Consider the following 56917-nt stretch of genomic DNA (forward strand, 5'->3'; position numbering starts at 1 on the left):
CCCCGGACCAGCACGCTGGCCGACCTCCGGCAGAAGTACGCCGAGCTGCCCACCGACACCGCCACGGGCGACCGGGTCTCGGTCACCGGTCGGGTGATCTTCGTACGCAACACCGGCAAGCTCTGCTTCGCCACGCTTCGCGACGGCGACGGCACCGAGTTGCAGGCCATGCTCTCCCTCGACCGGGTCGGCGCCGACCGGCTGAACGACTGGAAGCGCCTGGTCGACCTCGGTGACCTCGTCGGGGTGACCGGCGAGGTGATCACCAGCCGGCGCGGCGAGCTGTCCGTGCTGGCCGAGCAGTGGGCGGTCACGGCGAAGGCGCTGCGCCCGCTGCCGGTGGCGCACAAGCCGCTGAGCGAGGAGGCGCGGGTCCGGCAGCGCTACGTGGACCTGATCGTCCGGCCGCAGGCCCGCCAGATGGTGCGCACCCGGGCCGCAGCCGTACGCAGCCTGCGCGACTCGCTGCACGGCCGGGACTTCATCGAGGTCGAGACCCCGATGCTCCAGCTGCTGCACGGGGGCGCGGCGGCCCGGCCATTCGTGACCCACAGCAATGCACTGAACACCGACCTGTATCTGCGAATCGCGCCGGAACTGTTTCTCAAGCGGGCCGTCGTCGGCGGCGTCGACCGGGTCTTCGAGATCAACCGCAACTTCCGTAATGAAGGTGTCGACTCTTCGCACTCGCCCGAGTTCGCGATGCTCGAGGCATACGAGGCCTACGGCGACTACGACACCATGGCCGAGCTGACCCGAAATCTCGTGCAGCAGGCGGCGATCGCCGTCGGCGGGTCGACCGTGGTGACGCACGCCGACGGCCGGGAGTTCGATCTGGGCGGCGAGTGGCGCTCGGTGACCCTCTTCGGGGTGCTTTCCGAGGCGCTCGGCGAGGAGGTCACCGTACGCACCGAGCGCGCCCGCCTCGTGGAGTACGCCGACAAGGTGGGTTTGGCGGTCGACCCCAAGTGGGGGCCGGGCAAGCTGGCGGAGGAACTGTTCGAGGAACTTGTGGTGCCGGGCCTGACGGCGCCCACCTTCGTCCGCGACTACCCGGAGGAGACCAGCCCGCTGACCCGGGCGCACCGCAGCGAGCCCGGACTGGCCGAGAAGTGGGACCTCTACGTGCTCGGTTTCGAGCTCGGGACCGCGTACTCCGAGCTGGTGGACCCGGTGGTCCAGCGGGAGCGGCTGGTGGCCCAGGCGCAGCTCGCCGCCCGCGGCGACGACGAGGCCATGCGGCTGGACGAGGACTTTCTCCGGGCGATGGAGTACGGAATGCCGCCGGCCGGGGGTATGGGAATGGGAATCGACCGGCTGTTGATGGCCCTCACGGGCCTGGGAATTCGGGAAACCATCCTCTTCCCCCTGGTTCGCCCGGAGTAGTCGCGCATCTCCACCGGGTCGTTACCGCATCCTATTGACGCGGCAAGCGTCGCGCAGGTTATCGTGCTTACAGTTTGCAGGAGCACCCTGCTCGAAAGGAATGTGGGACGTGGCCAAGCAGATCATTCATAAGCTGGTCGATGACCTGGACGGCGGGGACGCTGACGAGACGGTCAAGTTCGCGCTCGACGGCGTTCAGTACGAGATCGACCTGTCTAGCTCGAACGCCGAGAAATTGCGCGACGTATTCGCCCCGTACATCGCCCACGGCAGCAAGGTGGGCAGGGGCGGCGTCGTCGTCGGAGGCCGGGCCGCGCGCGGTCGAGGTGGTGCCACCGCCGACCGGGAGCAGAACAAGGCGATCCGCGCCTGGGCCAAGAAGGCCGGCAAGGACATCTCCGACCGGGGTCGGATCCCCCAGGAGATCGTCGACGAGTACCACGCGAAGGCCGGTCACTGACCGGGACCCTCGACGGGCGACCACGACGCCGGGCCGGAGCACGACTCCGGGCCGGCGTCGCCGTATCCGCCCGGCTGGCTCCGGGCCGGCGTCGCGGTGCCCGCCAGGCTGGCTTCGTAGCGGGCTCGCCGTATCCGCCCGCGACGGCAGCCGAGCGGGAAGAATTCGGTCCCGACGGTCGTTGTCCACAGCCGGTGGAGAGTCTGTCCACAGCCTGTGGACGACTCCCGCGCGGTCCGGATCCGGGCCGCGCAGGCACCGGCGCGACCCGTATGACGGGTTCCGCGACCGCGCCGAATTTCGCTCTGCGCGTACAGGTAGGGGTACCGGAACACCCCCTGAGCGCGGACGGTTGTGCAAAACGGCGCGTACACGGCCTCCGGCGGGGACACACGACCTCAGCGGAGTCGGTTCGCGGCGATAGAGTAAGGAGGCACGGACGCCCGTCCCGGTCGTCCGCGCACCGGCCCCGCCACGACTTCTTGACCATCAAGATCGAGTGCGCACGGCACGTGAGGAGCACGAGGGCATGTTCGAGCGGTTCACCGACCGAGCGCGACGGGTTGTCGTCCTGGCCCAAGAAGAGGCCCGGATGCTCAACCACAACTACATCGGTACGGAACACATCCTGCTGGGCCTGATCCACGAGGGTGAGGGCGTCGCCGCCAAGGCTCTGGAGAGCCTCGGCATCTCCCTGGAGGGTGTGCGACAGCAGGTCGAGGAGATCATCGGCCAGGGCCAGCAGGCGCCGAGCGGGCACATCCCGTTCACGCCGCGGGCCAAGAAGGTGCTGGAGCTGTCGCTGCGCGAGGCGCTTCAGCTCGGCCACAACTACATCGGCACGGAGCACATCCTGCTCGGGCTGATCCGCGAGGGTGAGGGCGTCGCCGCCCAGGTGCTGGTCAAGCTCGGCGCCGACCTCAACCGGGTCCGCCAGCAGGTGATCCAGCTGCTCTCGGGCTACCAGGGCAAGGAGCCGGCTGCGGCGGGCGCCGCGCCGGGCGAGGCCGCGCCGTCGACCAGCCTGGTGCTGGACCAGTTCGGCCGCAACCTGACCCAGGCCGCCCGCGAGGGCAAGCTCGACCCGGTCATCGGGCGCGAGAAGGAAATCGAGCGGGTCATGCAGGTGCTCTCCCGCCGTACCAAGAACAACCCGGTCCTGATCGGTGAGCCCGGCGTCGGCAAGACCGCCGTGGTGGAGGGGCTGTCCCAGAAGATCATCAAGGGCGAGGTGCCCGAGACGCTGAAGGACAAGCAGCTCTACACGCTCGACCTCGGTGCCCTGGTCGCCGGTTCCCGCTACCGCGGTGACTTCGAGGAGCGCCTCAAGAAGGTGCTCAAGGAGATCCGCACCCGCGGCGACATCATCCTCTTCATCGACGAGATCCACACCCTGGTCGGCGCCGGTGCCGCCGAGGGCGCGATCGACGCGGCGAGCATCCTCAAGCCGATGCTGGCCCGCGGCGAGCTGCAGACCATCGGTGCGACCACGCTCGACGAATACCGCAAGCACCTGGAGAAGGACGCGGCCCTCGAGCGCCGCTTCCAGCCGATCCAGGTGGGTGAGCCGTCGCTGGCGCACACCATCGAGATCCTCAAGGGCCTGCGCGACCGCTACGAGGCGCACCACCGGGTGAGCATCACCGACGCCGCTCTCGTGGCCGCCGCGACGCTGGCCGACCGTTACATCTCCGACCGCTTCCTGCCGGACAAGGCGATCGACCTCATCGACGAGGCCGGTGCCCGGATGCGGATCCGCCGGATGACCGCGCCGCCGGACCTGCGCGACTTCGACGAGCGCATCGCCCAGGTGCGTCGCGACAAGGAGTCCGCGATCGACGCGCAGGACTTCGAGCGCGCCGCCCAGCTGCGCGACAAGGAGAAGCAGCTCCTCGGGCAGAAGGCCCAGCGGGAGAAGGAGTGGAAGGCCGGTGACCTGGACGTCGTCAGCGAGGTCGACGACGAGCAGATCGCCGAGGTGCTCGGCAACTGGACCGGCATCCCGGTCTACAAGCTGACCGAGGAGGAGACCTCGCGCCTGCTGCGCATGGAGGACGAGCTGCACAAGCGCGTCATCGGCCAGGAGGACGCGGTCAAGGCGGTCTCGAAGGCGATCCGGCGCACCCGGGCCGGCCTGAAGGACCCGAAGCGCCCCTCGGGCTCGTTTATCTTCGCCGGCCCGTCCGGTGTCGGTAAGACCGAGCTCTCCAAGGCGCTGGCCGAGTTCCTCTTCGGCAGCGAGGACGCCCTCATCCAGCTGGACATGTCCGAGTTCCACGACCGCTACACGGTCTCCCGGCTGGTGGGTGCCCCTCCCGGCTACGTCGGCTACGACGAGGGCGGCCAGCTGACCGAGAAGGTGCGGCGTCGGCCGTTCTCGGTGGTCCTCTTCGACGAGATCGAGAAGGCCCACCCGGACGTGTTCAACACGCTGCTCCAGATCCTGGAGGACGGTCGGCTCACCGACGGTCAGGGCCGGATCGTGGACTTCAAGAACACGGTCATCATCCTGACCACCAACCTGGGCACCCGTGACGTCGCCAAGGCGGTCTCGCTCGGTTTCCAGGCGTCGGAGGACTCCGAGTCCAACTACGACCGGATGAAGCAGAAGGTCAACGACGAGCTCAAGCAGCACTTCCGGCCTGAGTTCCTCAACCGGATCGACGACACCATCGTCTTCCACCAGCTGCGTCAGACCGAGATCCTCTCGATCGTCGACATCATGATCCAGCGGATCGAGGGCCAGCTGCGGAACAAGGACATGGGTCTGGAGCTGACCGACAACGCCAAGAAGTACCTGGCGAAGAAGGGCTTCGACCCGGTGCTCGGCGCGCGTCCGCTGCGTCGCACGATCCAGCGCGACATCGAGGACAACCTGTCCGAGCGGATCCTCTTCAACGAGCTGACCCCGGGTCAGATCGTGGTGGTGGACTGCGAGGGCGATCCGGAGGACATCGACAAGTCCAAGCTCGTCTTCAAGGGCGCGGACCGGCCGGCCACCGTGCCGGACGCCGTCCCGGCCGACCTCGGCGGCACCGCCGCCGCAGGCGCGGACGAGTAAGGCCGAACAGCACGAGGGCGGCGGCCCGGTGGCACCAGCCACCGGGCCGCCGCGCTTTGCGTCGTCACTACGCCGTCACCCCGCCCCGTCCCTGTCCCCGCCCCGGACCGCGTGGGATCCCCGTCCCCGGGTCCCCGCCCCCGCTCCAGGCCCGCGTGCGATCCCCGCCCCCGTCCCCGCTCCAGGCCCCGTGCATCACGCAGTTGTGGTGCCGTCTATCGGCACGATCGCGCGGTTTGTGCCCCACCAGGACTGCATGATCGCCGCAGGGTGGGTGGTATGTGCCGGTTTGGGGTGGCGGACGCCACCGGGGGTCGGGGCATGGGTCGGGGCGCCGGGTCGTTGTAACCATCGTGGCCGCGTGACCAGGCCGTTCAATGACCACGCCGTTCGCCGGCCGGGTGGCCGGCGGAATGCGGGTCCGGCCCGGGTGGTTACATCCTCCGGACCGCGGAGCACCATCCGGGCCTGAGCCACCGGGCACCGGCCCGCCGGAATGACCGGCCCCCCACCGTGGTTACATCCCCGGACCCCGGCGGGTGCCCGTCGCACGAGCCCCGCGAGACGTGTGGACGTGGAATGTGTGGCCGGCCCGGCCGGTTGCATCCCCCCGGGAACGAGCCTCGGCCCCCCGGCCGCAGGCCCCCGGACATCTCGACCTTTCCTTTCTCGCGGCGCACCCGCCCCCCCTTGGTGTGTGTCGCGTACCCCCGATCGAAAGGTGCCGACCATCATGCGTACCGACATCTTCCGTAAGACCGCTCTGACCGTGGCCGGGCTCGCCTTCACCGGCGGCGCCATCGCCGGCCCCGTCACCACCGCCGTCGCCGCGCCTGCCGAGGGCAAGCCCACCCCGGTGAGCCAGGACCGCAAGCAGCACGGCGAGCGCGAACTCGGCGTGCGCTACGAAGCCCAGCCCAACTTCTACTACTGCGGCCCCGCCGCCGCCCGCAACGCCCTGAGCGTGCAGGGCAAGAACATCGACGTCGACGGCATGGCCCAGCGCATGGGCACCACCGAAGCCGGCACCAACTCCATCAACGACATCACCCCCGTACTCAACAAGGAAACCGGCCGCGACGCCTACCAGTCCGTCGAGATCCGCGACCCCAAGGCCGACGACAAGCAGACCGACAAGCTACGCACCGACATCGTCACCGCCATCGACGAAGGCCACGCCGTCGTCGCCAACATCGCCGGCACCGCCACCGACACCGACGGCACCACCCACTCCTTCGAAGGCGGGCACTACATCAGCGTCGTCGGCTACCGCGACAACGGCAACACCGTCACCATCGCCGACTCCGCCGACCCCAACCAGGCCTCCTACCGCATGAGCGTCGACAACCTCGCCGACTGGATCGCCACCCGCGGCTACACCGCCTGACCAGTAGCCCCGCACAGCCCCGCACCACGCAACGACGACAAGGGCCGGCCCCCACCCAGGGGGCCGGCCCTTTCGTCATGCCGCCGAGCCGGCGTCGAGCGAGCCGGGGCGTTGCGCCGAGCCGTGAAGGAACCGAGAGCCTCGGCGCACCGGACCGGCCCGAGCCCGGGGTCGGGCCCGGGGCGAGTCGAGGTGCGTCAGCCCACCGGGACCGGCGGTCCGTCGCCGAGGAGGCGGAACGAGGATTCGCCGACCGGCTCCACGAGGCCGTCCCGCACCAGCCCGGCGAGGGCCCGGGACCGCTGGACGTCGTCGGCCCACACCTGGTCGAGCCGCTGGTGCGGCACCGGCCCGGTGGCCTCGCGCAGTACGCCGAGCAGCAGCCCGCGTACCTGCCGGTCGGTGCCGGCGTACCGCTGGGGGCGGCGGGTCGGACCCGCGGGCGCCTCACGACCGGACGCGCGCCAGGCGCAGACCGACTCGACGGGGCAGGCCCCGCAGCGGGGCGACCGGGCGACGCAGACCACCGCGCCCAGCTCCATGAACGCCGCGCTGGCCAGGGCGGCGGCGGCCGGTTCGGTGGGGAGCAGTTCCTCGGTGGCGACCAGGTCGGGCGGGCGGGTGACCGGGCCGGCGTCCGGTTCGCCGGCGATCGCGCGGCAGACGACCCGTCGTACGTTGGTGTCGACCACCGGGTGCCGCTGACCGTACGCGAACGCGGCGACCGCCCGGGCCGTGTACGTGCCGACGCCCGGCAGGGCCAGCAGCTGGTCGAGCCGGTCCGGGACGTGGCCCCCGTGGCGCTCGACGATCGCCACGGCGCAGTCCCGCAGCCGTACCGCCCGGCGGGGGTAGCCGAGCCGTCCCCACATCCGGATCGCCTCGGCGGGGCTGTCCGCCGCCAGGGCGGCCGGCTCCGGCCAGCGCGCCAGCCAGGCCTCCCAGGCGGGGAGCACGCGTACGACCGGCGTCTGCTGGAGCATGACCTCGCTGACCAGGATGGCCCACGGGCTCACGTCGGGCCCGCGCCAGGGCAGGTCGCGGGCGTTCTGCTCGTACCACCGGCTGACCAGGGTGGCGAAGGTGGGCTCAGTCATCGCGCCGCCGATGATGTCACGCGGCCCGCGACCGGAGTGGCGCGGGCGACGACGCGCCGCCCGCCTCGCGCCGGCCTGCGGCGGCCCGGCCGCCCGCCGCGCCCCGTCCCGGTCGAGGCCGGGCCGCACCCCGCCGTCCGCCGCATAGCGTCCCGCTGGCTGGGCGGTGCGGGCGGGGCGCTGCGGCGGTGGCGGACGGATCGGGCAGAATGCCCGGATGAACGAGCTCGCGATCACCGTCATCGGCCGGGACCGGCCGGGCATCGTGGCCGACGTCGCCGAGGTGCTGGCCCGGCTCGGCGCGAACCTCACCGACAGCACGATGACCCGGCTGCGGGGGCACTTCGCGATGACCCTGATCTGCGTGGGCCCGGCCGCCGCCGACGTCGAGGCCGCGCTGGCGCCGCTCTCCGCCGACGGCCAGCTGCTGGCGACCGTACGCGCGGTCACCCCCGACGGTGAGACGGCTCCCGCCGGCGAGCCGTACGTGATGGCGGTGCACGGCGCGGACCGGATGGGCATCGTGGCGGCGATGACCCGGGCGCTCGCCGACGCCGGCGGCAACGTCACCGACCTGAGCACCCGGCTGGCCGGTGCGCTCTACGTCGTGGTGGCCGAGGTGGAGCTGCCGCCCGGTACGGCGGACGAGCTGGCCGGACGGTTGACCGCGACGGCTGCGGAACTGGGCGTCGGGGTGACCCTGCGCCCGGCAGATCCGGACGTGCTGTGACCGGCGGCGAGCGCGGCCCGGACAGCGAGGCGTACGCGGGCCTCGGCGACTGGACCCCGGATTCCCTGGGCGTGGCGGGGGAGGTGCGGCCCGTGGTGTCCGCCCCGGAGCCGGTGCTCACCTACGTCGGCGGCGAGGTGGACCCGACTGCCGAGGAGACCGTACGGCTGGCCGCCGACCTGATCGCCACCATGCGGGTGTCGCCGGGCTGCATCGGGCTGGCCGCCCCGCAGATCGGTGTGGCCGCGCGGGTGTTCGCGGTGGACGTGGTCGGCCACCCGAAGGCGCTCACCGTGCACGGCACCTTCGCGCTCTGCAACGCGCGGGTCGTCGAGGCTAGCCGGTGGAAGGTCGCCCGGGAGGGCTGCATGTCGGTGCCCGACCTGACGGGGGACGTCAAGCGGGCGAGCCGGCTGGTGGTGGAGGGCGTGCTACCGGGCACCGGTCGGCCCGTACGGCTGGTGACGGACGGGTTCGAGGCGCGGGCCCTCCAGCACGAGATCGACCACTGCGCCGGCCTGCTCTTCCTGGACCGGGTCGCCGGCGCCCACGCCATCTACCAGCGCAAGGTGTACCTCTGAGTGGCGCCGGTACGTCGACCGAGCGTCGCCGACGGGACACGGTCGGCAGGCGCAACCGTCGCAAGTGGAGTGTCGACGCGGTGAGCCGTGGCGGCCTCGGCGCGTCGCGCGGTGCTGGCGTGCCCCGCGCCGCTACGGTGGGGGCATCATGCGTCTGACGGTCGGCCCCCTGCCCCCCGCCGTTTACTGGCGGCGTCGCGCCGTCGTACTCGGAGCGGGGCTTCTCTTCCTGATTGTCCTGCTCTATTCGTGCACCGGTTCGAGCCGGAACGCGAACAAGGGCGGCGACGCGCAGCCCTCCGCGGGTGCGACGTCGTCCGGTGCCTCGCCGGAACCCACCGGCTCGGTGCTCACCCCGCAGACCGGGGCGCCCTCGCCGGGCGCGCCGGGCGGCCCCGACGCCGGTGAACCGTCGGGTGGTTCCGCCGGTGACCCGCCGGGTGGCTCGGTCACCACCGATTCGCCGCCGGTGGCGCCCGTGGTGCCGGCCGTCGACGACGGCACCTGCACGGACGCCGAGATCACGGTGACCCCGGTGGCCCAGCCCGCCTCGGTGGTGCGCGGGGCCGTCGTTGATCTGCAACTCAAGATCAAGAACCGGTCGGAGCGGACGTGCAGCCGCGACGTCGGCGCCTCCGTGCAGGAGCTGTTCATCAAGTCGGGGGCTGAGAAGATCTGGTCGTCCGACACGTGCGGCACCGCCCAGGGCGCCGACGTGCAGTCCTTCACCCCGGGCTTCGAACGCTCCTACCAGGTGGGCTGGAACGGCCGCGACACCACCAAGTGCGCCAACGGGGTGGCGGCGGGCCCCAACCCGCCGGCCGGCACCTACCAGGTCTTCGCCCGGGTCGGCACCAAGCTCAGCGAGCCGGTCAAGCTCACCGTCACCAACTGACCGCCCGCACGCCCCGCGGTGCCCTCGGCCCGGCCGTCAGCGGGTGCCGGGCGATCAGGAACGGCCCGCCTCGACCGCCTGGTCCGCCCAGCGCCGCCCACTGCTCGACGCAGCCGGTGCCGGGCCTCGGACGGCGTGCACCACGGCCTGCGGCCCGCCTGGACACGGGTCGCCCCGGTACGTGCACCGGTCGCCGCCGGGGCGGGTCGAGGTGCCCAGGCCCGGCCGGGGTCAGACGTAGCGTTCGAGGATCGACGCCTCGGCGAGCCGGGACAGCCCCTCGCGGACGCCCCGGGCGCGGGCGTCGCCGACCCCCTCGACGGCCTGGAGATCCTCGACCGTGGCCCCCAGCAGGCGCTGGAGACTGCCGAAGTGCACGACGAGGCGGTCGACCACGGTCACCGGCAGCCGGGGCACCTTGGCCAGCAGCCGGAAGCCGCGCGGGCTGACCGCCGCGTCGAGGGCGTCGGACGCGGCCGGGTAGCCGATCGCCTTGGCGACCGCGACCAGGTCGATCAGCTCGGTGGCGCCCAGCAGATCGAGCTCCACCAGCGCCTCGTCGAGGGTGCGGGACTTCCGGCCGGCCGGCAGGTAGTCCCGGATCACCAGGGTGCGGTCGGCGTCGACGCCGGCCATCAGCTCGTCGAGCTGGAGGGCGAGCAGTCGGCCGTCGGTGCCCAGCTCCACCACGTAGCCGGCGATCTCGTCGGCGATCCGGCGGACCATCTCCAGCCGCTGCACGACGGCGACCGCGTCCCGTACGGTGACCAGGTCCTCGATCTCCAGGGCAGAGAGGGTGCCGGACACCTCGTCCAGTCGGAGCTTGTAGCGCTCCAGCGTGGCGAGCGCCTGGTTGGCGCGGGACAGGATCGCCGCCGAGTCGTCCAGCACGTGCCGCTGGCCGTTGACGTAGAGGCTGATGATCCGCATCGACTGGCTGACCGAGATCACGGGGTAGCCCGTCTGCCGGGCGACCCGCTCGGCCGTGCGGTGCCGGGTGCCGGACTCCTCGGTGGGGATGGTCGGGTCGGGCATCAGGTGCACGGCGGCCCGTACGATGCGCGTGCCGTCGCTGGAGAGCACGACCGCGCCGTCCATCTTGCACAGCTCCCGCACCCGGGTGGCGGAGAACTCGACGTCGAGCGGGAACCCGCCGGTGCAGAGGCCCTCGACCACCTTGTCGTAGCCGAGGACGATCAGCGCGCCCGTCCGGCCGCGCAGGATGCGCTCGAGGCCGTCGCGCAATGCGGTGCCGGGGGCCATCAGGGCGAGGTTCGCCCGCAGCGGGTCGCCGGCGCCCCCGGCGCCGCCGGTCACGGTCACGCTGATCGCGCGGGCGGGGGACACGGCGCCGGTGCGGGCGTGGGGTGTCGCGCCAGCAGGCTTGGCGGTGTCGCGGTCGATCGGCACGCGCACAGTCTACGGACTGCCCTGCGGTGGGTGCTGTCGTGGTTACTGTGATGTGTCACGATGCCCCACCTCGCCCGGACCGTGGGTCGGCGTCCGGACTGTCCGGTATCGCGGCATACGTTCCGTCGAGCGCCACCGGCGTTCACTCGGCGGACACCCGGGCGACGGCCTGGAGTGCCGCGCGCACGTCGGTCACCTCGATCACCCGCATGTGTTCGGGGGTGACGCCGGTGCTGTCGGGGCCGCAGCCGGTCGGCACCAGCGCGAGGCGGAACCCGAGCCGGGCCGCCTCGGCCAGCCGGCGCGGCACCGCCCCGACGCGGCGCACCTCGCCGGTCAGGCCGACCTCGCCGATCGCCACCAGGTGCGGTGCGATGGCCAGGTTGAGCCCGCCCGAGGCGACGGCGAGGGCGACGGCCAGGTCGGCCGCCGGCTCCACCACCCGGATGCCGCCGACGGTGGCCGCGAAGACCTCCCGGTCGTGCAGGGTCAGCCGCTCCGTGCGGCGCTGGAGCACCGCCAGCACCATCGCCAGGCGGGCCGAGTCGAGCCCGGAGACCGTCCGCCGGGGCGAGCCGGCCACGGTCGCGCCGATCAGCGCCTGCACCTCGGTGACGAGCGCCCGGCGGCCCTCCATGGCCACCGTGACGCAGGTGCCGGGCACCGGCTCCGAGTAGCGGGTCAGGAAGAGCCCGGACGGGTCGGCCAGGCTGCTGATGCCGCCCTCGTGCATCTCGAAGCAACCCACCTCGTCGGCGGCGCCGAACCGGTTCTTCACCCCCCGCACCATGCGCAGCGAGGAGTGCTTGTCGCCCTCGAAGTGCAGCACCACGTCGACCAGGTGCTCCAGCACCCGGGGGCCGGCCACCTGACCGTCCTTGGTGACGTGGCCGACCAGCACCGTGGCGATGCCGCGTTCCTTGGCCACCGCCACCAGGGCGGCGGTGACCGCCCGCACCTGGGTCACCCCGCCCGAGACCCCCTCGGCGTTGCTGGTGGAGATGGTCTGCACCGAGTCGAGCACCAGCAGGCCCGGCTTGACCGCGTCGAGGTGGCCGAGCACGGCGGCGAGGTCGCTCTCGGCGGCGAGGTAGAGCTGGTCGTGCAGGGCGCCCATCCGCTCGGCGCGCAGCCGGACCTGGCTGACCGACTCCTCGCCGCTGACCACCAGGGAGGGGCTGCCCGCGCCGGCGGCCCACTGCTGGGCCACGTCGAGCAGCAGGGTGGACTTGCCGACGCCCGGCTCCCCGGCGAGCAGCACCACCGCGCCGGGGACCAGGCCGCCACCGAGGACCCGGTCGAGCTCGCTGACGCCGGTGGGGCGGGCCCGGGCCGGCGCGGCGCTGATGGTGGCGATCGGCCGGGCCGGCTCGGCCGGCATCCGGGAGCTGACCACCTTTCCGGAGACCGTGGGGCCGGTGACCGTGCACTCGACCACCGAGCCCCACTCGCCGCACTCCGGGCAGCGCCCGACCCACTTCGGCGGCTGGTGGCCGCAGGCGTCGCACTCGTAGGCCGGCCGGGGCTCGCGCGCGGCGGCGCGGCCGCGCCCGCCGGCCCCGCCGGCGCGGGGGGAGGTCGATCGGGAGGTGGTCACATTGGGACGTTAGTCCCCGGGTACGACGAAGACACCGTCGGCGTGGCGGTCACCACGCCGACGGTGTCTTCGGTCGTCGGGGGCGGGGTCAGTGCCCGCCGTCCTCCTGGCCCTCGTAGCCGCCTTCGCGCTCGATGATCGGCGACGGGGGCGCGGCCGGGGTGAGCGGCACGGCGACGGGCGCCGGGCCGGTGACGGTGACGCCGTTGCCGAAGTCGAAGGTCACGAAGACGTTCTGGCCGGAGCGCAGCGACTCGTTCAGGCCGATGAGCTGGAGCGCCCGGTCGGCCTCGGTGTTGAGCTGCACGTAGCTCAGCGGCGGGATCTCGATCCGGGCCGGCTCGCCGGCCGGCGCGGCGGGGCTCTCCGGGGCCGACGGGCTCTCCGGGGCGTCGGGGCTGGCGGAGCCCGAGGGGCTCTCCGAGGTGCCCGGGGCGGGCGAGCCCGAGGGGCTCTCGGAGGTGCCGGGGCTGGCCGACTGCGACGCGGACGGGTCGGGCGACGGCGACCCGCTCGGGGGCGCCGACGGGCTGGCGGCCGCACCGGTGCCGGTGATCACCACCTCGCGGGCGCTGTCGGTGGTCACGGTCACGGTGACCGGGTTGCGCGAGTCGTTGTAGATGACGGCGTTCAGTTTGGCGTTGGCGCCCGCCTGGTAGCCCTCGGTGCCGGGGAAGTCGACCAGCAGGCCACGGACCGCGTACTCGCCGTTGCCGGCCGACAGGTTGACGCCCTGGACCGACGGCTCCTTGTTGGCGGTCTCGGAGACCTGGCCGGCGCCGCAGCCGGACAGCAGCAGCCCGGTCGCCGCCGCCATCCCGGACAGCAGCAGGGCCGCCCGCCGGGAACCCCTGATCGAGCGCGTCACGTCGGTCCTCCTCGTCACGATCCCACCCGGTGCTCACGCCGGGCTTGGTGGCCATGCCCGCGCAGACCGCGCTCCAGGGTAGTTGGGCCTGATCGACCGCCGCACGCCGACCCGGAGATGCCACCCGAGGGGGCGCGGCTCACACCAGTCGGCCGCTCGTGACCAGCAGGACGACGTCGATGAGGGCGACCAGCATCACGGCCCGGAAGGCGGCCACCTGCCGGCCCCCGGGGCGGGCGGCCGCGCGCCCGGCGTACCAGCTCAGCGGCGGCACCACGACGGCGGCGGCGACCGCCGCGACGCCGACCCCCGACGGCGGCCCGGGCGGCCCGAGGACCAGCGTGGCGGTCGCCGCGAGCAGCAGCAGCGCGGCGGCCGCCCGGCTGCCGGCCGGACCCAGCCGGTGCGGCAGCCCGCGCACCCCCGTCCGGGCGTCGTCGGCCAGGTCGGGCAGCACGTTGGCGAAGTGCGCCCCGGCGCCCAGGCAGGCCGCGGCGGCGACGAGCCAGACCGGGGGGAGGACCGCCCCGGGCAGTGCCAGCACGACGAAGGCCGGCAGCGAGCCGAAGGACACCGCGTAGGGCAGCACCGAGACGGGGGTCGACTTCAGCGGCCAGTCGTAGAGCAGCGCGGAGACCAGCCCGAGGGTGGCGCAGAGGGCGGCGGTCGGCCCCGTGGCCAGGGCCAGCGCCGGGGTGGCGAGCGCGGCCACCGCGGCGGCCACGGCCGTCGCGCGCCGGCCGACCGCGCCGGCGGCGACCGGCTTGTCGGTACGCCCCACCGTGGCGTCCCGGTCGGCGTCGAGCGCGTCGTTGGCCCAGCCGACGGCGAGCTGGCTGGCCGCCACGGTGAGGACCACGGCGAGGATCCCGGCGGGCCGGTGCCCGACGCCCCACGCCAGCAGCCCGGCCACCGTGGTGACCGCGGCGGCCGGCTCCGGGTGACTCGCCCTGACCAGCCCTAGCACCGTTGGCGACATGAGGAAAGTCTGGTCGTTACCGGGCAGTCGTGCCACGCTCGGTCCATGCCAGACGCGGGCCGTACCCTGCCACGCAACGATCCGCGCCAGTACGACGACCTGGCCGGCGAGTGGTGGCGGCCCGACGGCGCGTTCGCGATGCTGCACTGGCTGGCCGAGGCCCGCGCGGCGCTCGTGCCGCCGGCGTCCCGCCCCGGCGCCCTCCTGGTCGACCTCGGCTGCGGCGCCGGGCTGCTTGCCCCGCACCTGGCGGGCAAGGGCTACCGGCACGTGGGCGTCGACCTCACCCGCTCCGCCCTGGAACAGGCCGCCGCGCACGGGGTGACCGCCGTCAACGGCGACGTCACCGCCGTACCGCTGGTGGACGGCTGCGCCGACGTGGTCGCGGCGGGCGAGTTGCTGGAGCACGTGCCGGACTGGCGGCGCGCGGTGGCCGAGGCGTGCCGGCTGTTGCGGCCGGGCGGCCTGCTCGTCCTGGACACGTTGAACGACACGGCGCTGAGCCGCCTGCTCGCCGTGCGGATCGCCGAGCGGCTGCCCACGGTGCCCAGGGGCATCCACGATCCACGGTTGTTCGTGGACGCCCGGGCGCTGGTGGCCGAGTGCGCCCGGCACGGGGTCGACCTGCGGCTGCGGGGCATCCGGCCGGGGGTGCCCGGCCTGCTCGGCTGGTTGCTGCGCCGGATGCGCGCCGCCGGCCGTCCGGACGCGACGACGGGCGACCGTCCGGGCGCGACGGCCGCCGGCCCCACGCCGCGGATCGTGCCGACGTGGTCGACCGCCGTGCTCTACCAGGGACGTGGTCGACGGAGCGGATAGCGGTGCCCGTCCCTGGGTAGGGAGAGGGCCGAGAAGGGGGCTGTATGACGCAGCACGCGCTCCAGGCGGCTCGCCGCCTGGCACCGAGGCTTGCCGCCCGGGCGGCGGAGCACGACCGGGACGGCTCGTTCCCGACCGAGGACTTCCGGGACCTGCGCGAGGCCGGGCTCTTCGGCCTGATGGTCCCCACCGCGCTCGGCGGGATGGGCGCCACCTTCGCCGAGTACGCCGCCGTCGCCACCGAGCTGGCCCGGGGCAACGGCGCGACGGCCCTGGTCTTCAACATGCACGCCTCGGTCACCGGCGCGCTCGGCGCGGTCACCGAGGAACTGGCCGAGGCGCTCGGGGTGCCGGACGAGGCGCTGGCCGCCCGGGACCGGCTGCTCGCCGCCGCCGCCCAGGGCGCCTGGTACGCGGTGGCGATGAGCGAGCGCGGCGCCGGCGCCCGGCTGTCCCAGCTCAGCACCGTCTACGAGCCGGCCGACGGTGGTTGGCACCTCAAGGGCAGCAAGACGTTCTGTTCCGGGGCGGGGCACGCGGACGGCTACCTGGTGGCCGCCCGCAGCGCCGCCGACCCGTCGGTGGTCTCGCAGTTCCTGGTGCCGGCCGGCGACGGGCTGACCGTCGAGCCGACCTGGGACTCGCTCGGCATGCGCGCGACCTCCTCGCACGACCTGCACCTGGACGTGACGGTGCCGGCCGACCGGCTGCTCGGCGGCGTGGAGGGGCTGGCCCTGGTGGTCGCCCAGCTCATGCCGCACTGGCTGGTGGCCAGCTACGCCGCCGTCTACGTCGGGGTCGCCCGGGCGGCGGTCGACGCGGCGGCCGAGCACCTGAACGCCCGCAACCTCGCCGGCCTGCCGGCGGTCCGGTCCCGCCTCGGCCGGGCCGACGCGGCCGTGGCGGCGGCCCAGCTGGTGGTCGCCGAGGCGGCCCGCCGGGTCGACGAGGCCCCGGGCGACGCGGAGACGAACCGCTGGGTGTGGCGGGCGAAGCTGCTCGCCGGCACCACCGCCGCCGACGTGGCGGCGTCCGTGCTGGAGGCGGCCGGCACGTCCGCCACCCGGCGGGGGCATCCGCTGGAGCGGCTCTACCGGGACGCCCGCTGCGGATCGCTGCACCCGGCGACGTCGGACGTCTGCGCGGACTGGCTCGGCATCGCCGCGCTGGGCGGCGACCCGGACCGCGACACGACGGTTCCTCGTTGGTGAGCGTGGGGGGTCCGCCGGGGCGGCGGACGCGCGGGCGCACGGTACGGGGGGCCCGTCCAGGGGCGGGCTCGGCCGCCCGGTGCGCAAGGCCGGACGAGAGGTGGGCATGGTGGCCGTACCGGTGATCGCGGGGCTGGGGACGGCGCACCCGCCGTCGGCCGCGCAGGACGACCTGTGGGAGGGCTTCTTCTCGAAGCACTTCTCCGGCAGCACCCGGGCGCTGGCACAGCGGATCTTCACGCACTCGGGGGTCACCCGCCGCCAGGCGGCCGTGAACCCGTTGCTGGAGGACGTCTCCGACTGGCCGACGGAGCGGCGGATGCGCCGCTACCTGGTAGAGGCGCTGCCGCTGGGCAAGGAGGCGGTGGGTCGGGCGCTGACCGCCGCCGGCCTGTCCGCCGGCGACGTCGGGCTCTTCCTCGTCTGCTCGTGCACCGGGTACGCCACCCCGGGGCTGGACATCCTGCTCGCCCGGGACCTGGGCATGGCCCCGGACACGCAGCGCATGTTCGTCGGGCACATGGGCTGCTACGCGGCCCTGCCGGGGCTGGGCGCGGCAAGCGACTTCGTCACCGCCCGGGGCCGGCCCGCGCTGCTGCTCTGCGCGGAGCTGACCAGCCTGCACATCCAGCCCTCCAGCGCCCGGGTCGACACCCAGCAGATCGTCTCCCACGCGCTCTTCTCGGACGCCGCCGTCGCCGCCGTGGTCGTCCCCGGCGGCCGGGGGTACGCGCTGCGCGAGGTCACCTCCGTCACGGACACCTCGACGGCCGACCACATGACCTGGGACGTCACCGACACCGGCTTCCGGATGGGGCTGTCGCCGAAGGTGCCGCAGGTGCTCTCCACGCACGTACGCGGCCTGGTCGACGGGCTGCTGGCCCGGCACGGCACGACGCTGTCCGAGGTGGACGGCTGGGCTGCGCACCCGGGCGGCCCGCGCATCCTGAACGTGGTCGAGCGGGAGTTGGCCCTGCCGTCGGAGGGGCTGGCGGCCTCCCGGGCGACGCTGGACGAGCACGGCAACTGCTCGTCCCCGACGGTGCTGCTGATCCTCGACCGGCTGCGCCGGGCCGCGTCGCCGCCACGGCGGGTGGTGATGCTGGCGTTCGGCCCCGGCCTGACGCTCTACGCCGCGCTGCTCGAACGACAGGAGTGAACTGTCGCCCGCTGCGGTTACCCTCTGGTAATGGACGCCGACGCGGCAGACCGGCCGGAATCCGCCCCGGATCCCGGTGAGCAGGCGACTCCGGGTGGCACCGACGACCGGCTGCGCGGCGTCGTACTGGCCGTGGCGGGGCTGGCCGCGCTGGTCGGCGGCGGCTGGTGGTGGCAGGCCGAGGCGCCCCGCACCGACCCCGTACCGGCCGCGTCGAGCAACGTCGCGCCGGCGGACCGGGCCCGACTCGGTGTCTCATCGCAGGCCGGGGCCCGGGTCATGGTGACGGAAGGGGCCGGGGGCATCACCAACGTCTGGGTCGTCGATCCGGCGACCGGTGCTGTGGTCGGGACCGCCCCGGGCAGCGGCGCCACCTTCCGGACCGACCCGCGCGGCGGCGACGCGCTCCGGGTCGACGTCAGGCCCGGCGGGCCTGACGATTCCCGCCGTCTCATGGACGAACGGCTCGACGGGGCCGTGCGGCGCGGCGGGCTGGACAGCTTCCCCGGCACGCTCTGGACCGCCCGGGCCCTACTGGGCCCGGGGAAGGGCCTGGTCAAGCAGGCCTCCGCCGAGGGCGGGGCCCGGCACCTGCTCCAGTACCGCTGCGTGGGCCCCGGCGAGTTGCTGATCGTGGTCGAGGGGGCGTGGGCGGCGGACCCGATCACCAGCGCCTGCGACGGCTCGGTCACGTTCACGGAGGTCACCGGCAGGGGCGGGCCGTTCCAGGTCTCGCTGTCGAGCGCCAACGCCGAGCCGCTCCGGGTCGAGGCGCAACTGGTCGCCATGCCCTGACCCGCACCTTCCCGGGGTCCGCCGCCTCCACCACGCGGGCCACGGTGTGGCTCAGGCGGCGAGGCGGGTCAGGTCGGCGCGGTAGTCCTCGGCGGAGCGGATCTCCGGCACCACCCTGACGAGGACGCCGGAGCGGTCCACCAGCAGCGCGGTGGCGGCGCCGGGGCGGGCCGGCAGGTGCAGGAACGCGCGCAGCCCGCCGGCCGGGTCGGCGAGCGGTCGTACGGTCGCCCCGGCGGGCGGCGTGGCGCGTACGGGCCGGGCGTCGGCGACCGTGACCACCGTGACGCCGGGCGGTGCCAGGGCGGCGGCGGTGGCCACCTCCTGCGGGCAGGGGCAGCCGTCGACCAGGATGATCATCGCGGGCACCAGCGCGCGCAGGGGCACCGGTGACTGCCCCGCGTCGACCAGGTCCAGCGCGGGCAGCGGTCGACCGGCCAGCCCGGCGGGCGGCGCGTGCGGGGCGGGGGTGGGCTGCGGGGTGGAGCGGTCGGTGCGGGGCCAGGTGACCGCCGCGAGGCCCGCGAGGGTGGTCAGCACCGCCACGATCAACACCAGCAGGGGCAGGGCGTACGGGGACCGGGCCGCGGCGGCGCGACGGGGCGTACGGCGCAGCTCGTGGCGGATCTGCTCGGCCTCGGTGGCCAGGGCGGAGGCGTCGTCGGGCACGACCACCCGGCCCCACTCGGGCGGCAGGTCGGGCAGTCCGGGGCCGTCTGCGTCGGGCTTGCCCATCGCACCCCCAGGGACGTCTCGGCGAGCGGACAGCGGCTCGGCCTCCAGCGTCCCGCACGGGGCCGGCTGCCGCTACACCTGGGCGCGTACCCGCCCGGCGGGCTACCATGGGAGGAGCGCATAGCCCTTGATCTCGACGTTCGCGTCACTCGTGCCGGGACGTCATCCAAGCGTTACGGAGCGTGGTCAAACCACCGGTTTGGCGGCCTGTCAAGCTGAAGAAATACCTCTCACAGGGCCCCTGAGCTGCGCCAACGGTCAGGACAGCGGTGAGACATCGGTGCCTGAGCGTGTTACCCTAGACACAGCGAAAGGGGTTTCGAACCTATGGTTTTCAGTGTCGGCGAGACCGTTGTTTACCCCCACCACGGGGCCGCACTCATCGAGGCAATCGAGACTCGGGTCATCAAGGGCGAGCCTAAGCAATACCTCGTCCTGAGGGTCGCACAGGGTGACCTGACGGTCCGGGTGCCCGCCGAGAACGCCGAGATCGTGGGTGTGCGCGAGGTGGTCGGCGAAGAGGGCCTCGGCAAGGTCTTCGACGTGCTCCGTGCACCGCACACCGAGGAGCCGACCAACTGGTCGCGGCGTTACAAGGCGAATCTGGAGAAGCTGGCCTCCGGTAACCCGCTGAAGGTCGCCGAGGTCGTGCGCGACCTGTGGCGCCGGGAGCGGGAGCGGGGTCTCTCCGCGGGTGAGAAGCGCATGCTGGCGAAGGCCCGCGACATTCTCGTCGGCGAGGTCGCGCTGGCTGAGAAGAGCACCAAGGACGAGGCGGAGACGCTGCTCGACAAGGTCCTCACCGAGGCCTAGTCCCCACAGCATCGTCGTACCCGATTCGTGGCGAACAAACCACCGAGGACCGCGACGTGACCGCGCAGCTCAATCCGCGCGGTGACGTCGCGGTCCTCGTGCCTGCGGCCGGTGCCGGCGTACGGCTCGGCCCCGGTCGTCCCAAGGCGTTGCGCCTGCTCGGCGGGGAGCCCCTGCTGGTGCACGCCGTCCGCCGGCTCGCCGCCGCGCCGTCGGTGCACACCATCGTCGTGGCTGCCCCGGCCGCCGAGGTCGAGGCGGTGCGGGACCTGCTCGCCCCGGTCGCCCCGGTAACCGTGGTGCCCGGCGGCGCCGAGCGGCAGGCGTCGGTGGCCGCCGCCCTCGCGGCGGTGCCCGCCGGCCCGCAGATCGTCCTGGTGCACGACGCCGCCCGAGCGCTGACCCCGCCCGACCTGGTGGAGTCCGTCGCGGCGGCCGTCCGCGCCGGTCACGACGCGGTGATCCCGGTGCTGCCCGTGGTCGACACGATCAAGGAGGTCGGCGCCGACGAGGTCGTCCTCGGCACCGTCGACCGTTCCGCGCTGCGGGCGGTGCAGACCCCGCAGGGCTTCCGCCGGGCCGTGCTGACGGCCGCGCACGCCGCCGCCGGCGACCCGCTCACCGACGACGCGGGCCTGGTCGAGAAGCAGGGCGTCCCGGTGTCCTGCGTTCCCGGCTCGGAGCACGCGCTGAAGGTCACCCGCCCGTTCGACCTGGCGTTGGCCGAGCACCTGCTCGCCACCGGCGCGTGACGCGTACCCTCTTCGCATGATCGTTCCCCGGGTGGCCATCGGCACCGACGTGCACGCCTTCGAGGCGGGCCGGCCGTGCTGGGTGGCCGGCCTGCACTGGCCCGACCAGGACGGCCTGGCCGGGCACTCGGACGCCGACGTGGCCGCGCACGCCGCCTGCAACGCGCTGCTCTCGGCGGCGGGCCTCGGGGACCTGGGTGCCAACTTCGGCGTGGGCCAGCCCGAGTGGGCCGGCGCGTCGGGCGTCGCCCTGCTCACCGAGAGCGCCCGCCGGGTGCGGGCCGCCGGCTTCGCGATCGGCAACGTCTCCGTGCAGGTGGTCGGCAATCGGCCCAAGATCGGCCCGCGCCGCGAGGAGGCACAGCGGGTGCTCTCCGAGGCGGTCGGCGCGCCGGTGACCGTCTCCGCGGCGACCACCGACGGCCTCGGCTTCCCCGGGCGCGGCGAGGGCCTCACCGGCATCGCGGTGGCCCTGGTGTACGAGGCTCCGGCCGCCTAGGCTCGCCGCGATGTCCAGCGACGCCACCTCCGACCGCTCCGCCTTCGACGGCTACGTCCAGCGCGCCGAGCTCCTCGCCGAACTCGGGCGCTACGACGAGGCCGCAGGCGAGCTGGCGTACGCCGTCGCGCTGGACCCGGCCAGCGCCGGGGCGCTGACCATGCTGTCCCGGGTGCACCTCGCGGCCGGCCGGCCGACGGAGGCGCTCACCGCCGCCGATGCCGCGGTCGCCGCCGCTCCGGACGCCGTGCCGGCGCTGGTCGCCCGCGCCCTCGCCCTCGGCGACCTGGAGCAGTACGCCGAGGCGGCCCGCACCGCCGACCGGATCCTGGCGCTGGGGCCCGACGACGCGTACGCCCAGCGCAGCGCCGCGGCGATCCTGGCCGGCTCCCGCAACGGGCAGCCGGCGCTGAACGCGGCCTGGCGCGGGGTCGAGCTGACCCCCGAGGAGCCCGAGGCGCACCTGGTCCTGGGGTTGGTCGCCGCCAACATGCAGCTGTACGACCTGGCCGAGCGGGCCTACCGCGAGGCGCTGCGGCTGGACCCGCAGCTCGCCGAGGCCCGCCACGACATCGGGGTGCTGCGGCTGGAGCAGCGGCGCTGGAGCGAGGCGCTGGAACACCTGGCCGAGGCCGCCGCGATGAGCCCCGGCCGGATCGACTCCGGCCGGACCATCTCGGTCGGCCTGCGCCAGCTCGTGGTCTACGGCGCGGGCTGGACGATGATCACCGCCGTGCTGATCGCCTGCATGGCGCCGGGCAGCCCCGGGCTGTCCCGGGTCGCGGCGGCGTTCGCGGCGCTCGGCGGGGCCCTGGTCGTCTGGCGCTTCGCCGCCCGGCTGCCCGGCCTGGCCCGCACCATCCTGCCGAGCCTGCTGCGCTCCGACCGCGTCCTGGCGCTTGCCGTCTACGCGGCGGCGACCGCCCCGGCGCTGATCCTGCTCTACGCCCTGGTCGGCACCCCGTGGCCGCTGGTGCTCGCCATCCTCGCCGCGACCGCCGCCGAACTGGCCGTCCTCTCCCGCACCACGGCGTGAACCGGCACCGGCTGGCCGGTCGGGACCGATCGGCCCGTCGGCTGGCCCGGGGGATCCGCCCTCAGCCGAGGGCGAGGGCGTAGAAGACGCTGGCGTCCAGCCCGTCGAGCAGCAGCAGGTGGTTGAGTTCGTCGTCGAAGAATCCGCCGATCGGGGCGCCGGAGAGCCCGAGGGCCGTCGCGGCGAGCAGCAGGTTCTGGGCGAGGTGGCCGGTCTCCATGGCGGCGAACCGGTAGCCGCGCAGCCCGTACCGGGCCCTGGCCCGGCGCAGGTCAGCGACCACGAACAGCCAGAGCGGCACCGTCTCGACGTCGAGCCCGTTCGGACCGGGCGGGGCGTCGGTCCCGGTGGGTACGAACTGCGGCGCGACCCGGGACAGCCGGTCGGTGCCCGGATCGGGTGCCACCCGCTGGAGGGCGTGCCGCTGCGGCAGGTACTCGTAGAGTGCCGCCGGCACCGAGGCGACCCGCCGGGGGAGCACGAGCAGCCGGGCGGTCGCCAGGGCGCCCGGAGTCGGGTACGCCAGCCGTCGCTGGTCGCTGCCCGGCGGCGAGGTGTCACCCGCCGCGTAGCGCAGCAGCCGGCCCAGGCCGGCCACGTCCGTCTCCCCGCCGCCGAAGTCGTACCGGGTGCGGCGGTCGAGCAACACCGCCGCGAGCGTGGTGTCGGCGAGCGCGCCCGGCGTCGGCTCGGGCAGTGTCAGGGTCACGGCGTCGGACGGGCGGGGACGATCCGGTGCGGGCCCGACCGTGCGGGGACGCTGGCTCGGCCACCGCGTACGGACGAACTTCGCCCCCTCGTGGTAGGCCCGGTCCGGGGCGTCGACCCCGTCGGCGTGGAAGTCCGGCGCAGCGGCCGGCGCTCCGTACGCCAGCGACGCCAACCAGGCGAGGTGGCACTCGGCCGGGATGCTCAGCCCGAGACGGTTGTGCAGCATGTGCAGCTGTGACGCGAGGATGCCGGGCAGCGTCCCGCGCAGCCGGCCCTGCCCGTCGACCACGCGTAGCCGCTCGGCGTAGGCGGCGACCTCGTCCGCCCAGTAGTTCACGGACGTGCTCGCACCCCTGCCGCGCGCGACGATGTCGGCGATGAGCCGCCGCCGGGCCGGGTAGACGGTCGCGTCGGCGTGGAAGTCGCGTTGCGCCGCGACCAGGGCCGGGCCGAGGTCCTGACCGTGCGCCTCGGGCACCAGCGTCCAGCCGTTGGCGTAGCCGCGCAGGAACCGGACCGCCTCGTGCCCGGTGAGACCGCTGGCGGTGAGGAACCCGAACAGCAGGTCCACGGCGGTCGACCGACGCCGGGCGGGCGGCGCGTCGAGCAGCGCTGCGGCGACCCGGCTGGACGCGGCGAAGAGCTCCTCGGCCGCGCCGATCGCGTCCGGGCCGCCGTACCGGTCGACCTCCGGCCGGTACGGCTGTTCGAGCACCGTGCCGTGCGGGTGCCAGCCCAGCTCCGGCCCACCCCCGGCCCCGTGCCCCACGTCGGTCCGGTCGGAGGTGTGCACCCCGAACTGGGCGTACCAGTCCGCCGGACGTAGTTCCCGGGCCGGTGGCGGCAGCGCGGCCACCGCCTCGACCAGCCCGGCGCGCATCCGCCGTAGCGTCTCCGGCGTCGCGTCGGCCACCCGCCAGCGCAGGTGCGGCCCGCCCTCCCAGTACCGGACGAAGAACCAGGAGGAGATCTCGCCCCGGGCGAGCAGGTCCGTCGTGGTCGGCACGATGTGCTCCCGCAGCACCGTCTCGGTGCCTTCGGAACCGGCGTGCAGGTGGACGTGCAGGGCGGACCAGCGACCCATGCTGGGCTCTCCTTCAGGGGAACGGGTGGGGCAGGACCGGGCGATCGGGGGCGGCGAGCCGGGCCTGCCGCAGGCGGGGCAGGTCGATCCGCCGGTTGAGGTGCCCGAAGGTCATCGGCACCGCCCCGGGCGCGATGACCTTGACGGCGGCCAGGCCGAGGCGCCGTTCGCCCGCCCCGGTCTGGTCCACCACCAGCGGCGGCGTCCCGGCGGCGGCCATCGCGGCGAGGACCCTGCGCAGCACCTCGGTCAGGTCGGGGTGCAGCCACCGCTCGCGCCAGCCGGCGAAGTGCTCGTCGAGCGGTCGCGCCGGGCCGACGGCGGCCTCGGAGAGCGCGAAGTCGAAGCGGGGCAGGGTCTCTGGCAGCAGGTGCAGGGCGGCGTGGTCCCCCAGTTCCGCCACCAGGTCGGCGTCGGCGAGCATCGCGAGCAGCCGGTCGCGTGGCGGGCGGGCCACCTTCGCCGCGACCGCCACGTTGACCCCGACCTCCAGGATCGCCGCCGCGGCGGCCCGGCGGGGATCGGGATGCGCCCCGGCGGCGGAGAAGGTCGCGCCCCGGTCGGTCCGGTCGGTGACGGCGAGGGCCCAGACGGCCGGAATCCCGACGTCGCTGGTGACGTCGAGCAGGTGCAGCCGGTAGCCCTCCGCCGCGATCCGGTCGGCGAGGTGCCGGGTCAGCGGATCGGTGTCGGGCGGCAGCGCCAGAGCCGGTGGCGGACGGCCCGCGTACCAGGTGAGCAGGAAGGCGTCCCGCTCGATCGTCTCCAGGCAGGCGTGCAGGACGGCCTCCTCCAGGCAGCCACCCACGGCGCAGCCGCTGGAGGACTCGTGGAGGAACCGGGCGGCCCCGGCCCGTGCCACCCCGTAGTAGGCCGCGTGCTCCGGCACGAGGACCGGTCGACCGGCGACCAGGTCGTACGCCCACACCCACGAGGTGACCGTGTCCGGGGTGTAGGGGTCCAGCCGGTACGCGGGATGACGGACGGCCTCGGGCTCCGGCAGGCCCAACCGGGTGGGGTCGACGGCGTCGGCGGCGAGCTCCCGGTAGCTGCCCAGCGTCGTCGTCCGGCGGCCCTGCGGGCAGCGCCCGGCCTCGCGTTCGACCGCCTCCAGCAGGGCCAGCACCTGCGCGGTCGGATGGTCGGCCGCTCGACCGTACCCACCGACCCGACCGGACCGGCCGGGGACGGGCATCTCGGCCGCCGCGAGCGCGAGCGGACCCTGCCCGTCGGAGTGGACGTGCGTGACCGGCCCGTACCGGTGATCGACGAGTTCGGCGCGGAGCACGCCCAGGTCCGGCGGTTCGGGGCGGATCCGTAGGCGGTCGGGCGCGGGTTGCCGGCGGGAGCGCAAATTGATCGTGGCGGCACCGGCCGAGTCGGGTGGCAGGGCCCCGCAGGCCGGACAGTCCGGCACCGCGCGGATCAGGTGCCGGCCGAGCGAGCCGTCGCGGACCGACAGTACGCTGGCGACGCGCGGGTCGGCGTCGTCGGCGAGCCGGCCGGCGACCAACTCCCCGATCAGCCCCCGCCAGTACGGCGGCAGCGGCAGCGGCCGGGCGTCGGCGAGCAGCGAGGCGGTGCCGCCGGAACCGAGGACGGCCTGATGCCGCGTGTCGGCGCACCGCAGGCAGCCGCCGACGCCGCGACTGCTCAGCGGGCCGATCTCGATCGTCGTCCCGCGCGCCCGAACCGGCAGGTACGCCCTGCCGGCCGCGTGGGCGGCCCGCTGTTCGGTCAGATGCCGGGCCGTCGGCCAGTCCACCCCGACGCCCACCACGACGGCCCGACCTGTCCGTCGTACGGCCGGGGTGCCGACGGCGATCGCCCGGAACAGGCGGTCGTCGTCTCCGATCACCCGCACCGGGCCGTCGTCCGCCGCGCCGGAACCGAGGGATGCGGTGTCGGGGTCGACCGGTGGGCGGGCCGGCGCCGCTCCCGCCGTCGGCCCAGTGCCTGGCGCCGGGACACCGGCGAGCGCCCCGGTACCCGGCGCCGGGACACCGGCGAGCGCCCCGGTCCGCGCTGGGAACGGCCGGGACTGCCTGCCGGTCGGCTCGCCGACGCGCTGGACGGCCCCGCCGCGCAGCGACAGGGCCGTGCCGTCGGCGAGCCCGGCCAGCGCGCGTACGACCTCGTGCGCCACCAGGAACGGCAGCAGCCGGTGGCCGGTAGCCGGCCCGACCGGACCGGCGTCCGTGCCTGCGGGGTCGGTGGCTTCGGTGGACGCCCGTTCCCGTCGGGGCCGGTGCGCGTCGAGATCGGCCTGGCCTGCGGTGGCCTGGCCTGTGGCGGCCTGGCCTGGTGCGGCGGGGTGACCGGCTGGGGCCAGCGGGCCGATCAGTGCGCCGTCCGGCCGGATCGTCACCGGCAACACGGCGGGTCGGGAGGAGCCGGAACGCCGGGACGCGGCCCGGCGGCACGGCTCCCGCCGGTCGTCGGGGTCCTCCGCGTGCACGCACACGACGAGGTCCGCGCCGACGCCGACGGACAACCCGGAGGCGGTCAGTGCCGCGCGTACGGCCAGCGGAAGGTCGCCTTCGCCGGTGACCTCGACCGCGCACCGCGACACCGCGTCGAGCGCCCCGGTCGGATCATGCGCGAGCCCCGCCAGGCAGGCCGCCAACGGGTGGGCGTCCCGCGCCACCCGGACGTCGACCAGGACGTCGTGCTCGGCGAGGAGACCGAGCAGCCAGCCCACCGCCCTGGCGGTCTGGTCGGGCAGCCCCGGGGTGGCGGTCGCCGGGTCGAGGCCCCGGCGCAGGAGCGGCTCCAGCCGTCGCCACAGCTCGCCGGCGACCGGCGGGCAGGTCACCACCGAACCGGACCACCAGCCGCCTACGAGCAGCCCGCCCTCGACCACCCGGACCAGGGCGCCCGGTCGCAGGGTCACCTCGCCCCACGTCGCCTCCATGCGGGTCATCCGGTGCGGGCGGCGAAGGCGTCCTGCCAGGACACACCGTGGATCTCCTGGGTCGCCTCGACGAGCAGGTGGGCGCCGAGGTACCGCTCCATCGGCGCGACGTCGCAGAGCGTCAGCAGTTGGTAGAGCATGTTCGTGCAGAACCGGTAGACCTGGAACTCCCGGCTCGCGGCGATCCGTTGGAAGCCCGACGCCTCCAGCGCCCGGTGGTAGGCGCTCGCCCCGCGACGGCTCAGGTCCCACCGGATCGCCGTGGCGTCGTCGAACGAGGTGGTGAGACGCCGGAACTCGGCGGAGAAGGCGCCGTTGAGCGCACCCGCGTCGTACGCCCGCTCGGCGATCCGCCACGCGGCCGCGCTCCAGGCCCGCCACGCCGCCGCCACCGGCTCGGTGGTGTCCGGCGTGGACGCCTGCCGGACCAGGTCGTGGTACCTCCCGCCGGCCCGCTCGGCGAAGGCCGCGAAGCGCGGGCGCAGGAGGTCGTCCCGCTCGCCGAAGAGGAAGTCCTCCAGGTGGGACAGGAAGGTGTGGTAGCCGGACAGCAGCCGGCCGGGCCAGGTGTCCGCGTGCGCGGCCATGGCGGTGACCACGACGCCCACCCGGGCGGCCTGTGCGTCTCCGACGAGGGCGAGCTGATCGAGCGACACCCGTACCGGAGCCAGCCCGGCGGCGAGGACGTCGGCACGGCATTCGACCGCGCCCGGCGTGCCGAGCAGCGCCACCAGGGCACCCTGGTCGCCGTCGGTCACCAGCACCGTGTTGTCGGGCCGGATCGGGTCGTACGGGGGCGGTACGAGTTCGGCCCGGCCGGCCGCCTCGGAGCGGCGCAGCAGCAGTTCCTCGTCGAGGCCGGCGCGCGACGGCGCCACCGCCAGGTGCGCACGCAACCGCTCGGCGGCCTCGGCAGCCGCCGAGGCACGGTGCGCCTCGGGCCCGCGCAGCCGCAGGCGTACGTGGGGGCCGTGCAGCCAGTGCCGCTCCAGGTGGACGGAGAGCCCGGCACCGCGCAACCGCTCGGCGAGAGGCAGGACGGCGTCGCGCAGCAGCGGTGCCTTGGCCTCCTCGTGGTAGTGACACACGACGTCGGTGGTCGGAGTCAGCCCGGTCACGGTCGTGCTCGGCTCGGTCATGGCTGGACTCCACTCGGCTTGATGGTGTGGTCGGACGGCCGGCGCCGGACAGGTTCACGTCGATCGACGACCCCGGGGGCCGCGCGTCCGGTCACGGGAGGGCCGCCGGCAGGTAGGTCTCGACGACCAGTTCGGTGACCCGGTGCGGCCGGTCGTGGCCGGCGGGGCGGGGCAGGGCCTCCTCGACGACCAGCCGGCCGGTGATCCGCCCGAGCCATCGGGGGACACAGCGCAGGTGCAGCGGGCTGGCCAGGTCGACGAACTGCGGCTTGGGTCGGGCGACGGCCTCCCGGAGCCCGGCGACCGCCGGGGGCGGCGGCGGGGCGGGCGGATGGTCCGACGGCTGCCCGGCCTGGCCGCCGGGGTGCTGCGCGCCGTGGCCTGGTGCGGGCGGCTGCGCGGCGTGGCGGCTGCCCTGGTTGAGGAAGACCTGGTCGGGCAGGTCCCAACCCGCCCGCAGCGCCGCGGCGGCGGCGACCGACGGCCCGGCCGGCGGCGAGCCGAGCCCGCGGAGGTGCCGCTCGGCGCCCTCGTCGAAGCGCCAGCTCCGGCGGGCGAGGACGACGCGGCCACAGCGGAGCCGGTCGGAGACCACGGCCTGTCCGCCCGGGCCGGACACCGTCCGGGTCGCGGCCAGGTGGCGGAGCCCGACCTCGCTGGTGCCCAGGTCGCCGAGCAGCGCGGCCACCCGGGCCGGTAGCGCCGGTGGCGCGAGGAAGCCGAGGTACAGCACGTCGAGCAGCTCACCGGTGGTCGGATCGAGCAGCCGGATCTGGTCGCCGGCCGGGTCGTGCACCAGTTCGATCGAGGTGAGGTCGAGCCCGCCCAGTCGCTGGTCGTCGCCGATGTCCTCGCCCACCAGCAGCGGGTGCAGGTTCGCGTTGAACCCGTGCACCGGTCGGAACTGGGCCACCCGGCCGCCCAGCACCCGGCGGAGCTGGGCGGCGACCGCGTCGCGCATGCCGGTGTCGCCGAAGAGGTCCAGGAAGCGGCTGGTGAACCGGCCCCAGCCGCCGTAGATGTGGTTGAGGTGCAGCGATCCGTCCGGGCCGTGCTGGCCGAAGAAGGCGTACGACACCGGTCGGGTCCGCAGCCAGCGGGGCAGCGCGGCGGCCGCCTCGGCGACGAGTTCGGCGGCGACGACGGTCTGCACGCCGTCGCTCGCCCCGTCGGCGTGTACCGCGCGGACCACCTCCTGGCGCAGCTCGGCCAGCTCGGCCAGCTCGGGCACCCGGTCGACCGGGTTGCCCGTCAGGGTCCCGTCCGGGGTCACCGTCGGCAGGTCACCGAATCCGGCGCCGACCTCGGCGAAGAACTCGCCCAGGTCGGCACAGCGGCCCCCGGGGCCGTAGCGTTCGACGAACCGGTGTCGCAGGAGCCGGCGCGACACCTGATCCCCGTCGAACAACAGGGCGAGGCCGGTCAGCGCGGCGAGGTCGGCGGTGTCCGCGGGCGGCCGGGTCAGGCGTACCGGCCCGGGCAGCACGACGTCCTCGGTGACGGGCGCGTGGGACGGCGCGGTGGCGCCCAGCTCCCCCAGGGCCTGCTGCCAGCCGGCGCCGATCCGCCGCACGAGCGCGCCGCGTCGCGCCGCGTCGACCTCGGCCAGCGACCGGATGTCCTGGTCGAGTTGCCGTACCTGCTCGGCGAGGGCGGGCGCGCCGGTGTCGGCGAGCCAGTCGGCGACCGCCGCCAGCGCCGCCGGGTCGTGCTCGGTGGTCGGGGGCACCGGAACCAGCAGGCGTTCGTCGCAGAGCTGGGTGACGAGGCGCCGCGCGCGACCTTCGGCCTCGACGGCGTCGGCGGCGGGGCGGCCCGCGCCTCGGCCGAGGGCCGCCACGAGTTCCGCCGGCGGGTGTCCGCCCGGCGCGGCGCGGAGCACCCGGATGATCGCGGCCAGCGCGGGCCGCAGTGGCATCCGGACGCGCTCCTCCCGGATCACCGGCATGCCGTCGGCGCCGGTCGTCGGGTGCTCCCGGTAGAACACCACGTGCCCGTCGTGCACGCGGGTGCCCGGGGCCAGCCGGTGCGGGATGCGCGGCAGCTGGCCCGGGCGGCTGGCCCCGGCCAGGAAGAGGCTGGCGACCAGGTTGGCGGGAGGGCGGGTCACCGGCAGCGGTTCTCCCGCTGCCGTCAGGTCCAGGCCCGCCGCGAGGTCTGCCCCGCCGGGCGGGGACGTCGGCGGGGCGGGAACGGCTCCGGCCTCCGGCCAGGGGGCCCAACCGACGACGGTGTACCAGGACAGCGGGCTGGTCCGGGTGGTGGCCCGCAACGCGTACCGGAGCACGGTGGGTTCGGACTTGCGGCCGCGGGCGTCCGGCTCGCCGCCGCGCGCCGCCGTCCGTCGCACCGCCGCCAGCAGCTCGGGGCTGGTCAACGCGGCGGCCCGGCCGAAGGGCTCACTGCCGCACAGGGCGGCGAGCGCGATCCGCTCCTCGACCAGCACCGCATCCGACGAGGCGTCGACGGCGGCGGTGAGCCGGTCGATCTCGGCCCGGGCCCGCAGCCAGCACCCGAGCGCCGGCAGCCGGTCGGGCAGGTCGCCGAGTCGGTCCCGGAGGTCGCCGGCCGGAGACCGGCCGTTGTGGACGTCCCGCCGCAGCGGCAGCAGCACGGAGCGGCGGTGCGCCGTCGGGGCCTGGCCGCCGAGCCGGTACAGCTCCTCGGTGAGTTCGGGGCCGAGGGTCCGGCACTCGACCAGTCGGTCGACGAGTTGGTCCTGGAGGCGACGCAGGTGCCGTCCGGCCGGTCCGGCCGCCGGCTGGTCGACCGCCGTCCTGCGGATCAGCACGTACGGAGCGACCTGCACCGCCGACGCGACTCGGCCGCCCGCTGCCGGAGTCGGCGGCGGGGCAGGGGACTGGCGGGTGGTCGTCACGCTCTCCTCCGTACGCGGTCGTCGACGCCGACCACGGTCCAGCCGGTGGGGCCGGCGAGCGTCGTTGTCGGCGTCCCCGGCCCCACCGGTCGGTCCTGGTGCGTTACTGGGGCAGCTGGGCGGCGCAGGACGAGTAGCCCAGCCACTGCCAGACGGCGGAGGTGCTCGCGGAGGCGCCGGTCTCCGGCAGGGCCACCGACTCGCGCACGGCGTGCACCTCCAGCAGGTCGGACACCTCCAGGTCGGCCAGGTTGAGGTCTTCGAGGTCGGCCAGCGTGGCCGTCATGTCGCGCATCGTGTACTCCGATTCCAGGGGATGTCGTCGACGAACAAGCGCACTTGTCGATGACAAGATGGACAGTGCGCAAGATGTTAGTCAGCTCCGCCCACGAACCAGTCGTCCGAGCGTCCAGTCGCCGGTGGCCGTACGACGGCCGTCCATTGACGATCAGAAGGAACCGCGCTCACGCGGCCGATGTGTGGGAGGTCAGGACGCCCCCACGCACGACGGTGCCGCGCTCCGGCAGTGCGGACCGCGGCACCGGTCAACCGGGATCGTCCGCCTAGGGGCGGCGGGCCCAGGTCCAGGCGTAGCCGTCGTCCTCGCAGGCGCTCGCGGCGTCGCAGAGGTCCAGCGGCCGGAAGGTGTCGACCATGACGGCCAGCTCGTCGAAGAAGTCGGCGCCGATCGAGCGCTCGGCGGCGCCCGGCTGCGGGCCGTGGGTGAAGCCGGACGGGTGCAGCGAGATCGAGCCCTGCTCGATGCCCGAGCCGCGCCGGGCCTCGTAGTTGCCGCCGGTGTAGAAGAGCATCTCGTCGGAGTCGACGTTGTGGTGGTTGTACGGCACCGGGATCGCGTCCGGGTGGTAGTCGACCTTGCGGGGCACGAACGAGCAGATCACGAAGTTGGGGCCCTGGAAGGTCTGGTGCACGGGCGGCGGCTGGTGGATCCGGCCGGTGATCGGCTCGAAGTCGTGGATGGAGAACGCCCACGGGTACATGTGGCCGTCCCAGCCGACGACGTCGAACGGGTGGTTGGCGTAGACGTAGCGGGTCCAACCGCGCCGGTGCCGGACCAGCACCTCCACGTCCTCGCCGTCGACCAGCAGCGGCGCGTCCGGCCCCCGGACGTCACGCTCGCAGTAGGGCGAGTGCTCCAGGAACTGGCCCCGCACCGAGAGATAGCGCTTGGGTGGACCGATGTGCCCCGCCGCCTCGACGGCGAGCAGCCGGGTCGGCGCGTCGCCGGTGGGCACCAGCCGGTGGATGGTGGAGGTGGGGATGACGACGTAGTCGCCGGGCACCGCGTCGAGCACGCCGAACGTGGACTCGACGCGCAGGGTGCCCGACTCCACGTACAGGCAGTGGTCGCCGGTGGCGTCGCGGAACAGCGGGGACGGCCGGTCCGCCAGCACGTACGCGATCCGCACGTCGTCGTTGGCGAGCAGGTACTGCCGGCCGAGCACGGGGTCGGCGCCGGTGCCGTCGAGCTTGTGGGTGCGCAGGTGCCGGGGCTTGAGCGGCAGGTTCGGCACCCGGGTGAACGCCGGCGGGGTGAACTCCTCGGCCGCGACGATCGCGGTCGGCGCGTGCCGGTGGTAGAGCAGGGACGAGTCGGAGGAGAAGCCCTCCTGGCCCATCAGCTCCTCGGCGTAGAGGCTGCCGTCGGGCTGGCGGAACTGGGTGTGGCGCTTGCGCGGCACCTCGCCGACGCTGCGGTAGTACGGCATCTCGCCTCCCGGTTCGTCCCGTTCACCGATCCAACGGCGTCCGATAATCGGACGCTGTTGTCCGTTCCTTGTAGCGTCCCGTACATTCTTGTCTCGTGTCAACGCAGGTGCCCGCGCTTCTCGACGGCCTCGTCGACGACGCCGCCGTCTTCCCGCCCGGCAGCGCGTCGCTGCCCGACGCCGTCGCCGCGCACCGGCGGCACCGCACCGCCTGGTACGCGGACCTGGTCGGCCCGCTCCTGGTGCCGGCCACCAGGCTGCCCGAGCTGGCGGGCCTGCTCGGCGCCGACGAGCGGATCGCCGTCGGGGTGATCGGCGACGTGCCGCTCGACCGGCTCGACGAGGTGCCCGCCACGGCCGACCCGCGCGTCCGCGTACGTCAGGTGGAGGCGGCGGTCGCCAGGCGAGGCGAGGACCCGCTGCCCGGCCTGACCGAGCTCGTGGCCCTGGCCCGCCGGGCCGGCGCCGGCCCGGCCCCCCTCGACGCCGTCTACGCCGAGCTGCCGCTCACGTTCGGGCTCATGGGGGCGCTGGACGCGCTCGCCGCCGCCCGCGCCGACGGCGTGCCGGTCGCCGCGAAGTTCCGCACCGGCGGGCTGGCCGCCGAGCTGTTCCCCACCCCGGCGGAGCTGGCCGCCGTGATCTGCGCCTGCCGGGACCGGGACCTGCCGTTCAAGCTGACCGCCGGGCTGCACCAGGCGGTGCGGCACCTCGATTCGGAGACCGGCTTCACCCACCACGGCTTCGTCAACGTGCTGGCGGCGACGCTGGCCGCCGCCGGGGGCGCCCCGGTGGCCCGGGTCGCCGAGCTGCTCACCGCGGCCGACCCGCGCCCGCTCGTGCAGTACGCCGAGGCGGGACTCGCCGAGCCGCGCCCGCTGTGGATCGGCTTCGGCTCGTGCAGCATCCTGGAACCACTGACCGATCTGATCCGGCTGGGGCTGGTGAACGGGGGCTTCGACGCATGACGTGGGTGACGGGTGCCGACGGTTCGCCGTACGGGGTGGCCAACCTGCCGTACGGGGTGTTCCGCCGGGCGGAGGGCGCGCCGCGCGTCGGCGTACGCATCGGCGACTTCGTGCTCGACCTGGCCGGCGCGGAGGAGGCCGGTCTGGTGCTGGCCGCCGGGGCGCTGGGGCGGCCCACCCTCAACGACTTCATGGCGCTCGGACGCCCACAGTGGACGGCCGTCCGGCAGCGGGTGACCGAGCTGCTCACCGACGCCGCGCACCGGGCGGCGGTGGAGCCGCTGCTCGTGCCGCTGGCCGAGGCGCGGATGCAGCTGCCGTTCGAGGTGGCCGACTACGTCGACTTCTACTCCTCCGAGCACCACGCGTCCAACGTGGGCCAGATCTTCCGCCCCGGCCAGCCGCCCCTGCTGCCCAACTGGAAGCACCTGCCGATCGGCTACCACGGCCGGGCCGGCACGGTCGTCGTCTCCGGCACCCCCGTGGTGCGGCCGAGCGGGCAGCGGGCCACCCCGCAGGGGCCGGTCACCGGCCCGTCCGTACGCCTCGACATCGAGGCCGAGGTCGGCTTCGTGGTCGGCGTGCCCAGCCCGCTGGGCGACCGGGTCCCGGCCGACGACTTCGCCGACCACGTCTTCGGCGTCGTGCTGGTCAACGACTGGTCGGCCCGCGACATCCAGGCCTGGGAGTACCAGCCCCTCGGCCCGTTCCTGGGCAAGTCCTTCGCCACCTCGGTCTCGGCCTGGGTGACGCCGCTGGACGCGCTGGGCGACGCCTTCGTGCCCGCCCCCGAGCAGGACCCGCCGGTCGCCGACTACCTGTGCGACGTGCCGCACCTCGGGCTGGACCTGCGCCTGGCGGTGCGGTGGAACGGGGAGCGGGTCAGCGAGCCGCCGTTCGCCACCATGTACTGGACGCCGGCCCAGCAGTTGGCCCACCTCACCGTGAACGGCGCCTCGCTGCGTACCGGCGACCTCTACGCCTCGGGCACCGTCTCCGGGCCCGAGCGGGGCCAGGTCGGCTCGTTCCTGGAACTCACCTGGGGCGGGACCGAGCCGGTGAAGTTCGCCGACGGCGGGACGCGCACCTTCCTGGAGGACGGCGACACCGTCACGATCACCGCCACCGCGCCCGGCCCGGACGGCACCACCATCGCCCTGGGCGAGGTGACCGGGAAGGTCGTCGCCGCCCGCTGACCCGCCTTCCGATCATCGCCGGTCCCCGGTCGCACCAACTGTGCGACCGGGGACCGCGTCTTCCGCGTTGATCGTCGCGGATTCCGTCGCCATGCCGCGCCGGGGCCGGCCCGGACGCCCCCTTCCGGTTCCGGTCCCGGCCGCCGGTTGGCGCACCGACGACAGGAAGGTGACGACGATGAACGATCTCCCGGGCGCGGTCTGGCGCACCAGCAGCCGCTCCAACGACCAGGGTCTCTGCGTGGAGGTGGCGGACAACCTGGTCGACGCCCTCGGCGTGGTGGGCGTACGTGACTCGAAGGACCAGGCGGGCCCCACGCTGGCGGTCAGCCCGCCGGGGTGGACGGCCTTCGTCGGCGCGATCCGGGCCGGCCGGTTCGGTCGCTGACGCGTCGCCCACGATCGGGGCTCCCGGCGGTGTGAAAATTCCGCTCCGGGGCCCCGATCCCCGCTCACCCGGCGTACCGTCGAGGCCACGGGAGGTGGCATGTCGACGGTCGCGGTCACGGAGTTCGTGGAGGCGCACGACGTCGACCTCTGGCGGCTGCTGACCGACCTGACCGCCCGCACCCGGCGCTTCACCGGCCCGGTGGAGGTGCTCACCCCCGGCCCGTTCGGCCTGGGCACCGCGTGGCGGGAGACCCGTTCCCAGCCCGACGGCACCGCGCTGCTCGAGGAGTTCGTCGTCATCGAGGCCGAGCCGCCCCGACGGCTGGTGCTCGGCTCGCGGGGCGCCGGCGTTGACTACCGGATCACCTGGACGCTGCGCCCGGTCGAGCGGCGGCGCCGGGGCTGCACCGCCGTCACCGTCGAGCAGGAGGCGGTGCCGACCGCCCCGTACGGTCGGGTGGTGGCCCTGCTGCTCGGCGGGCTGGCGGCCCGGGCGGTCGAACGCGCGCTGCGGCAGGACCTCGCCGACCTGGCCGCCGCGGCGGCCACCGGCGCGACCGAGGCGGCCTGAGGCGCACGTCGGGGCACCGGTGCGCGGCGGGCGGGCGCCGGCCGTGCCGCGCGTACGCCGACGGCCACCGCCGGAGCACCCGCCCGCCGGCGACCTGACCGGGCCCTGACCGGCCCCGCTGGGTAGGGTGCCGGGCGGAGGTGCGGCATGGGGTTCCCGAACGGCCGGCGGCGGATCGCGGTGGCGGTCGCGGCGCTGCTCGCCACCGTCGCCGTCGCGGCGACGGTCTACCGGGTGCTCGCCCCCGCGGAGGTCGTCACGCCCGCCCGGGCCGGGTATCCGCCGGCCGCGTCTCCCACCGTCGGTGTGGTCGGCCGGCTCCCCGTCGCCCCGCTCGTCGTGGACGGGCGGCTACGGGTCTACGCGGCCCACCGCCAGGTCTACGCCGACCGGCCGGCCGACGGGCGGTACCGGACGACCCCGTACTGGTCGTACCGCCGCTGGCCGGCGACGCTCGACGGGGTCGTGGCGAGCGGGACGACGGTGGTCACCCGCTGGTCCGACGGGCGGCTGGTGGCGCTCGACGCGCGGACGGGCCGGGTCGCCTGGCGGGCGGACGGGCCGGCGCCGGCCGGGGAGCGGACGGTCCGGCGCACCGGCGCGGCGACGGTCTGGGATCCCCGGGGGCTCCTCGTGGCCCGGGGGTCCGACGGCCGGCAGGCGGTGGTGGCGGCCGGGGCGGAGCGGATGAGTGCCGTGGATCTGGCCGACGGCCGCGAACTGTGGCAGTCCCACCTCACGGTCACGGTGCCGCCGGGGGACGCCGACGCGTTCGCCGGGTGCCGGGACGCGCTCGGCGCGACCGGGTCGGGACAGGTGATGATCGTCGACTCCTGCGCGGGCCCGGCGGTGGTGGAGTTCCGCGACGCCGTGACCGGGGCGGTGGGCCTGCGCTGGCGTCCGCCGGACGCCGGTGACGAGCTGGTGGCGACCCCGGTGGGCTGCGGCACCGGCCGGACGGGGTGCACCGGGCTGCGGACGGCCGGGCCGGGCGACGAGCCGGGGCGGGGCTGGCTGCTCGGTGCCGGTGCGCCGGTCGCGGCCCCGGCCCTGGACCGGCCGGACGCCGAACTCGTCGGCGGCACGGCGGTGGCCGTCGTCGACGGGGTGCCGGTCGGCCGGTCGGCGCGTACGGGCGCGGAACTGTGGCGCCGGGTCGGCCTGCCGCCGGTGCGGCTGCTCGCCGTGCAGCCCGACCGGGTGCACCTGCTGACGGAGACGAACGACCTGGTGACGCTGGACCCGGCGACGGGGGCGCAGCGGTCCTTCTTCGCGCTCAACGTGGGCTCGGACGGCATCGGCTGGGCACCCGGCGCGGCGTACGCGGCCGACGGGTTCGTGGCCGTGGAGCGGCTTCGCAAGCCCGTCGACCCGACCGGTGACGACCGGCGCTACTACCTGACCTCGGAGCCGCTCATCCTCGCCGCGACGTGAAACGCGGGGCGGCGAGGCTGCTCGACAAAACGGACATAAGTTATTTATAGTCCTAATGTGCGTTTCCTAGCAGCCCTGTTGGGCGCGATCCTGATCCTCGTCACCGCCTCCCCGGCCGACGCCGCGCCGTCCGGCCGGACGGTCCGGCTGGCCCGGACGGTGGGCGTGGACATCACCGTGCCCGCCTCCGTCGATCTCGGCAGCGGGTTCACCGGCGGCACCATCACCAGGCAGTTGGGCGCGGTCGAGGTCCGCGACTCGCGCGGCCAGGTCAACCCCAACACCTGGGTCGCCACGGTCTCCGCCACCGTCTTCGTCACCGGCGCCGGCGGAGCGCAGCAGACGATCGCGAACGACCGGGTCTCGTACTGGTCCGGGCCGGCGGTGCGGAGCACGGGCGGCGGCATGCTGGTGCCCGGGCAGCCGACCTCCGCGCAGGCGGTGACCCTGGACGTCGCCCGCGAGGCGTTCCGCAAGACCGCCGGCAACGGCAACAACATGGTGGCCTGGGTGCCCACCGTCCGGATCGCCATCCCGACCGGCATCGTCGGGGGCACCTACCGGGGCACGATCACCCACTCCGTCGCCTGATGGTTGATCTGTCCGGAAAGTGCATCATTGTTCGATCCAGACTGCCTAGCGTGCATCTCATGAAGAAGCCACTTCTTGCCCTGACCGCCGCCGCGGCCGCCGTGGTGGCCCTGGCGGCGCCCGCCGCGGCCGCGCCCACCGGCGACACCATCGTCACCTTCACGGTGGCCACGGCCGACCTCAACATCACCGTGCCGGCATCCGTGAACCTCGGCTCCGTCTTCTCCGGCGGCGTCCTCACCGGCGAACTCGGCACCGTCACGGTCACCGACAGCCGGGCCGCGCTCAACGCCACCTGGACGACCACCGTGTCGGCCAGCTCCTTCTCCACCGGCACCGGCACGCCCGAGGAGACCATCTCGCCGGCCCTGGTGGAGTACTGGTCCGGCGGGGCGACCAGCACCACCGGCACCGGCGTGTTCGTGCCGGGGCAACCCACCCAGGCCGAGGCGGTCAGCATGAGCGTGCCCCGCACCGCCTTCTCGAAGACCTCGGGCAGCGGCAACAACACCGCCAGCTGGGCGCCGAACATCCGCATCGCCGTCCCGGACACCGCCGTCGGCGGCACCTACACGGGGGTGATCACCCATTCGGTGGCATGACCGGACCCGCGCCCTCGTCCTGGCGGTGACCGTCCTGGTCACGGCCGGGGCGCCGGCGTCGGCCGCGCAGCCCGGACCGGCGGTCGCCGGCCGCCCGCCGGCACTCGCCGAGCCGCAGGTCCCCGAGGCGGACGTCCCGGCGGTCGGGCCGGCGAGGCGCCCCGGCACGCCCTCGGCGCGGCCGGACCCGAGCGCCCCGTCGACCACGGTCGGGGTACGCCTGCTCGACGCGCCCGTCGAGCGTCGCGACGACACCCGGGCGCACAAGTACGTCGTGGACCACGTCCGCCCCGGCACGACGATCAAGCGGCGGATCGTGGTGCAGAACAGTTCGGAGATCCGTCGGAAGGTCGCCCTCTACGCAGCCGCCGCCGACGTCACGAAGAAGGGGTTCGTCCTCGCCCCGGACCGCACCGAGAACGAGCTGAGCAGCTGGATCGACGTGGAGCCGCCCGAGGAGGTGCTGGCCCCGGACGAGGAGGCGGAGGTACTGGTCACCATCACCGTGCCGCGCCGGGCCGAGGCCGGCGAGCGGTACGCGGTGATCTGGGCCGAGGTCGCCGGTGTCGACGACGGGCAGACCGTACGCAACGTCGGCCGGGCCGGGATCCGGGTCTACCTCTCCGTCGGGCCGGGGGGTGAGCCGCCCTCCGGCTTCGAGATCGGCCCGCTCACCGGCAAGCGGGAGAAGGACGGCACCCCCGTGCTCACCGCCGAGGTGCGCAACACCGGCAGGCGGGCGCTCGACCTGGCCGGCGACCTGCGGCTCACCGAGGGGCCGGGCGGGCTCTCGGCCGGGCCGGTGAAGGTGGAGGCGGGCACGCTCGCGCTGGACGGCACGACCACCGTACGGGTCGTCCTGGACCGCCGGCTCCCGGACGGACCGTGGGCGGCGAAGCTCGATCTGGCCAGCGGCTGGACGAAGCGCTCCGCCACCGGCCGGGTCAGTTTCGGGCCCGTACCGGTGGCGGCCACCAGCGCTGTCGACCGCTCCGGCCAGGTGCTCACCGGCGGGCTGGCCACCTCGGGGCTGGTCCTGGTGTCGTTCGCGGTGTACGCGTACCGGCGCCGGGTCCGGCAGCCGGTGGCGACCGCCTGAGCAGCCGGTCCGGTCCGCGAGGGGATGGCGGACCGGACCGGCACCCCTCAGGCCAGCGCGGCCTCCGCCGCGGCCAGGAAGGCGTCGTTCTCGGCCGGCGTGCCGATGGTCACCCGGACCCCGTCGCCCGCGAACGGCCGGACGATCACGCCCCGCGCCTCGCACGCCTTGGCGAAGTCCACCGCCCGGTCGCCCAGCGGCAGCCAGACGAAGTTGGCCTGGCTGTCCGGCACGTCGCCGACCAGCTTGCGCAGGGCCTCCGTCACGCGGTCGCGCTCGGCCACCACGAGGGCGCAGCGCCGCCGTACCTCGTCCTCCTGGGCCAGCGCGGCGAGCGCGCCCGCCTGCGCGGCCATGCTGCTGGAGAACGGCGTCACGACCTTGCGCACGGCCGCCGCCACCGCCGGTTGAGCGACCAGGAAGCCGATCCGCAGGCCGGCCAGACCCCAGGCCTTGGAGAGCGTCCGCAGCACGACCACGTTCGGCCGGTCGAGGTAGGTGAGGCCGTCCGGCACCTCCGGGTCGGTGACGAACTCGCGGTACGCCTCGTCGATCACGACGAGCACGTCCTCGCCGACCGCGTCGAGGAACCGGTCCAGCTCCGCCCGGCGTACCGAGGTGCCGGTGGGGTTGTTCGGGTTGCAGACCACGATCAGCCGGGTCCGGTCGGTCACCGCCGCCGCCATCGCCGTCAGGTCGTGCCCGTGCCCGGCGTCGTTGGGCACCCGCACGCTGGTCGCGCCGCTGGTCGCCGCGATGATCGGGTACGCCTCGAAGGAGCGCCACGCGTAGAGGAACTCGTCACCGGGCAGGCAGGTGGCCCGGACGAGGTGCTCGGCCAGCGCCACCGACCCGCAGCCGGTGGCGATCCGGTCGACGTCCACGCCGTACCGCTCGGACAGCGCCTGGCGCAGCGCGAGCACGCCCATGTCCGGGTAGCGGTGCACCCCGGTGACGGCCTCGGCGACGGCCTCCACGACGCCGGGCAGCGGCCCGTACGGCACCTCGTTGCTGGCCAGCTTGATCGCCTCGGGGAGGCCGAGTTCGCGGGCCAGGTCGGCAGCGCTGCGGCCGGGTACGTAGTTGGGCAGCGCGTCCAGGTCGGCGCGGGTCAGCCGCAGCGCCGGCTGGGGTCGTCCGGGGTCGGTCATGGGGTGTCTCCCGAGGGGTGGGTGCGGTCGTCGGGGGTGCGGTCGTCCGGGGCGGCGTCCTCGTCGGTGGCGGCGCGCTCGTCGGTGGCGGTGCGCCCGCCCCCGGTGGTGCGGTCGCGGCGGGGGAGCTGGACCACCACGGTCTGCGCCCGCTTGTCGTGCAACGCCTGACGCATCGGGTGGTCGAAGAGCGGGGAGAGCGCGTCGACGAGCTGGAGCAGCAGGCCGAGGCCGCAGCAGTACCAGAGCAGGGTGGGCAGGCCGAGGGTGTTCCAGCGGCGCAGCGCCCGGCCGAAGCCGAGCGGCTCGTTCGCGCTCATCGGCACCACCTTGACGCCCACCAGCCGCTTGCCGAACGTCTGCCCGCCCGAGGACATCGTCGGCACCTCGTACGCGAGCCAGAGCGCGGTGGCGATCAGCAGGATCACGACCTGGAGGCCGCCGGCCTGTTCGCTGGGCTGCGGCAGGCCGTCGGTGGAGCTGTCGCCGGCCATCGCCCGCCGGAACACCTCCCGCCAGTACGGCGTGACCTCCTCGACCAGCCGCCAGACGAACCAGCCGTTCACGACGGCGTTCAGCGCGAAGACGATGGCGAAGTCGATCAGCCGGGCGACCAGCCGGGCGCCGAACCCGGCCAGGGGCAGCCCGTGCGGGCGGGGCTCCGGCGGCCGTCCGGGCCAGCCGGCGGGCGGCCAGCCCGGCGGGGGTCCGCCACCGGGCGGCCAGCCGGGCGGCGGGGCCTGCGGGTGGCCGTGCCCCTGCGGCGGCTGCCAGGGGTAGGGCTGGCCCGGATGCGGCTGCCCCGGCAGGGGCGGCCCGCCCGTGGGGGCGCCCGGCGCGGAGACCGGGGCCACGGGCGACGTCGGGGCGGGCGCGGGGGGCGGTTCGGCCGGCGGCGGGCCCTCGGGCGGGGTGGCGTCGACGGGGATCGGCGCGCCGATCCAGCCTCCGCCGTCCCAGTAGCGCCGGGTGTCCGGGTCTGCCGGGTCGACGTACCAGCCCGGTTCGACGCTCATGGCCTGGCCTCGCTGCGCTCGCTCACGCAGACACCTTAACGACGACGGTGCCGGCGAACTTGTCGTGGAGGCACTGCTGCCAGGGCTTGTCCCACAACTGCCACAGCCCGTCGAGGTAGCTGAGGCCGGGCAGGAAGCCGGCGGCCACGTACTGCACGGCGTACCGCTTGCCGGCCATCCGTCGGTCGAGGGTGGCGGCCGGGTCGAGCGGCACGACGCGCAGCTTCATCACCTTCTTGCCGAAGGTCTGCCCGGTGCGCTTCATGTATTCGACGTGGTAGAGCCAGTAGAGGCCGAACATCACCACCATCAGGCCCAGTTCGAGCAGCAGGATCGGCAGCATGAACTCCGTGAGGAACGCGTCGGGCGGCGGCCCGTCCGGGTAGGTCCGGGTCAGGTCGGACGCCACGTTCCAGAACAGGAGCAGCAACGGCGGCAGGAAGAGCACCATCACCACCGCCATGCTCAGCGCGCCGTCGACCAGCGCGGCGAGCAGCCGGTCACCGAAGCTGGCGAGCGGCTGCCCGCCCGGGCCGAGCGCCGGGGCCGGGCGGGGCGGCCCGGCCCAGCCCGGGGGTGGCGGCGTCCAGCCGGGCGGCGGGACCTGACCGGGCGGGACATGCTGCGGCGGCACCGCGTACCCCTGGTTGGCGGGACCGGATGGCGGCGCGAAGCCGCCGGCGGCGGGCGGGGGCCCACCGGCCGGCGGCGTCGGGTACGTCGGAGGCTGCGTCACGCTCGTCAGTGTTACAGGTTGCCGCGCGCTTCCTGCTCCCGCTCGATGGCCTGGAAGAGCGCCTTGAAGTTGCCCTTGCCGAAGCCGAGCGAACCGTGCCGCTCGATCAGCTCGAAGAAGACCGTCGGGCGGTCCTGCACCGGCTTCGTGAAGATCTGGAGCAGGTAGCCGTCCTCGTCCCGGTCGACCAGGATCTTGCGGGCCTTCAGCTCCTCGATCGGCACCCGCACCTGGCCGATCCGGGCGCGCAGCTCCGGGTCGTCGTAGTACGAGTCGGGGGTGTCCAGGAACTCGACGCCGGCGGCGCGCATCGCGTCGACGCTGGCCAGGATGTCGTTGGTGGCCACGGCGATGTGCTGGGCGCCCGGGCCCTGGTAGAACTCCAGGTACTCGTCGATCTGCGACCTCTTGCGGGCGATCGCCGGCTCGTTGAGCGGGAACTTCACCTTGCGGGTGCCGTTCGCGACGACCTTGCTCATCAGCGCCGAGTAGTCGGTGGCGATGTCGTCGCCGATGAACTCGGCCATGTTCGAGAAGCCCATGACGCGCTTGTAGAAGTCGACCCAGTCGTCCATCCGGCCGAGCTCGACGTTGCCGACCACGTGGTCGACGGCCTGGAAGAAGCGCTTCGGCTGGAGGCCGGCGTCGATCATCGGCTGCCGGTCCACGATCGGCCCGCGGGCCACGAAGCCGGGCAGGAACGGGCCGGTGTAGCGGGACCGGTCGACCAGGGTGTGCCGGGTGTCGCCGTACGCCGCGATGGCGGCGAGCCGGACGGTGCCGTGCTCGTCGCTGACGTCGTGCGGCTCGGTCAGACCGGTGGCGCCCTGCGCGGTGGCGTGCGCGTACGCGGCGTCGACGTCCGGCACCTCCAGCGCGATGTCGGAGACACCGTCGCTGTGCTTCGTGACGTGCTCGGCGCCCTCGGCGTCCGGGCGGACCGCGCCGGTGAGCACGAACCGGGCCGAGCCGCTGGTCAGCACGTACTGGGCGTGGTCGCGGTAGCCCTGCTCCGGGCCCCGGTACGCCACGCAGGTCATGCCGAACGCGGTGGAGTAGTAGTGCGCGGCCTGCTTGGCGTTGCCCACGAGGAAGTGCACGTGGTCGAGGCCCTTGACGGGGAACGGGTCGCGGCTGATGTCGTGGTCGACGGCGCCGACGAGCACGTCGACGTCGACGTCTTCGGTCGCCTGGGGTCGGTCGATCGCCTGGGTCATCGCGGTCTCCCTATAGTTCCGGTCGGCCTCGTGGCCGCCGCCGTCGGTCGTGTGCCGTGGCTCTGTGGCGAGGATCGCGGTGAAGTGCCGCACTGGGCAACTGTCGTGCCTGTGCCTGGTCAGGTTGCGCATTAAGTAGGGTGCAACGGTATGAGTACTAGTCAGGTTGTGCAGCTGGACGCCCTCGACGCGCGGTTGGTCGAACTGCTCGCCGATGAGCCGCGGATCGGGGTGCTGGAGTGTTCCCGGCGCCTCGGGGTCGCCCGGGGCACCGTGCAGGCCCGGCTGGACAAGCTCGTCGAGCGGGGCGTCGTCTCGGGCTTCGGGCCGGAGATCTCCCCGGCGGCGATCGGGTTCGGGGTGACCAGCTTCGTCACGCTGGAGATCAGCCAGCGGCACGGGCACGACCGGGTCGCCGCGCACCTGGGCGCGATCCCGGAGGTGCTGGAGGCGCACACCATCACGGGCTCCAGCGACCTGCTCTGCCGGATCGTGGCCCGCTCGAACACCGACCTCCAGCGGGTGATCGACCAGATCGTCTCGTACGAGGGCATCCGCCGCGCCTCGACGATCATCGCCCTGGCCGAGCAGATCCCCTACCGCACCCTTCCCCTGGTCCGCTCCGCCGCCCAGCGGTGAGCAGCGGCCCGGGGGCCCTTCCGTACGCCCTCGGGCGCGCGAGAAAGCGCGGCGACACGGCGGCGCGGGAGGGCGGGCGCGCGGCGGTCGTCGCTACGGTGTGCGTGTGGCGAAGGCGGGCGGCCTCGGTGGGTGGCGTGGCGGGCTGCTGCTCGCGCTCGTCGCGGTCGTCGCGCTCGCCGCGACCGGGGTGTGGAACCCGTTCCCCGCGGTGTGGGACTGGGTCGACCGCAGCGAGCCGATCTCCGAGCCCGACGTGGTCTGGCAGCAACGCGTCGGCGGCACCCCGCGCAGCGTGACCATCGCCGGCGAGACCGTCGTGGTCGAGCAGCGCACCCGCGTGGAGGCCCGCAGCCTGGCCACGGGCGCCCAGCTGTGGGAGCGCAAGGCCGACTGGTCCGCGGTGGCCGGCGGCGACCGCGACCCGGTCGTCGTCGTGGGCAAGCTGCTGGTCAAGGGGTACGAGGTGCTCGACCCGACGACCGGCGTCACGCGGCGGCGCGACGGCGACGCGGTGGCCGTCTGGACGTACCGCAACATGCTGCTCGACGCCCGCTGCGTCGACGCCACCGACTGCACGGTGAGCGCCTGGGACCCGCGCGGCACCGCCCCCCTCTGGACGGCCTTCGTGCCGGGGGTGCGCAGCGGCCTGCTCGGCGACAACCCCGGGCTGCTCGACACCCGCCGCCTCGACGCCGTCCGGATCGACGACGAGGTGGCCGGCCCGGAGCCCGTACCGCCGCTGCTCGGGTTCCCCATCGACGGGCGGGTGCACGTCCTCGACACCGCCACCGGGCGGATGCTCCAGGACGTCGAGCCCGGCCGGGACGAGCGGCTGTCGGTGGTCGGCGGCCGGTTGCTGCGGATCACCGCCCGCTCCCAGGACGGCACCTGCTACTTCGCCATCTCGGGGCGGGACCCGGCGACCGGCCAGGAGGCGTGGCAGCGGGCCGGGATCAACCTGCGGACCGCCGACAACGCCGGCTGCGCGCAGCGCGAGGACCCGTACGGGGCGCGCAACGTGCTGATCGGGGTGGCCCCGGACGCCCGCGAGGCGGTCCTCGACGGCTACGACGGGCGGCTGCTGCTGGTCACCGACGCCGGGGAGCGGCTGCTCGCGGTCGACGACCGGCACGCCCTGGTCCGGACGGCCGACAAACGGGCGGTGGTCGGCCGGGAACTGGGCGCCGGCCGGGTCCGGTGGACGCGCCCCGCCGGGACGAAGGCCGGCGCCGCGCTCACCCCGCACGCGGCCGTGATCGCCGACGAGAAGCCGTCCCGGCTGGTGGCGCTGGAACCGCGTACCGGGCGGGAACTGGTGAGCCTGCGCACCTCCGCGAACGCCCTCGCGGTCGGCCCGGGCGGCATGGTCATCGGCGAGGGGCGGGAGATCGGCTACGTCCGCTTCGGCGGCGCACGGGGCGCCCCCGTCCCGCCGCGCGACGGCGGCGTACCGGGCCCCGGCGGCACGGGGAGCGTGCCGGGGCCGGCGGACAGCTGCGGTCCGAAGCGGGAGCTCTGCCCCGGGTGAGAGCGTCGTCCCAGGACCCACCCGGCGGGTGGGACTGATCGACCCTTCTGCCCTAGGCTTTCCGCTCATGAGCAGTGCCGCCGCGTTCTCGTACGCTCCCTTGCTGCCGACCGGCCCGGACCAGACGGAATACCGCCTGGTCACCGACGAGGGCGTCGACGTCGTCAACGGGCCGGGGGGCCGCCGGTTCCTCACCGTGGAACCGACCGCGCTCACCGCGCTGACGGCCGAGGCCATGCACGACATCGCGCACTTCCTGCGCCCCGCGCACCTGGCCCAGCTGCGCGCGATCATCGACGATCCGGCGGCCTCGCCGAACGACCGGTTCGTCGCGCTCGACCTGCTGCGCAACGCCAACATCGCGGCCGGTGGCGTGCTGCCGATGTGCCAGGACACCGGCACCGCCATCGTGATGGGCAAGCGCGGCCGGCACGTGCTCACCGACGGCAGCGACGCCGAGGCCCTGTCGCGCGGCGTCTACCAGGCCTACACCCGGCTCAACCTGCGCTACTCGCAGCTCGCCCCGCTGACCATGTGGGAGGAGCGCAACACGGGCAGCAACCTGCCGGCCCAGGTCGAGCTCTACGCGGAGGACCCCGACGGGCAGCCCGACGCCTACAAGTTCCTCTTCATGGCCAAGGGCGGCGGCTCGGCCAACAAGTCCTACCTCTACCAGGAGACCAAGGCGCTGCTGAACCCCACGCGGATGATGCAGTTCCTGGAGGAGAAGCTGCGGCTCATCGGCACCGCCGCCTGCCCGCCGTACCACCTCGCCGTCGTCATCGGTGGCACCTCCGCCGAGTACGCCCTGAAGACCGCCAAGTACGCCAGCGCCAAGTACCTGGACGCGCTGCCCACCTCCGGCTCGATGAGCGCGCACGGCTTCCGGGACCTGGAGCTGGAGGCGGAGGTGCTGGAGCTGACCCGCAACTTCGGCATCGGCGCGCAGTTCGGCGGGCGCTACTTCTGCCACGACGTACGGGTGGTCCGGCTGCCCCGGCACGGCGCCTCCTGCCCGGTGGCGATCGCCGTCTCCTGCTCGGCCGACCGGCAGGCGGTTGCCAAGATCACCCCGTCGGGCGTGTGGCTGGAGCGGCTCGAGACCGACCCGGCGCGCTACCTGCCCGACGTCACCGACGAGACGCTCGACGCGTCCGAGGTGGTGCGTGTCGACCTCAACCGGCCGATGGACGAGATCCGCGCCGAGCTGTCGAAGTACCCGGTGAAGACCCGGCTGTCGCTGACCGGCCCGCTCGTGGTGGCCCGCGACATCGCGCACGCCAAGATCGCGGAGCGGCTGGACGCCGGCGAGCCGATGCCGCAGTACCTGCGCGACCACGCCGTCTACTACGCCGGTCCCGCCAAGACCCCGGAAGGCTACGCGTCCGGCTCGTTCGGCCCGACCACCGCCGGGCGGATGGACGCGTACGTGGAGAAGTTCCAGGCCGCGGGCGGCTCGCAGGTCATGCTCGCCAAGGGCAACCGCTCCGCCCAGGTCACCCGCTCCTGCCAGCAGCACGGCGGCTTCTACCTCGGCTCGATCGGCGGCCCGGCCGCCCGGCTCGCCCAGGACTGCATCAAGCACGTCGAGGTCCTGGAGTACGCGGAGCTGGGCATGGAGGCGGTCTGGAAGATCGAGGTGGAGGACTTCCCGGCCTTCATCGTGGTCGACGACAAGGGCAACGACTTCTTCGCCGAGGTCACCAAGCCGGTGCTGACGGTCGGCCGCCGCTGACCCGCGTACGCGAAGGGGCGCCGGGCAGTGGCCCGGCGCCCCTCGTCGTTGCCCTACGTCAGCTCGCCCGGCTGGCGTAGAAGGTGCCGCTGAAGGTCTCCGACACGGTCCCGTCGCCGGTCCGCGTGTAGACGGTGACCCGGTGGATCCCGGCCGTCGTCGGGGTGTACCCCACCGACGCCGACCCGTCGGCGCCCGCCGCGACCGTCTGCGCCGGACGGCCGTCGAAGGAGTAGACGAACTCCGTCACCCCGGGCATGCCGGCCTGGAGGACGAACGTCCCCGGCGTGCCGGCGACCGCACCCTGGAACTTGTTGATCGGGTACTCCACCGAGCTGACCGTGGGCTTGGTCGCCAGGTGGAACCGGTAGCTGCCCTCGCCGGACGGCAGGTCACCGGCCGTCCGGCTGCGGACGTACACGGTGTTGTAGCCCGGCTTCGTCGGCGTGATGGTGACCGTGGCAGTGCCGTCGGCGATCGCCGGCACGGTCTGCTCCGGTCCGTCGTCGAGCCGGTACGTGTACTCGACGACGTCGTCCATCCGGGGCGCGAACGTCAGGGTGCGCGGCTGGCCGAAGCCGGCCGTCGGATTGGCGTCGGTGATGGTCGGGCTGGTGGTGCGCACCCGGAACACGTAGCTCGTGGGCGTGGAGCGGTTGCCCGCGAGGTCCACCGCCTCGACGGTGAGCGTCCTCGGCCCGTCCCGGTCGGGGGTGAGGGTGACGGTCGCCGAGCCGCCCGGGACGTCGGCCGCCACGTCGGTCGCCGGCTGCCCGGACACGGTGTAGCGGAATCGCACCGTGTCGGTGTCGCCGCCGGCGGAGAAGGTGAACTGGCCCGGGATGCCGGGACCGCCGTACCAGCCGTCGTCGGCCGGGTAGTCGGTCGAGCTGACCGTCGGCGCGGCGGGGCTGGTGGTGTCGACGGCGAACCGGCACTCCGCCGACCAGGCGGAGGTGGCGTGCTGGTCGGCCGCGCGGACCGCGAAGGCGTAGCTGCCGCCGTCGACCATCGCGCCCTCCGGCACCGTGTACTGGAAGCGGCGCGGCGCGGAGAACGCCCCCGAGGTCCACTCCGTCCGCTCGTCGGGCCGGTCGACCGGCCACCACGCGAAGGTCGCCGTCACCTGTTCGACGAGGCCGGACCCGCTCGCGTCCGGGTCGGTGACCTCGGCGGTGAGGGTCGGCGTGGCGGTGTCGACCACCTGGTCGCCGGCGCAGTCCCGCCCGGCGACGGTGAGGGCGCCCGGCACGTCGGGCGCGGCGTTCGCGGTCAGCGAGATGCCCGGCGTCCGCAGCCGCCGACCGTGGTGCTTGTTCTCCTCGTGGTCCCCGGGGACCCGGATCATCAGCGTGAGCGAGTCCCGCCCGGCGTCGACCGCCTGCTGCACGGTCCGCGTGAGCGGCAGTTCGAGGTGGGCCGCCGGGCAGGGAGCGGTGGGACCGAGGTCGCCGACCTTCTCCCGTACGGTCGGCGCGTCGTCCCAGGTCGGCGCGGTCGCCGGCGAGTCCGTGCGCCACAGCTCCAGCTCGCGCGGCCGGTCGCAGTCCGCGACCGCCGACTCCCCGGTGCGCAGCGTGGCGTCGATGATCTCCTTGCCCTGGTAGGGCGTCAGGTCGAACGTGAGGTAGGCCCTGGTCGTGTGCTTGACCCCGGCGGTCTCCAGGGTGCCGACCGGGACGTCCGCTTCGGTGGTGGTGGTGAAGGTCGCGCCCTGCTGCCGCGCGTCGGTGTAGCTCACGCTCGTCGGCGGGACCCAGCGGGCCGGTGCGGCGACGGCGGGCTGGGCGGAGACGACGACCGCCCCGGTGGCGGTCAGCAGTGCGGTGAGCCCCGTGGTGAGGAGCCGGCGCGGAGCGCGCCGTCGGCGTACGGCGGGCACGCCGGTGGAACCCCGTTTTTCGTGCAAGGTGAAAGACCCTCCGATGGAGTGCGAGTACTTCCACGATCCTAAGTGCCTGGTCCCGGTGCCGGCGCCCGACTTTCGACCGACCCCGGTGCGCCCGGCCGGCCCGTACCGCCGGACGTCGGCCGGGCTGACGACCCGGCTCGCCCCGATCATCTGCACGTCGGCGCGCGGCGCGGCAGGATGGTACGCGTGACGACTCCAGAGGCGACGGGCTACCGGATCGAACGCGACTCGATGGGCGAGGTGGAGGTGCCCACCGAGGCGCTGTGGCGGGCGCAGACCCAGCGCGCGGTGCAGAACTTCCCGATCTCCGGCCGGGGCATCGAACCGGCCCAGATCCGGGCGCTGGCCCAGATCAAGGGCGCGGCGGCCGAGGTCAACGGCGAACTGGGCGTGATCGACGCGGACGTGGCGGCGGCGATCGCCGCCGCCGCCGCGCACGTGGCCGACGGCGGCTACGACGACCAGTTCCCGATCGACGTGTTCCAGACCGGGTCCGGCACGTCGTCGAACATGAACACCAACGAGGTCATCGCCACGCTGGCCGGCCGGGAGCTGGGCCGCGACGTGCACCCGAACGACGACGTGAACGCCTCGCAGTCCAGCAACGACGTCTTCCCGTCCTCGATCCACCTGGCGGCCACCGAGGCGGTCGCGCGGGACCTGCTGCCGGCGCTGGCCCACCTGGCGGAGGCCCTGGAGGGCAAGGCGGCGGAGTTCGAGACCGTGGTCAAGGCCGGGCGTACCCACCTGATGGACGCCACCCCGGTGACCCTCGGGCAGGAGTTCGGCGGGTACGCCGCCCAGGTCCGCTACGGCATCGAGCGGCTGGAGGGGGCGCTGCCCCGGCTGGCCGAGCTGCCGCTGGGCGGCACGGCGGTGGGCACCGGCATCAACACCCCACTCGGCTTCGCCGCGAAGGTCATCGAGAACCTGCGCGGTTCGACGGGGCTGCCGCTGACCGAGGCGCGCAACCACTTCGAGGCGCAGGGCGCCCGGGACGCGCTGGTGGAGACCTCCGGGCAGCTGCGTACGGTCGCCGTCGGTCTCTACAAGATCGCCAACGACATCCGCTGGATGGGCTCGGGCCCCCGCGCAGGGCTGCGCGAGCTGCGCATCCCCGACCTCCAGCCCGGCTCGTCGATCATGCCGGGCAAGGTCAACCCGGTGGTCGCCGAGGCGGTGCGGCAGGTCTGCGCCCAGGTCATCGGCAATGACGCCGCCGTCGGGTTCGCCGGTTCCCAGGGCGACTTCGAGCTGAACGTCATGCTCCCCGTGATGGGCCGCAACCTGCTGGAGTCGGTCCGCCTGCTCGCCGCGTCGAGCCGGCTCTTCGCAGACCGCCTGGTGGTCGGCCTGGTCGCGGACGCCGAGGTCTGCCTGGCGTACGCCGAGGGCTCGCCGTCGATCGTCACCCCGCTCAACCGCCACCTCGGGTACGACGAGGCCGCCTCCATCGCCAAGGAGGCGCTGGCCAAGCAGGTCTCGATCCGCGAGGTGGTGATCTCCCGGGGGCACGTCGACTCGGGCAAGCTGACCGAGACCCAGCTCGACGAGGCGCTCGACCTGCTCCGGATGACCCACCCCTGAGTCGTCCCGCCTCGCCTCGCCCGGGCCGCCCGGCCTTGGTCCGGGCCGATGCTCGCCCTCGCCCGCAAGGAAGCGAGGGGAGGTGCTGTCGATCCTGCCTACACCGGTCCGGCCCTGGCGTGCGTCCGGAGAGGGCTGGGGGTGAGCGTCGTCGTCGGGGTCCGTGCCGGGTGGTGTCCGGTCCCCGCTGGCGGAGGGCGGTGTGTGCGCTGTCGAGCTGCCCCGTCGGTGAGACCGAGGCGCCGACGGCCCTACCGGCAGCCAGGTGTCCCAGCGCTGACCCGGAAACCGGACCATCCGCCGCAGAGCATCGGGCGAGGGCCGTGTGCCCGGAGTGGTCTGATGGACGGGGCAGCTCGACAGGGCAGGAGGCCGGCGTGCCGACGGGCGGGACGGTTGACCCGCTTCCATCGGCGGCGTCCGCGGCGGTGACGGTCGTGCCCGGCGTGGAGGACCTGGACCGGTTCCTGTGCCGCGACGGTGACTGGTGGACCGGCACGGGGGGAGCGGACGCGCGGCGGGGCCCGCTGAATCGTCGCCGTCAACCGCGCGAGGCGGACCTGCGGGCGCGGTAGGCGGTGACGGCGGCACGGTTGCCGCAGCCGGCGTCGCAGAACCGGCGGGAGCGGTTCTTCGACAGGTCGACGAGCACGTTCTCGCAGTCCGGGTGGTCGCAGATCCGCAACCGGCGCAGCTCACCGGCGCGTACGAGGTCCGCCAGCGCCATCGCGGCCTCGACGGCCATCCGGGTGGCCAGCGGCGCGTCGCGCGGCACGGCGTGGAAGTGGTACGGCTCGTCGTCGTGGGTGATGAGCTGGGGCAACGCGTCGTACTCGCGGAGCAGCTCGTTGACGATCGTGACGATGCCCTCGGTGTCGGCGTACCAGACGCGGCGCAGCCGGGGCCGGAGGTCGCGTACGGCCCGCAGTTCGTCCTCGGTGTGCTCGTGCCGCCCGCTGTAGGCGTGGGCGACGAAGTGCGCGTCCAGGGCGGCGACGTCGGGCAGGCCCTCACCGTCGCGGCCGGCGGTGTTCACCAGCGCTGCCACGGCGGTCAGGGAACATTCCATGTCATGGGTGAAGAGCAACTTGACTCCTGTCGGGGGCCGACCTAGCGTCACGGGTGAAGTTGCATTTTACTCATGACAGTGGGAGTGGATCGATGCGTCAGCCACCCGCCGCCGGGCTCGGTCTCGGCCTCGCCCTGCTCTCCGCCGTCACCTTCGCCACGTCGGGCACCTTCGCCCGGTCCCTCATCGACGCCGGCTGGTCGGCCGAGGCGGCCGTGATCGCCCGTGTCGGCGTCGCCGCGCTGATCGTGGCTGTCCCGGCCGCGCTGTCCTTGCGCGGCAGGTGGGGCGTGCTGCGCCGCAACCTCGCCGCGATCGGCGTGTTCGGGCTGCTCGGGGTCGCGACGGCCCAGGTCTGCTTCTTCAACGCGGTGCGCTACCTGCCGGTCGGTGTCGCGCTGCTGCTGGAGTATCTCGGCATCGTCCTGGTGGTGGGCTGGATGTGGCTGGTCCACGGGCAGCGTCCCCGCCGGCTGACCGTCGCCGGCTCGGTGGCCGCCCTCGCCGGCCTGTTCTTCGTCCTGGACCTGACCGGCGCCGGCCGGCTCGACGCGGTGGGCGTGCTCTGGGGGCTCGGGGCGGCGATCGGCCTCGCCGGCTACTTCGTGCTCGCGGGACGGGTCGACGAGGAACTGCCCTCGGTGGCCATGGCCAGCGGCGGCATGGCCGTCGGGGCCGCCGTCCTGCTGCTGCTCGGGGCGGTCGGTGCGCTGCCGCTGCGGGTGGTCTTCGGCGAGGTCACCTTCGCCGGGCAGCGCACCAGCTGGTTGGTGCCGGTGGTCGGGCTGTCGCTTATCGCCGCCGTCGTCGCGTACCTCGCCGGGATCGCCGGCACCCGGATCCTCGGCGCGCGGCTGTCGTCGTTCGTCGGGCTGACCGAGGTGATGTTCGCAGTCCTGATCGCCTGGCTGGTGCTGGGCGAACTGCCCACCGTGGTGCAGCTGCTCGGCGGCGCACTGATCGTCGCCGGCGTCGCCCTGGTGCGCGTCGACGAGCTGCGCGCTCCCCGTGCCGACGACCCGCAGCCGCAGGTCGCCGAGCCCGCCCTGCCGTGACCCGAACGGGCCGCCCGGCAGCGCCCAGCACGGATGAAAACGAGATTCCCGCCATAGCCGACGTTGCTATGGCGGAAAGTGCCGCGGTGTTGTCTGATGGCTGCCACGTCCCTCAACGAGAGGATCCGATGTGGTGAGCAAGCGCTTCACCGCCGGTGCCGTCGCGACCGCGACAGCACTGGCACTCGCGGTGACGGGCATGAGCGTGCCGGCCAGTGCCGTGCCGGCCAGTGCCCGTACCTTCACCGTCGTCGCCGAGGACGGTGTCTCCGCGGACGCGGCCATCGCCGCCATCCGGTCGGCCGGCGGCACGGTGGTCTCCCGGTCCGACGAGGTCGGCATGTTCCGGGTCACCAGCGACCGGACGGACTTCGCCGCGAAGGCCACCGCCGCGTCGGCGCTGATCGGCGCTACCGAGCAGAAGGCGATCGGCCGCAAGCCCAAGCTGGACCGGGTCGAGCAGGAGCACCTGCTGGCCGCCGCCGCGGCCAAGGGCGCCGGCGCCAAGCGTGGCAAGAAGATGGACCCGCTGGACGACAAGCTCTGGGGCCTGGAGATGATCCGGGCAGACCGGGCGCGCAAGGTCGAGCCGGGCGACCGCCGGGTCACGGTCGGCGTCCTGGACACCGGCGTCGACGCCAGCAACCCGGACATCGCGCCGAACTTCAACTGGGCGCTGTCCCGCAACTTCGCTCCCGACATCGTCGACGTCGACGGCGAGTGCGAGGTGGCGAGCTGCCTCGACCCGGTCGGCACCGACGACGGCGGGCACGGCACCCACGTGGCCGGCACGATCGGCGCCGCGGCCAACGGCTTCGGTCTCTCCGGCGTCGCCCCGAACGTCTCCCTGGTCGAGCTCAAGGGCGGCCAGGACTCCGGCTACTTCTTCCTGGAGCCGGTGGTCAACTCCCTGCTGCACGCCGGGAAGGTCGGCCTGGACGTGGTCAACATGTCCTTCTACGTCGACCCGTGGCTCTACAACTGCACCGCCAACCCGGCCGACTCCCCGGAGCACCAGGCCGAGCAGCGGGCCATCATCAAGGCCATGAAGCGGGCCCTGAACTTCGCCCACAACCGGGGCGTCACCCTGGTCGGCGCGCTGGGCAACAACCACGAGGACCTGGGTGCCCCGCGCACCGACGTGTCGAGCCCGGACTACGGCGACACCGCGCCCTACCCGCGCGAGATCGACAACGACAGCTGCTGGGACCTGCCCACCGAGGGCCCCAACGTGATCAGCGTGTCGGCGGTCGGGCCGTCGGGCAAGAAGTCGGACTTCTCGAACTACGGCACCGAGCAGACCGCCGTGGCGGCGCCCGGCGGCTGGTTCCGTGACGGCTTCGGCACGGACACCTACCGCACCGACGCCAACATGATCCTCTCGACGTACCCGAAGAAGGTGCTCCAGGAGGAGGGCTCGGTCGACGCCGACGGCAACATCGTCGCCGGGTTCGAGGAGACGGTCTTCAAGGCGTGCAAGGCCAACGGGGAGTGCGGGTACTACACCTACCTGCAGGGCACCTCGATGGCGGCCCCGCACGCCTCCGGCGTCGCCGCGCTGATCGTCAGCAAGCACGGCAAGAAGGACGGCCGGGGTGGCTACGGGATGGCACCGAAGCTGGTGGAGCAGCACCTTTACCGGACGGCGGCCGAGCACGCCTGCCCGGAGCCGCGCCTGCAGTCGTACGCCAACGAGGGCCGGGACGCCGAGTTCGACGCCTACTGCGCCGGAGGGCTGAACTTCAACGGCTTCTACGGCTACGGCATCGTCGACGCGTACGCGGCGGTGAAGACCCCGCTCAAGCCCAACGCCCGCCCGTAACGACGCACCACCAGTGGGGCCCGGCCGACTTCGGCCGGGCCCCTCGCACGTCCGGCGGCGGGCGGTCGATCCGGCGCCCGGCGCAGGTGCCCCGGTCACGGGCGCCAGCCCCGGGCGCCGAGTGCGGCGCGAGCCTCGCGCAGGACACCCGGGAAGTCGTGGCGCAGCCGCCTGCCGGTGACCGGCAGTACGAGCCAGCCGGCGCCGACCAGCCGGGCGATCCGGTCGAGGTGCCCGCCGTCGGCCTCGGCGTGCCGCCCGTCCTGGGCGACGGCGACGCGGTACGCCGACCACGCCAGGTCGGCGTGCACGACCAGCCCGGCGGCGACCCGGACCGGGTGCCGGACGGCGGGGCGTGGCAGCCCGGCCAGCACCAGCCGGACCCGCAGCTCGGACTCGGCCGGCGACCGGGCGCCCGGATCCGCCAGGCCGAACACCCAGCGGGCCCGGCGGCCGCCGGGCCGGTCGGCGTTGCGGGCGGCGACGTCGGCGAGGGCGGCACGGCTGGTCAGCCCCTGCCGTAGCAGCGAGTCGACGATGCCGACCGCGCGCAGCGGCTCCAACCAGACCGCCGTCTCCCACGCCGCAGACGTCGGATCGGTGCTGACCGGCACGCCGGCGGTGCGCAGATCCGCCACCCTCAGGCCGGCCGGAACCGGCCGGACCGCGATGCCCCGGCCGTCGGCCGGCGCGCGCAGCGCCGTGCGCAGGCCGCCGCCCGGCGGTACGACAGCGACCTCCCCGCCACCGGCGGGCACGGGTACCGCCGTGTCCCGGCCGCCGGCGGGTGCGCAGACCGCCGGGTCCCAGCCGGCGGTCGCGGGGGCCGCCGTGCCCCCGCCCTCGGCCGGCGTGCGGAGCGTCGGGTGCGGACCGCCACCCGCCCCTGCGGGCTGCCGGTGCGGGCCCGTGGAGTGCACGCGCAGGCCCCGTTGCGGGCCGAGCCGCATCGCCCTCGGGACGAGGACGTGCACGTCGTCGACGAACGAGGCGGCGTGCTCGACACCGTGCAGGTAGGCCGCCGAGGGGCCGGCGACGACCGCCTCGGGCGGCAACCGCAGGGCCGCGGCACGGCAGGCCAGGGCGTGGTCCCGGTCCAGCCGGGCGTCGGCGTAGACGTCGTGGCGCAGGCGCAGCCAGGCGGAGCTGCGCAGCTGGTGCTCGGTGACCAGGCCCTGTCGGATCGCGTCCGAGCCGCGGAAGACCTGCCAGGCCAGGACGCCTGGTCGATGCGGTGGAGGTGGCATGCGGCCAGCGTGCCCGCCGCCCGAGGCCGCCCGACACCCCTGTGGACGACCGGGGTCGCACGGGGACCGTCGCCTGTGGACAACCGACACGACGGCCGCCGGATGTGCTAGAGGATCGTCACTCGGGAGGCGGAGGACGTCCCCCTCAGGCGAGCGGGGTGAAGGACCGGGCGGCTCAGGAGAGGGCGGCGGCGATGGCGGTGGCCGCGGCGAGGACCTGCGCGCCGACCACCTCGGCGTCGAGTTGGGCCAGCGCCACCACCCCGACGCTCGCCTCCAGGCCCGGCACGCCGAGCACCGGGGCGGCCACGCCGTACGCCCCGGGTTGGAGTTCCCCGGCGGTACTCACCGGACCGGCGGCGCCCGCCCGGCCGGCGAGGATGGCCCGTCCCGCAGCCCCGCGCTCCAGCGGGTGCCGCGCCCCCGTCCGGTACGCGACGTGGAACGACGTCCAGCTCGGCTCGACCACGGCCAGCGCGACCCCCTCGCCGCCCTCGACCACGGTCAGGTGGGCGGTCGCGCCGGCCTGCTCCGCGAGGCGGCGCAACGCGGGCAGCGCCCCCTCGGCGAGCAGCGGCTGGGCCCGTCGCGCCAGGTGCAGCACCCCGGCGCCGAGGCGCAGC

At 74.3% G+C, this 56917-nt stretch carries 49 protein-coding genes (2 of these 49 running past the window's edge); 29 read left to right on the forward strand and 20 right to left on the reverse strand.

Annotation, left to right across the window (positions count from 1 at the left end; translation table 11 throughout):
* The 4 genes from lysS to GA0070610_RS29845 form a co-directional block, all read left to right on the forward strand.
* Window positions 1-1386, forward strand: partial view of a lysine--tRNA ligase gene (gene lysS, locus GA0070610_RS29830; protein ID WP_089003110.1) — the 3' portion only. 123 nt of this gene lie to the left of the window's left edge; only the last 1386 of its 1509 coding nucleotides appear in the window; its start codon lies off the left edge, out of view; it ends in the stop codon at window positions 1384-1386.
* Window positions 1387-1495: 109 nt separating this feature from the next.
* Complete coding sequence (locus GA0070610_RS29835) at window positions 1496-1846, forward strand: histone-like nucleoid-structuring protein Lsr2 (protein WP_308220812.1); 351 nt, start codon at window positions 1496-1498, stop codon at window positions 1844-1846.
* A 529-nt stretch (window positions 1847-2375) separates the two neighbouring features.
* The gene (locus GA0070610_RS29840; RefSeq protein WP_089003112.1) at window positions 2376-4907 is read left to right on the forward strand and encodes an ATP-dependent Clp protease ATP-binding subunit; all 2532 of its coding nucleotides are present in this window, start codon (window positions 2376-2378) and stop codon (window positions 4905-4907) included.
* Window positions 4908-5640: 733 nt separating this feature from the next.
* Window positions 5641-6294, forward strand: a complete 654-nt coding sequence (locus GA0070610_RS29845) for a C39 family peptidase (RefSeq protein ID WP_089003823.1) — start codon at window positions 5641-5643, stop codon at window positions 6292-6294.
* A gap of 197 nt (window positions 6295-6491) precedes the next feature.
* Here GA0070610_RS29845 and GA0070610_RS29850 read toward each other — a convergent pair whose 3' ends face one another.
* Complete coding sequence (locus tag GA0070610_RS29850; protein ID WP_089003824.1) at window positions 6492-7391, reverse strand: HhH-GPD family protein; 900 nt, start codon at window positions 7389-7391, stop codon at window positions 6492-6494.
* Window positions 7392-7608: 217 nt separating this feature from the next.
* Between GA0070610_RS29850 and GA0070610_RS29855 the strand changes: the two genes are divergently transcribed.
* The 3 genes from GA0070610_RS29855 to GA0070610_RS29865 all read left to right on the forward strand — a co-directional run bounded on the left by GA0070610_RS29855 (window position 7609) and on the right by GA0070610_RS29865 (window position 9597).
* On the forward strand, window positions 7609-8121 hold the full coding sequence (locus GA0070610_RS29855; protein WP_089003113.1) for a glycine cleavage system protein R: 513 nt from the start codon (window positions 7609-7611) through the stop codon (window positions 8119-8121).
* Entirely contained in the window at window positions 8118-8702 is a 585-nt protein-coding gene (locus tag GA0070610_RS29860; protein ID WP_089003114.1) for a peptide deformylase, read from the forward strand. The genes GA0070610_RS29855 and GA0070610_RS29860 overlap by 4 nt, the downstream gene beginning before the upstream one ends.
* A gap of 148 nt (window positions 8703-8850) precedes the next feature.
* The gene (locus GA0070610_RS29865; RefSeq protein WP_089003115.1) at window positions 8851-9597 is read left to right on the forward strand and encodes a hypothetical protein; all 747 of its coding nucleotides are present in this window, start codon (window positions 8851-8853) and stop codon (window positions 9595-9597) included.
* Window positions 9598-9828: 231 nt separating this feature from the next.
* Here GA0070610_RS29865 and disA read toward each other — a convergent pair whose 3' ends face one another.
* From disA to GA0070610_RS29885, 4 genes are all read right to left on the reverse strand, one after another.
* Window positions 9829-11007, reverse strand: coding sequence for a DNA integrity scanning diadenylate cyclase DisA (gene disA / locus GA0070610_RS29870; RefSeq protein WP_089003825.1), 1179 nt, complete (start codon window positions 11005-11007; stop codon window positions 9829-9831).
* A gap of 142 nt (window positions 11008-11149) precedes the next feature.
* The gene (gene radA, locus GA0070610_RS29875; RefSeq protein WP_089003116.1) at window positions 11150-12604 is read right to left on the reverse strand and encodes a DNA repair protein RadA; all 1455 of its coding nucleotides are present in this window, start codon (window positions 12602-12604) and stop codon (window positions 11150-11152) included.
* 88 nt (window positions 12605-12692) lie between these two features.
* Complete coding sequence (locus GA0070610_RS29880) at window positions 12693-13472, reverse strand: hypothetical protein (protein ID WP_089003117.1); 780 nt, start codon at window positions 13470-13472, stop codon at window positions 12693-12695.
* A gap of 139 nt (window positions 13473-13611) precedes the next feature.
* Window positions 13612-14451 (reverse strand): UbiA family prenyltransferase, encoded by an 840-nt coding sequence (locus GA0070610_RS29885; RefSeq protein WP_089003118.1) that lies wholly within the window; start codon window positions 14449-14451, stop codon window positions 13612-13614.
* 45 nt (window positions 14452-14496) lie between these two features.
* Here GA0070610_RS29885 and GA0070610_RS29890 point away from each other — a divergent pair, with 45 nt between their 5' ends.
* From GA0070610_RS29890 to GA0070610_RS29905, 4 genes are all read left to right on the forward strand, one after another.
* A complete protein-coding gene (locus tag GA0070610_RS29890; protein ID WP_089003119.1) occupies window positions 14497-15270 on the forward strand; it encodes a methyltransferase domain-containing protein in 774 nt (257 codons plus the stop codon).
* A 44-nt stretch (window positions 15271-15314) separates the two neighbouring features.
* On the forward strand, window positions 15315-16481 hold the full coding sequence (locus tag GA0070610_RS29895; protein WP_089003120.1) for an acyl-CoA dehydrogenase family protein: 1167 nt from the start codon (window positions 15315-15317) through the stop codon (window positions 16479-16481).
* 100 nt (window positions 16482-16581) lie between these two features.
* Window positions 16582-17640: a type III polyketide synthase gene (locus GA0070610_RS29900; protein WP_172896622.1), complete on the forward strand. Its 1059-nt coding sequence runs from the start codon at window positions 16582-16584 to the stop codon at window positions 17638-17640.
* Between the two features lie 30 nt (window positions 17641-17670).
* The gene (locus tag GA0070610_RS29905) at window positions 17671-18435 is read left to right on the forward strand and encodes a hypothetical protein (protein WP_089003121.1); all 765 of its coding nucleotides are present in this window, start codon (window positions 17671-17673) and stop codon (window positions 18433-18435) included.
* Between the two features lie 51 nt (window positions 18436-18486).
* Here GA0070610_RS29905 and GA0070610_RS29910 read toward each other — a convergent pair whose 3' ends face one another.
* The gene (locus tag GA0070610_RS29910; protein WP_089003122.1) at window positions 18487-19170 is read right to left on the reverse strand and encodes a hypothetical protein; all 684 of its coding nucleotides are present in this window, start codon (window positions 19168-19170) and stop codon (window positions 18487-18489) included.
* Between the two features lie 327 nt (window positions 19171-19497).
* Here GA0070610_RS29910 and GA0070610_RS29915 point away from each other — a divergent pair, with 327 nt between their 5' ends.
* The 4 genes from GA0070610_RS29915 to GA0070610_RS29930 are packed head-to-tail and all read left to right on the forward strand — an operon-like array spanning window position 19498 to window position 22270.
* A complete protein-coding gene (locus GA0070610_RS29915) occupies window positions 19498-19983 on the forward strand; it encodes a CarD family transcriptional regulator (protein ID WP_007073334.1) in 486 nt (161 codons plus the stop codon).
* A gap of 56 nt (window positions 19984-20039) precedes the next feature.
* The gene (gene ispD, locus GA0070610_RS29920) at window positions 20040-20735 is read left to right on the forward strand and encodes a 2-C-methyl-D-erythritol 4-phosphate cytidylyltransferase (RefSeq protein ID WP_089003123.1); all 696 of its coding nucleotides are present in this window, start codon (window positions 20040-20042) and stop codon (window positions 20733-20735) included.
* A 16-nt stretch (window positions 20736-20751) separates the two neighbouring features.
* Complete coding sequence (gene ispF / locus GA0070610_RS29925) at window positions 20752-21234, forward strand: 2-C-methyl-D-erythritol 2,4-cyclodiphosphate synthase (RefSeq protein WP_089003124.1); 483 nt, start codon at window positions 20752-20754, stop codon at window positions 21232-21234.
* 10 nt (window positions 21235-21244) lie between these two features.
* Window positions 21245-22270 (forward strand): tetratricopeptide repeat protein, encoded by a 1026-nt coding sequence (locus GA0070610_RS29930; protein ID WP_089003125.1) that lies wholly within the window; start codon window positions 21245-21247, stop codon window positions 22268-22270.
* A gap of 61 nt (window positions 22271-22331) precedes the next feature.
* On the opposite strand, the gene GA0070610_RS29935 is transcribed toward GA0070610_RS29930, so the two are convergent.
* From GA0070610_RS29935 to GA0070610_RS29960, 6 genes are all read right to left on the reverse strand, one after another.
* A complete protein-coding gene (locus tag GA0070610_RS29935; RefSeq protein ID WP_089003126.1) occupies window positions 22332-24065 on the reverse strand; it encodes a thiopeptide-type bacteriocin biosynthesis protein in 1734 nt (577 codons plus the stop codon).
* A gap of 13 nt (window positions 24066-24078) precedes the next feature.
* Window positions 24079-26979 carry a TOMM precursor leader peptide-binding protein gene (locus GA0070610_RS29940; protein ID WP_089003127.1) on the reverse strand — a complete coding sequence of 967 codons (2901 nt, stop codon included), beginning with the start codon at window positions 26977-26979 and terminating at the stop codon, window positions 24079-24081.
* Window positions 26980-26984: 5 nt separating this feature from the next.
* Window positions 26985-28118 carry a lantibiotic dehydratase C-terminal domain-containing protein gene (locus tag GA0070610_RS29945; protein WP_089003128.1) on the reverse strand — a complete coding sequence of 378 codons (1134 nt, stop codon included), beginning with the start codon at window positions 28116-28118 and terminating at the stop codon, window positions 26985-26987.
* A 91-nt stretch (window positions 28119-28209) separates the two neighbouring features.
* The gene (locus tag GA0070610_RS29950; protein WP_157747278.1) at window positions 28210-30996 is read right to left on the reverse strand and encodes a lantibiotic dehydratase; all 2787 of its coding nucleotides are present in this window, start codon (window positions 30994-30996) and stop codon (window positions 28210-28212) included.
* A gap of 103 nt (window positions 30997-31099) precedes the next feature.
* The gene (locus tag GA0070610_RS29955; protein ID WP_157747279.1) at window positions 31100-31282 is read right to left on the reverse strand and encodes a thiopeptide-type bacteriocin; all 183 of its coding nucleotides are present in this window, start codon (window positions 31280-31282) and stop codon (window positions 31100-31102) included.
* A gap of 277 nt (window positions 31283-31559) precedes the next feature.
* Entirely contained in the window at window positions 31560-32726 is a 1167-nt protein-coding gene (locus GA0070610_RS29960; protein ID WP_089003131.1) for a homogentisate 1,2-dioxygenase, read from the reverse strand.
* A gap of 95 nt (window positions 32727-32821) precedes the next feature.
* On the opposite strand from GA0070610_RS29960, the gene GA0070610_RS29965 reads away from it, so the two are divergent.
* From GA0070610_RS29965 to GA0070610_RS30000, 8 genes are all read left to right on the forward strand, one after another.
* Window positions 32822-33694, forward strand: a complete 873-nt coding sequence (locus tag GA0070610_RS29965) for a hypothetical protein (RefSeq protein WP_089003132.1) — start codon at window positions 32822-32824, stop codon at window positions 33692-33694.
* A complete protein-coding gene (fahA, locus tag GA0070610_RS29970; protein WP_089003133.1) occupies window positions 33691-34890 on the forward strand; it encodes a fumarylacetoacetase in 1200 nt (399 codons plus the stop codon). Before GA0070610_RS29965 ends, fahA begins: the two co-directional genes overlap by 4 nt.
* Before the next feature lie 178 nt (window positions 34891-35068).
* Window positions 35069-35278 carry a DUF397 domain-containing protein gene (locus tag GA0070610_RS29975; RefSeq protein ID WP_089003827.1) on the forward strand — a complete coding sequence of 70 codons (210 nt, stop codon included), beginning with the start codon at window positions 35069-35071 and terminating at the stop codon, window positions 35276-35278.
* Between the two features lie 99 nt (window positions 35279-35377).
* Window positions 35378-35851 carry an SRPBCC family protein gene (locus GA0070610_RS29980; protein WP_089003134.1) on the forward strand — a complete coding sequence of 158 codons (474 nt, stop codon included), beginning with the start codon at window positions 35378-35380 and terminating at the stop codon, window positions 35849-35851.
* A 147-nt stretch (window positions 35852-35998) separates the two neighbouring features.
* The gene (locus GA0070610_RS29985; protein WP_089003135.1) at window positions 35999-37285 is read left to right on the forward strand and encodes an outer membrane protein assembly factor BamB family protein; all 1287 of its coding nucleotides are present in this window, start codon (window positions 35999-36001) and stop codon (window positions 37283-37285) included.
* A 57-nt stretch (window positions 37286-37342) separates the two neighbouring features.
* The gene (locus GA0070610_RS29990) at window positions 37343-37876 is read left to right on the forward strand and encodes a hypothetical protein (protein ID WP_089003136.1); all 534 of its coding nucleotides are present in this window, start codon (window positions 37343-37345) and stop codon (window positions 37874-37876) included.
* A 59-nt stretch (window positions 37877-37935) separates the two neighbouring features.
* Window positions 37936-38478, forward strand: a complete 543-nt coding sequence (locus tag GA0070610_RS29995; RefSeq protein WP_089003137.1) for a hypothetical protein — start codon at window positions 37936-37938, stop codon at window positions 38476-38478.
* Between the two features lie 25 nt (window positions 38479-38503).
* Window positions 38504-39577: a COG1361 family protein gene (locus GA0070610_RS30000; protein ID WP_197697784.1), complete on the forward strand. Its 1074-nt coding sequence runs from the start codon at window positions 38504-38506 to the stop codon at window positions 39575-39577.
* Window positions 39578-39624: 47 nt separating this feature from the next.
* Here GA0070610_RS30000 and hisC read toward each other — a convergent pair whose 3' ends face one another.
* From hisC to hppD, 4 genes are read right to left on the reverse strand one after another with little or no spacing between them, the layout of a single operon-like run.
* Window positions 39625-40728: a histidinol-phosphate transaminase gene (gene hisC, locus GA0070610_RS30005; protein ID WP_089003138.1), complete on the reverse strand. Its 1104-nt coding sequence runs from the start codon at window positions 40726-40728 to the stop codon at window positions 39625-39627.
* On the reverse strand, window positions 40725-41744 hold the full coding sequence (locus GA0070610_RS30010; RefSeq protein ID WP_089003139.1) for an RDD family protein: 1020 nt from the start codon (window positions 41742-41744) through the stop codon (window positions 40725-40727). Before GA0070610_RS30010 ends, hisC begins: the two co-directional genes overlap by 4 nt.
* A gap of 22 nt (window positions 41745-41766) precedes the next feature.
* On the reverse strand, window positions 41767-42480 hold the full coding sequence (locus GA0070610_RS30015) for an RDD family protein (RefSeq protein WP_089003140.1): 714 nt from the start codon (window positions 42478-42480) through the stop codon (window positions 41767-41769).
* Window positions 42481-42491: 11 nt separating this feature from the next.
* Entirely contained in the window at window positions 42492-43697 is a 1206-nt protein-coding gene (gene hppD / locus GA0070610_RS30020; RefSeq protein WP_089003828.1) for a 4-hydroxyphenylpyruvate dioxygenase, read from the reverse strand.
* Window positions 43698-43847: 150 nt separating this feature from the next.
* Between hppD and GA0070610_RS30025 the strand changes: the two genes are divergently transcribed.
* From GA0070610_RS30025 to GA0070610_RS30035, 3 genes are all read left to right on the forward strand, one after another.
* Window positions 43848-44336, forward strand: coding sequence for an Lrp/AsnC family transcriptional regulator (locus GA0070610_RS30025; protein ID WP_089003141.1), 489 nt, complete (start codon window positions 43848-43850; stop codon window positions 44334-44336).
* 106 nt (window positions 44337-44442) lie between these two features.
* Complete coding sequence (locus tag GA0070610_RS30030; protein WP_089003142.1) at window positions 44443-45867, forward strand: outer membrane protein assembly factor BamB family protein; 1425 nt, start codon at window positions 44443-44445, stop codon at window positions 45865-45867.
* A 67-nt stretch (window positions 45868-45934) separates the two neighbouring features.
* Window positions 45935-47602: a fumarate hydratase gene (locus tag GA0070610_RS30035; protein ID WP_089003143.1), complete on the forward strand. Its 1668-nt coding sequence runs from the start codon at window positions 45935-45937 to the stop codon at window positions 47600-47602.
* 58 nt (window positions 47603-47660) lie between these two features.
* On the opposite strand, the gene GA0070610_RS30040 is transcribed toward GA0070610_RS30035, so the two are convergent.
* Complete coding sequence (locus tag GA0070610_RS30040; RefSeq protein ID WP_089003144.1) at window positions 47661-49484, reverse strand: DNRLRE domain-containing protein; 1824 nt, start codon at window positions 49482-49484, stop codon at window positions 47661-47663.
* A 207-nt stretch (window positions 49485-49691) separates the two neighbouring features.
* Between GA0070610_RS30040 and GA0070610_RS30045 the strand changes: the two genes are divergently transcribed.
* Window positions 49692-51101 carry a class II fumarate hydratase gene (locus GA0070610_RS30045; protein ID WP_172896623.1) on the forward strand — a complete coding sequence of 470 codons (1410 nt, stop codon included), beginning with the start codon at window positions 49692-49694 and terminating at the stop codon, window positions 51099-51101.
* Between the two features lie 541 nt (window positions 51102-51642).
* Here the strand turns inward: GA0070610_RS30045 and GA0070610_RS30050 are convergent.
* Entirely contained in the window at window positions 51643-52188 is a 546-nt protein-coding gene (locus GA0070610_RS30050; RefSeq protein WP_089003146.1) for a CGNR zinc finger domain-containing protein, read from the reverse strand.
* A gap of 74 nt (window positions 52189-52262) precedes the next feature.
* Between GA0070610_RS30050 and GA0070610_RS30055 the strand changes: the two genes are divergently transcribed.
* Both GA0070610_RS30055 and GA0070610_RS30060 read left to right on the forward strand, forming a co-directional pair.
* Complete coding sequence (locus GA0070610_RS30055) at window positions 52263-53225, forward strand: EamA family transporter (protein ID WP_089003147.1); 963 nt, start codon at window positions 52263-52265, stop codon at window positions 53223-53225.
* A gap of 133 nt (window positions 53226-53358) precedes the next feature.
* A complete protein-coding gene (locus GA0070610_RS30060) occupies window positions 53359-55047 on the forward strand; it encodes a S8 family serine peptidase (RefSeq protein WP_089003829.1) in 1689 nt (562 codons plus the stop codon).
* Window positions 55048-55142: 95 nt separating this feature from the next.
* Here the strand turns inward: GA0070610_RS30060 and GA0070610_RS30065 are convergent, their stop codons facing one another.
* Both GA0070610_RS30065 and GA0070610_RS30070 read right to left on the reverse strand, forming a co-directional pair.
* Window positions 55143-56294, reverse strand: coding sequence for a hypothetical protein (locus GA0070610_RS30065; protein WP_089003148.1), 1152 nt, complete (start codon window positions 56292-56294; stop codon window positions 55143-55145).
* 175 nt (window positions 56295-56469) lie between these two features.
* Window positions 56470-56917, reverse strand: the 3' portion of a protein-coding gene (locus GA0070610_RS30070) for an IclR family transcriptional regulator (protein WP_089003149.1). 200 nt of this gene lie beyond the right edge of the window; only the last 448 of its 648 coding nucleotides appear in the window; the start codon falls outside the window, past its right edge; the stop codon is at window positions 56470-56472.

It is taken from the genome of Micromonospora echinofusca (genome assembly GCF_900091445.1).
GTDB lineage: Bacteria > Actinomycetota > Actinomycetes > Mycobacteriales > Micromonosporaceae > Micromonospora > Micromonospora echinofusca.

Excerpts from the sequence above, each read along its gene's own strand:
- GA0070610_RS29960 (WP_089003131.1), bottom strand. The coding sequence starts at position 32,726 with ATGCCGTACTACCGCAGCGTCGGCGAGGTGCCGCGCAAGCGCCACACC.
- GA0070610_RS29850 (WP_089003824.1), bottom strand. The coding sequence starts at position 7,391 with ATGACTGAGCCCACCTTCGCCACCCTGGTCAGCCGGTGGTACGAGCAG.
- fahA (WP_089003133.1), top strand. The coding sequence starts at position 33,691 with ATGACGTGGGTGACGGGTGCCGACGGTTCGCCGTACGGGGTGGCCAAC.
- GA0070610_RS29945 (WP_089003128.1), bottom strand. The coding sequence starts at position 28,118 with ATGACCGAGCCGAGCACGACCGTGACCGGGCTGACTCCGACCACCGAC.
- GA0070610_RS29995 (WP_089003137.1), top strand. The coding sequence starts at position 37,936 with ATGAAGAAGCCACTTCTTGCCCTGACCGCCGCCGCGGCCGCCGTGGTG.
- hppD (WP_089003828.1), bottom strand. The coding sequence starts at position 43,697 with ATGACCCAGGCGATCGACCGACCCCAGGCGACCGAAGACGTCGACGTC.
- GA0070610_RS29910 (WP_089003122.1), bottom strand. The coding sequence starts at position 19,170 with ATGGGCAAGCCCGACGCAGACGGCCCCGGACTGCCCGACCTGCCGCCC.
- GA0070610_RS30045 (WP_172896623.1), top strand. The coding sequence starts at position 49,692 with ATGGTACGCGTGACGACTCCAGAGGCGACGGGCTACCGGATCGAACGC.
- GA0070610_RS29885 (WP_089003118.1), bottom strand. The coding sequence starts at position 14,451 with ATGTCGCCAACGGTGCTAGGGCTGGTCAGGGCGAGTCACCCGGAGCCG.
- GA0070610_RS29890 (WP_089003119.1), top strand. The coding sequence starts at position 14,497 with ATGCCAGACGCGGGCCGTACCCTGCCACGCAACGATCCGCGCCAGTAC.
- GA0070610_RS29935 (WP_089003126.1), bottom strand. The coding sequence starts at position 24,065 with ATGGGTCGCTGGTCCGCCCTGCACGTCCACCTGCACGCCGGTTCCGAA.
- GA0070610_RS29840 (WP_089003112.1), top strand. The coding sequence starts at position 2,376 with ATGTTCGAGCGGTTCACCGACCGAGCGCGACGGGTTGTCGTCCTGGCC.
- GA0070610_RS29955 (WP_157747279.1), bottom strand. The coding sequence starts at position 31,282 with ATGACGGCCACGCTGGCCGACCTCGAAGACCTCAACCTGGCCGACCTG.
- GA0070610_RS30065 (WP_089003148.1), bottom strand. The coding sequence starts at position 56,294 with ATGCCACCTCCACCGCATCGACCAGGCGTCCTGGCCTGGCAGGTCTTC.
- GA0070610_RS29930 (WP_089003125.1), top strand. The coding sequence starts at position 21,245 with ATGTCCAGCGACGCCACCTCCGACCGCTCCGCCTTCGACGGCTACGTC.
- GA0070610_RS30025 (WP_089003141.1), top strand. The coding sequence starts at position 43,848 with ATGAGTACTAGTCAGGTTGTGCAGCTGGACGCCCTCGACGCGCGGTTG.
- GA0070610_RS30010 (WP_089003139.1), bottom strand. The coding sequence starts at position 41,744 with ATGAGCGTCGAACCGGGCTGGTACGTCGACCCGGCAGACCCGGACACC.
- GA0070610_RS30035 (WP_089003143.1), top strand. The coding sequence starts at position 45,935 with ATGAGCAGTGCCGCCGCGTTCTCGTACGCTCCCTTGCTGCCGACCGGC.
- GA0070610_RS29855 (WP_089003113.1), top strand. The coding sequence starts at position 7,609 with ATGAACGAGCTCGCGATCACCGTCATCGGCCGGGACCGGCCGGGCATC.
- GA0070610_RS29915 (WP_007073334.1), top strand. The coding sequence starts at position 19,498 with ATGGTTTTCAGTGTCGGCGAGACCGTTGTTTACCCCCACCACGGGGCC.
- GA0070610_RS30055 (WP_089003147.1), top strand. The coding sequence starts at position 52,263 with ATGCGTCAGCCACCCGCCGCCGGGCTCGGTCTCGGCCTCGCCCTGCTC.
- GA0070610_RS29905 (WP_089003121.1), top strand. The coding sequence starts at position 17,671 with ATGGACGCCGACGCGGCAGACCGGCCGGAATCCGCCCCGGATCCCGGT.
- ispF (WP_089003124.1), top strand. The coding sequence starts at position 20,752 with ATGATCGTTCCCCGGGTGGCCATCGGCACCGACGTGCACGCCTTCGAG.
- GA0070610_RS29980 (WP_089003134.1), top strand. The coding sequence starts at position 35,378 with ATGTCGACGGTCGCGGTCACGGAGTTCGTGGAGGCGCACGACGTCGAC.
- GA0070610_RS29845 (WP_089003823.1), top strand. The coding sequence starts at position 5,641 with ATGCGTACCGACATCTTCCGTAAGACCGCTCTGACCGTGGCCGGGCTC.
- GA0070610_RS29985 (WP_089003135.1), top strand. The coding sequence starts at position 35,999 with ATGGGGTTCCCGAACGGCCGGCGGCGGATCGCGGTGGCGGTCGCGGCG.
- GA0070610_RS29975 (WP_089003827.1), top strand. The coding sequence starts at position 35,069 with ATGAACGATCTCCCGGGCGCGGTCTGGCGCACCAGCAGCCGCTCCAAC.
- GA0070610_RS29940 (WP_089003127.1), bottom strand. The coding sequence starts at position 26,979 with ATGGAGGCGACGTGGGGCGAGGTGACCCTGCGACCGGGCGCCCTGGTC.
- GA0070610_RS29895 (WP_089003120.1), top strand. The coding sequence starts at position 15,315 with ATGACGCAGCACGCGCTCCAGGCGGCTCGCCGCCTGGCACCGAGGCTT.
- GA0070610_RS29865 (WP_089003115.1), top strand. The coding sequence starts at position 8,851 with ATGCGTCTGACGGTCGGCCCCCTGCCCCCCGCCGTTTACTGGCGGCGT.
- hisC (WP_089003138.1), bottom strand. The coding sequence starts at position 40,728 with ATGACCGACCCCGGACGACCCCAGCCGGCGCTGCGGCTGACCCGCGCC.